The following is a 57671-nucleotide window of genomic DNA, read 5'->3' as shown; positions in this document are numbered from 1 at the left end:
GGTCCGCGGCGACGCCGACACCCTGCTCGACGCGCTTCCCGCCATCGCCAGGGCGGCACTGGACGGTGGCGCCACGCGGGTGACCCTCCAGCTCCGGCAGGTCGGCGACGACACCGGCGAGCCAGCCGTCGAACTGCACAGCGCGCTGGCCCGGCTCATCGGCGACGTCGAACGCGAACTCGGCGGCAAACTCGACACCCTCGACCGCGCGGCCAAGCAGCGCGCGGTGCGGTTGCTCAAGGAACGCGGCGCGTTCGGCCTCCGCAAGTCGGTGTCGACCGTCGCCGAGGCGCTGGGGGTCACGAGGTTCACGGTCTACAACTACCTCAACCGCGACCAAGACTGAAGAGCGGATTCAACAAAATGTTGACGACGGCGGAAGCGTCGCCGTACCGTCGGTTCCCGTGCCGCTCACCATTCGAGAGTTCAACGAGGCTCCCGCTCAGGACGTCCGGTCGGCGCTGGCCGCCTGCCTCGACGTCCCGCGCTGGGTGGAAACCCTGCTGGCCAGGCGCCCGTACGCCGATATCGCCGCGCTGCTCGCCGCTTCCGAGGCGCTCACCCCGTTGTGCCCTGAAGAGGTCCGGCGAGCCATGGCCGCCCATCCCCGGATCGGGGAGAAAGCGGACGGGAAAAGCACCGAAGCGGGCTGGTCCCGCTCGGAACAGTCCGGTGTGGACGGTGACGCGGCACGCGAGTTCGCCGCGGCCAACGCCGAGTACGAAGCGACGTTCGGGCACGTCTTCCTGGTCTGCGCGAGCGGCCGGAGCGGCGCCGAACTGCTGGAAAACCTGCGTTCGAGGCTCTCGAACGCACCCGAAAAGGAACTCGAAGTGGCCGGTCAAGAGCTGGCCAAGATCGCCGCGCTGCGGCTGGAGAAGGCGGTGACGGCATGAGCCTCGTGACCACGCACATCCTCGACACCGCCGCGGGACGGCCGGCGGCCGGCGTCGGCGTCCGGCTCGAAACCGCCGCAGGCGAATCCGTCGCCGAAGGCCGGACCGACGCCGACGGCCGGATCCGCGATCTCGGCCCGGACACCCTGGAACCCGGGGTCTACCGGCTGGTCTTCGACACCGGCGCCCACCTCGGCCCGGACTCCTTCTTCCCCGAAGTCACCTTGACCTTCCGCATCGCCGACGGGACCGAGCACCACCACGTGCCGTTGCTGCTGAGCCCGTTCGCCTATTCCACCTATCGAGGGAGCTGATCGCCCGTGGCCATCACCCTGGGCCCCAACCAGTACGGCAAGGCCGAAGTCCGGCTCGTCACCGTCCAGCGCGAAGGCAGCGTCCACCATCTCAAGGACCTCACCGTTTCGACGTCGCTGCGCGGGGACCTCGCGGCCACGCACCTCACCGGCGACAACGCCGACGTCGTCGCGACCGACACCCAGAAGAACACCGTCTACGCCTTCGCCAAGGAAGCCCCGGTCGGCGAGATCGAGGACTTCGCACTGCGGCTGGGACGCCATTTCGTCGGCTCGTTCGAGCACATCACCGGCGCGCGGATCCTCATCGACGAACACGGCTGGAACCGCATCTCCGGCCACGACCACGCGTTCTCCCAGGCGGGCAGCGAAAAGCGGACGACCGCGGTGACCGTCCAGGGTGACCAGGCCTGGGTCGTGTCCGGTTTGGACGATCTCGTGGTGCTCAAGTCCACCGGCTCGGAGTTCCACGGTTTCCCGCGCGACGAGTACACGACGCTGGCCGAGACGAACGACCGCATCCTCGCGACCGCCGTGACCGCGCGCTGGCGCTACCAGGGCGACGGGATCGACTGGGCCACGAGCCACGCCGAGGTCCGGCGGATCCTGCTGGAGACCTTCGCGGACAAGCACAGCCTCTCCCTGCAGCAGACGCTGTACGCGATGGGAGAGGCTGTGCTCAAGGAACGCGAAGAGGTCGCCGAAGTCCGGCTTTCGCTGCCGAACAAGCACCACTTCCTGGTGGACCTGTCACCGTTCGGGCTGAAGAACGACAACGAGGTCTTCTACGCCGCCGACCGCCCGTACGGCCTCATCGAGGGTGTCGTCCTCCGCGACGACGCCGAAGACGCCGGTCTCGCCTGGCACACCCTCGCCGCCTTCTAGGGCACCGGCAGCGGCATACCCGGGACGCTCTGGTCGGCGGGGACCACCCCGTCGACCAGGAAGGCGTTCACGATCTTGTCCACGGCGGGGTTCCCGTCCGCGTAGAGCCCGTGGTCGCCCTCACCGGTCACGGTCAGCATGCGCGAGTTCGCGAAGCCCGCGTGCGCCTTCCGGGCGCCCTCGATCGCCGTGGCCGGGTCGTGCTCGGAGTGGACGATCAGCACCGGCGGGACGCCCTTGCCGTCCATTTTCGGCAGTGGGCGGGGCTCCTTGTCCCAGAACAGGCAGACCGAGGCGTTCAGCGTGCCGCCACCCGCCAGGAGCAGACCGCGGTCGAGGTTCCGCTGCGAAGCGCGGATCAGCGACTCGCGGGTGCCGATGAAACGTCCTTCACCACAGAGGGTGTTCCAGAAGGTGGCGTCCTGCGCGTCGGGGTGATCCCCCGCCGCGTCGACGGCGGCCTTCGCCTGGGCCATGGCCGCCGGGTTCTCCATCGCGTCCCGGATCTTGACCAGCAGGTCGGCCAGTGCCGGGAAGGTCGCCTTCTTGTACAGCATGTAGATGATGGCGGTGTCGAGTTCCATCGGCCCGCTCCCGTTCAGCGGGTTGCGGGACAAGGCGTAGCGGACCCGCTCGTAGTTCTGCCGGACCTCTTCACCGCTGGTGCCGAAGTGGTACTTCGCGTCGTACCGCGCCATCCACGGCAGGAAGTCCTGCCGCCAGCGCCGTTCGAAACCGACCGGCTGCCGGTCGAACGTCTTCTGCCAGTCCGTGGTGAACTCCGTCGCGGAGTCCAGCACGAACCGCCCGGTCCGCTGCGGGAACCGCTGCGCGTAATGCGCTCCCAGCCAGGTACCGCCCGAGTACCCGACCCAGTTGATCTTCTCCCGGCCGAGCAGGGTCCGGAGCAGGTCGAAGTCCCGGATCGTCTGGTACGTGGTGATCAGCGGCCCGAGTTCGCCGCCGGCGCTCTGACAGGACCGGGCCACGTGCTCGGCGTTGGCCAGGATCTGGTTCAGATTGCGCGGATCCCGGTCGCGTGGATCCAGCTGCCGGATCAGATCGGCCGAGCCCCGGCAGGTGACGTTGGTGCTCTTGCCGGTCCCGCGCACGTCGATGCCGATGATGTCCTGGTGCTCGCGCAGTTTCTCCTGCCCGCGGAACATCGTCGGCTGCCAGCGGCCGGCACCGCCCGGCCCGCCCGGGTTGGTGAGCAGCGAGGCCGTCGAAGCCCCGGTGGACTTCAGCCTGCTGACCGCGATGGTCAGGTCCTGCCGCTCGTCCGCACGATCCCAGTCCCGGGGTGTGCGGAACGTCGAGCATTCGAGCCCGCTGATGTCGGTGCCCGGCGGCAACGAGATCAGGTCCGATTCGGCGCAGGGGACCCACGCCAGCTTTTGGTCGGCGTAGTGGGCCGGGACGCTCGCCGAAGCCGGTGTGGCTCCGGCGAGCAGCCCGCCCACGATCACCGGGAGCAACCCGGCGGCCAAGAACCGCTTCATGTACTTCCCCCTTCTTCCTTGGTTTCCCAACGGCTCACGACGCTAGGGCCGGGCACACCGGGCGGACATCGACCGCAGGTAGCGCCGGAAGGTGAACCAAGGATCAAGGGAGGGCTAGGACCGAGGCACAAGTCCCGCCGCGGCGGCCTTGCGCTGGAGTTCGTCCGCGGTGGTCGCGTTACGCGCGTCGGGCGCCTTCGTGGACACCGCGGTGGTTCCGCCCAGCGCCTTGAAGATCAGGTCGGCTTCGGCCTTCATGCCCGCCGCGTACGGGTGGTAGGCCACCGCGCGGAACAGGTCGGTGTCCTTGCCGCTCACCCACGCCGCGTCACCCGAACAGGCGTCGTGCCCGAGGCTCGGCCCGTAGGTGTCGACGTAGCGGGCGCCCTGTTTGCGGGCGGCCGTCGACACTGCCTTGTTGAGCGCGCGTTCGACCTCGTCGGCCCAGGCGTAGTCGCCGTCGGCGAACGGGACCACGCTGGGGCAGTAACCCGTCGGCGGCACGATCCGCGGGTAGCCGACCAGCACGATCGTGGCGGCGGGCGAACGCTCCCGGACGCCCTTGACGACGCGCTCGAGGTTCCGCCGGGTGTTCTCGATCGCCGCGAGCAGGGTGTCGGTCCCGTTGATCGTGAAGTGGTCCTTGCACGGCGAGCCGGTCGGATCGCTGTCGCGCAGCTCGGGACAGGTCCCGATCAGGCTGCCGAAGACGCCGTAGTCGTTGCCGCCGATGCCGATGGTCACCAGGTCGGTGTCCAGCGTCAGGGCGTCGAACTGCGGCGGCGCACTGGCCAGCGCCAGGCTCGGCGAGGGCACCGTCTGCGGTTTCGTCATGTTCGTGGTGTCCGCCGACGAGCAGCTGGCATCGGTGAAGGCGCCGGCCTGGTAGTAGAGCCCGAGCTTGGTGGCGAGCCAGGCCGGATAGTTGTTGTTCGACCGGAAGCACCAGCTCGCCTGCTGCCACGGGATCAGCGGGCCCGCGGTGTAGGAGTCGCCGAGAGCGACGTACTTGCGGAAGGACGGGGGCTCCGCGGCGTTCGCCGGTGTCACCGAACTCGCTAAAGAGACGACAGCCACCAGGGTGGCGAGGACAAGTCGGGCGGTACGGCGCATGGCGACCTCGTGATCCGTCGTTGGACTACCGGCCGATCCTGGCAAGTTCCCACCGCCGTCCACAATAGAAGTGAGCATCTTTCACGTTTCAGGGGTTAGATAGAACGCTCTATCATGGCGGGGTGACTGGAACGCGGGAACGTATCGTGAACGCCGGCGCCGAGTTGCTCCGGCGCAACGGCTACACCGGCACCGGGGTGAAGCAGATCGTCGAGGCGGCGAACGCGCCGTTCGGCTCGCTGTACCACTTCTTCCCCGGCGGCAAGGAACAGCTCGGCGAGGAGGTCATCCGCACCTCGGGGATGATGTACCTCGCGTTGTTCGAGATCTTCTTCGCCGACGAACCGGACCTCGTCCACGGCATCGAGGCGTGTTTCGCCAGCGCCGCCGAGACACTGAAGGCGACCGATTACGCCGACGCGTGCCCCATCGCGACGGTCGCGCTGGAGGTCGCCAGCACCAACGAGAAGCTGCGGATCGCGACGGCCGACGTCTTCACGGCGTGGATCGAGACCGGCGCCGAGAAGCTGGGCAAGTACGGGCTCGAACCGGAAGCCGCGCGGCGCCTCACGATCGCTTTGGTGAACAGCCTCGAAGGAGCGTTCGTGTTGAGCCGTTCGCTGCGTAACACCGAAGCGCTCGAGGTCGCGGGCGCCTCGTCGGTGGCCTTCGCGCGCACGTTGCTCCCGGATGCGTGAAGCACCGACGGCAGGCTTCTGAACACCGGGATTTCCCCGCAACGGACGACGGCTTCCGGCCGACCTAGCCGTCGCCAACACCGGAATCCGTTTGGGGAGCCCATGATCATCAGGAAGCTCGTGATCGGCACCATCGCCGCGGCCGCGCTGCTCACCGCGGGCGCGGTACCCGCGACCGCCGCCGAGGTCCAGCCGTCCACCCTCACCACGACGACCAGCAGCACCAGGATCGACGCCGGGCAGACCGTCACGGTCTCCGGGAAGCTCACCAAGGCCGACGCCACCCCGATCGCGGGCGCCGAGGTGGGCATCTCGTTCTGCTTCAACGGCTTCTGCGGTGAGGCGCAGGCCAAGCCGGTCACCGACGCCGCCGGCGCGTACAGCGCGACGCTGACCCCGATCCGCACCGGCAACTACCGCGCCGACTTCTTCTCCACCGACCCGTCGATCGCGAACTCGGGCGCCGACACCGCGAAGATCGTCGTGCTCCACCCGGCGAAGATCACGTCGTTCGCGGCGGGCCGGGACGCGGCCAAGGCGGTGACCGGCTCCGGCACGATCGAGTTCCCCGGCCGGTACACCGCGAACCCGATCCCGGTCGAGCTCCAGTACTTCTCGTTCAGCACCTACCGCTGGACCACGGCGGCGACGGTCACCGCCACCTGGAACGGCACCACCTGGGCCTTCGCGGCTTCGGCCGAACACCGCAAGCCCGGCGCCTGGCGGGCCTTCTACGCGGGTTCGCCCGAGATGTTCCACGCGGCGGCGAGCGACCTCGTCTTCGTGCTCTGACGTTCTGTGAAGGCCTCCCCCCGGGGAGGCCTTCACAGAACCACTAGCGGGACGCGAGATACGCCCGCCAGTCCCCCACCGCGGAGATGTCCGTCAGTTCCGGCGAGTCCACATAGGACGTACGCAGGACGGTGGCGAGGCAGGCCGCGCCGTCCTCCAGTTCGATGACACCCAGCTCCAGTTCCGGCGGTTCGGCGGGGACCAGGTGATCCCTCAGCACCGTGAGCGGCAGGTCGTAGACCTCGCCCACGACGGACGCGGAACCGCCCTCGTGCATCGCCGGGAACCGGTCGCCCACGGAGTAGTAGTGGTACTTGGGCGCGGACCGGGCAACACAGCACAACGGCGTGCCCCGCAACTGTTCGTGCAGCGGCCCGCCGCGCATCCCGCCGCCGTTGAGGAACATCAGAACCACGACATGATCCCTTCGATCCCGAAGTACACCCCGAACACCGCGGCCAGGATCCCGAGGATCCAGCCGATCTCGCGGATCTTGCCCTTGCAGATCTTGATCAGCACGTAGGCGACCAGCCCGGCGCCGATCCCGTTGGTGATCGAGTAGGTGAACGGGATCAGCGCGATGGTCAGGAACACCGGGATCGCGAAATCCAGGTCCCGCCAAGGGATCCGCGCGCATTGCGCCATCATCATGCCGCCGATGACCACCAGCGCGGGCGCCGCGGCCTGCGCCGGGACGATGGCCGCGATCGGCGTCAGGAACAGTGTGGCGGTGAACAGCCCGCCGGTGACGATGCTCGCCAGCCCCGTCCGTGCGCCCTCGCCGACACCTGCGGCCGATTCGAGGAACACGGTGTTCGGCGCCGATCCGGTGACCCCGCCCGCCAGCGCGCCCGCGCCGTCGACCAGCAGGATGCGGCCCATCCCCTCGACCTTGCCGTTCTTGACCAGGCCCGCCTCCTCCGAGACGGACGTGATCGTGCCCATCGCGTCGAAGAACCCGGACAGCACCAGCGTGAACAGGAACACCGCCGCCGTCACCGCGCCCGCCGACCCGAAGCCACCGAAGAGATCGATGTCGCCCAGCAGGCTGAAATCGGGATGCGCCACGACCTGGTCGGGCACCTTGGGTTCGACCAGCCCCCAGCCTTCGACGTGGAACACGCTGTTGACCAGCACCGCGAGCCCGGTCGCGACCGCGATGCTGATCAGCACCGCGCCCGGCACGCCGCGGCTCACGAGCACGATCATCAGCAGCAGCCCGAGGCAGAAGATCGCGATCGGCCAGCCTTCGAGATGGCCCGCGATCCCCATCCGCACCGGCACCGTCGACTGCGCCGAATCCGGTGTCCTGGTCACGAATCCCGCGCTGACCAGGCCGACCAGCGCGATGTAGAGGCCGATGCCGACGGTGATCGCGACCTTGAGCGCCATCGGGATCGCGTTGATGATCCGTTCCCGGACACCGGAAACCGCCATCAGCACGATGCAGAAACCTTCGAGGACGACCAGCCCGAAGGCCTGCGCCCACGTCATGGCCGGAGCCATCTGGAAAGCCACGACGCCGTTGACGCCGAGGCCTGCCGCGAGCGCCAGTGGCGCGTTGCCGACCAGCCCCATCAGGATCGTGGTGACCCCCGCCGCCAGCGCGGTCGCGGTCGTGATCGCCTCGGTGCTCAGCCGGGCGCCGGTGATGTCCGCCGACGCGCCGAGGATGAGCGGGTTGAGCAGCACGATGTAGCACATCGCGACGAACGTGGTGATCCCGCCGCGCACCTCGCGGCCGATCGTGCTGCCGCGGTGGGAGATCTTGAACCAGCGGTCGAGCCCGGACAGCCGCCCCGGCTCGGGCGAGGGCAGGTGGGGACGCTCTGTACCTAATTGGGTCATGCCTACTCCACAACGTTGTGGGGCGGGAAGAGTTTCTAGTAGGCCTTCTTGTCGGGTTTCGACAGCCAAGCCTGGAAAGGCGCGAAAGAGTCCGGAAGGGACAGTTGGCCGACGGGTAGGGACCAGGTCTCGCGCGGGCGGGAAAAGAGGTCGTAGAACTCGCGGTCGTCGAAGCCCGCCTCGGCCGCGTCGTGGCGGTCCGCGGCGTAGACGACCTTGCCGACCCGCGCCCAGAGCGCGGCGGAAAGGCAGAGCGGGCAGGGCTCGCAGGAGGTGACGAGGACGCAGCCGTCGAGTTTGTGGTCGCCGATCGCCTGGCAGGCCGCGCGGATCGCGACCACCTCGGCGTGCGCCGTCGGGTCCAGCGTCGGGGTCACCTGGTTGGTCCCGGTGGCCAGCACCGAACCGTCACGGACGATCATCGCGCCGAACGGGCCACCGCCGCGCTCGACGTTCGCGGTGGCCAGCTGGACGGCTTCGGCGAGCCATTTCTGCTCGTCGGACTCCGAAATGGACAGACGGGTACCCACGGATGTGCTCCTAGCTCGAAAAAGTACGGATATCAGGTGCCGGTGAGGTGCTCCGGGCGCACGGGCACGCGAGGCAGCGCGCGCCCGGTGGCCGCGCGGATGGCCGCGACGATCGCCGGGGTGGACGAGATCGTCGGCGGTTCCCCGACCCCGCGCAGACCATACGGTGCGTTGGGGTCGGGCCGTTCCAGGACGTCGATGTCCATCGGCGGCATGTCCAGCACGGTCGGGATCAGGTAGTCGGTGAACGACGGATTGCGGATCTTCCCGCCGTCGGTCTGGATCTCCTCCATCACCGCGAGCCCGAGGCCCTGCGCGGAGCCGCCCTGGATCTGGCCGAGCACCGCTTGCGGGTTGAGGGCCTTGCCGACGTCCTGTGCGCAGTCGAGCGCGACGACCTTGATCAGGCCGAGTTCGGTGTCGACGTCGACGACCGCGCGGTGTGCCGCGAAACCGTATTGGACGTGCGCGTTCCCTTGTCCTGTCTCGGGATCGATGGGCACCGTCGGCCGGTGACGCCATTCCACGGTCTCGTCGAAGACCTCGTCGCCGAGGACGTCGGCGAGATCCGCGAGCACCCTGCCGTCGGCCGAGACGACCTTGTTCGCGACGACGCTCAGCTTCCCGTCCGCGGCGAGTTTGCCCGCCAAATGCTTGTGCAGCCCCGAACGCACCGCGACGCACGCGGCCTGGACGGCGCCACCGGTGACGTAACTCTGCCGGGAGGCCGACGTCGAACCGCCGTTGCCGATGTTCGTGTCCATCGGCAGGATCGTCACCTGGTCGATGCCGAGTTCGGTCCGCACGATCTGCTGCATGATCGTGACCAGGCCCTGGCCGACCTCGCAGGCGGCGGTGTGCACGGTCGCCGCGGGTTCGCCGCCGACGAGTTGCAGCCGCACGCGGGCGGTCGAGTAGTCGTCGAAGCCTTCGGAGAAGCAGATGTTCTTGATGCCGACCGCGTACCCGACCCCGCGTACGACGCCTTCGCCGTGCGTGGTGTTGGAGACGCCGCCGGGCATGCGGCGCAGGTCCAGTTCTTCGGGTACCACGGGCAATGGCTTGGCGCGCAGGCGTTCCAGCAGTTCGGCGACCGGGGCGGCCGAGTCGACGATCTGACCGGTCGGCATCACGCTGCCTTCGGCCATCGCGTTGCGGATCCGGATGTCGACCGGGTCGATCCCGCACGCCTCGGCGAGCTTGTCCATCTGGGACTCGTAGGCGAAACCCGCCTGCACCGCGCCGAAACCACGCATCGCGCCGCATGGCGGGTTGTTGGTGTACACGCCCCAGCAGTCGACCGAAGCACTGTCCACATTGTACGGTCCGACGCCGAGCGTGGCGGCGTTCGCGACCACCGCACCGGTGGACGAGGCGTACGCGCCGCCGTCCAGGTACAGCTTCGCCTTCACGTAGACGAGGCGGCCGTCCTTGTCCGCGCCGTGCTCGTAGTACATCTTCGCCGGGTGGCGGTGCACGTGGCCGTAGAAGGATTCCTCGCGGTTGTACACCATCTTGACCGGCTTGCCGGTGTGCAGCGCCAGCAGACACGCGTGGACCTGGATCGAAAGGTCCTCGCGGCCGCCGAACGCGCCGCCGACCCCGCCCAGCGTCAGCCGCACCTTGTCCTTGGGCAGCCCCAGCGCGGCGACGATCTGCTGCTGGTCCACGTGAAGCCATTGCGTGGCCACGTAAAGGTCGACGCCGCCTTCGGTGTCCGGGATCGCCATACCCGACTCCGGCCCGAGGAAGGCCTGGTCCTGCATGCCGACCTCGTAGACCCCGGACACCACGACGTCGGCCTTCACCGACTGGTCACCGTGCCGGATCTTGGCGTGACGCACGACGTTCCCGCCTGGGTGCAGCTCGGCGCCCTCGCCGGCGGCGGCCTTCTCCGAGTCCGTCACCGGTTCGAGGACCTCGTAGGAGACCTTGATCCGCTTCATCGCGCGGCGCGCGGTCTCGGGGTGGTCCGCGGCGACGAGCGCGACGGGCTCTCCCTGGTAGCGCACGACGTCGACGGCGAGCACCGGCTGATCCGCGTGCTCCAGGCCGTACTTGTTCACGCCCGGCACGTCTTCATGGGTCAGTACCGCGTACACCCCTTGCACGGCAAGGGCTTCGGCGATGTCGATGCCGGTGATCCGCGCGTAGGGATGCGGGCTGCGCAGCGTCGCGCCCCACAGCATGTCCTCGTGCCACAGATCCGAGGAGTAGGCGAACTCGCCGCGGACCTTGACCGTGCCGTCGGGCCGCTGCGGGCTCGTCCCCACCCCGTTCCCGGTGGTCTGCTTGGAGACTTCAGTGGTGGTCATACCGTCTCCCTCAGTCGCGCACTGGCCACGGCCAGCTCACGGGCGATCTCGTCTTCGGATTCCTCGCGCAGCGTTCCGCCCTCGACGACGGTCGCGCCGCCGACGTACAGCCGCTCGACCGGCGGGGTCGTGCCGAGCACCAGTGCGGCGACCGGATCGGTGATCCCGGCGTAGTTCAGGCCGGTCAGGTTCCAAACCGCGAGGTCGGCGAGCTTGCCCACCTCGATCGAACCCAGATCCTTCTGGCGGCCGAGACAGCGCGCGCCGCCCATCGTGCCCATCCACAGGGCCTCACGCGTGGTCAGCCCGCGCGGTCCGCCGCGCTGCCGCGCCTGCAACAGCGCCTGGTGCAGTTCCTCGCCGAGTCCCCCGGATTCGTTGGACGCCGCGCCATCGGCGCCGAGCCCGACGGGCACCCCCGCGTCGAGCAGCTGCCGGACCGGGGCGATCCCGGCGCCGATCCGCCCGTTGGACGTCGGGCAATGTGCCGCACCGGTGCCGGTGGCACCCATCCGCCGGATCGCCTCCGGGGCGAGGTGAATCGAGTGCGCGAGCCAGACGTCGTCGGCGAGCCAGCCGAGTTTGTCGGCGTATTCGGCCGGGGTGCAGCCGACTTCGGCGAGGCACTGCTTCTCCTCGTCGACCGTTTCGGCGAGGTGGGTGTGGAGGCGGACTCCCTTGCGGCGCGCCAATTCCGCCGCGCCGGTCATCAGCCGCTCGCTCACCGAGAACGGCGAACACGGGCCGGCCGCGATCTGCAGATGCGCGCCGGCGGAGGAGTCGTGGAACCGCTCGATCGCGGCCTCGGTGCCGAGCAGCGCGGCCTCGGTCTCCTCGACGAGGTTGTCCGGCGGGAGCCCGCCCTGCGACTCGCCCCGGTCCATCGAGCCGCGCACGACGTGCAGCCGCACGCCGATCCGGATGCGGGCGGCGGCGAGGGCTTCGACCTGGTCACCGCCGTCGCGCGGGAAGACGTAGTGGTGGTCGGCGACCGTGGTGCAGCCGGTGGTCGCGAGCCGCGTCAGGCCGGCCGTGGCCGCCGCGTGCGTGATCTCGGCGTCGAGCCTGCCCCAGATGGGGTACAGCGCGACCAGCCATTCGAAGAGCGTGTGGTCGGCGGCGAGGCCGCGGGTCGCCCACTGGTAGAGGTGGTGGTGGGTGTTGATCAGACCGGGCGTGACCAGGCAGCCGGAGCCGTCGACGCGGTCGTCGTACTCGCCGTCGGGCGCCTTCCCCGCGCCGACCGCCGCGATCCGGTCGTTCTCGATGACGACGTGGCCCGAGGCGTGCTCGGTGCCCGCTCCGTCGACCGTGGCGATCGCGGCGTTCTCGATGACGGTCTTCACGTGGTCTCTCCCCTGGTCGCGGCCAACCGGACGGCGTCGAGGATCTTCTCGTATCCGGTACACCGGCAGAGGTTCCCCGCCAGCGCCTCGCGAATCTCCTCGTCGGCGGGGTTTTCGACGCGGTTGAGCAGATCGTGCGCGGCCACCACGAGGCCGGGCGTGCAGAAGCCACATTGGACGGCACCCGCGTCCACAAAGGACTGCTGGACGCGGTCCAGCTTGTCGCCCTCGGCGAGCCCTTCGACGGTGCGCACCTCGCGGCCCTCGACCTGACCGGCCGCGACCAGGCACGAACACACCGGGACGTCGTCGAGGTACACCGTGCAGGAGCCGCATTCGCCCTGTTCACAGGCATTCTTCGAGCCCGGGAGGCCGAGCCGCTCGCGGAGGACGTACAGCAGGCTTTCGCCCTCCCAGACGTCGTCGGCCTGGCGGGACTCACCGTTGATCGTCACGTTCACGCGCACTCGCGTTCACCCTTCTGGAAGTCGTTCCACGCCCAGGTCAGCGTTCGCCGCGCCAGGACGGACAGCGCGTGCTTGCGGTAGTCGGCGCTGCCACGGACGTCGTCGATCGGCGACGCCGCCTCCGACACCAGCTCGCCGAATCGGCGTTTGACGGAATCCGTGATCGAAGCCTTGGTGGCCCAGGGAAGTTCGGCGCCGAGGAATTCTTCGGCGGCGATCGCACGGCGCGGTGTCGGCGCCGCCGACCCGACGGCCGCGCGGATCTCGCGGGTGTCCAGGTGCAGGGCCAGCGCGAACGAGCAGACCGCGATGACCATCGCGTTGCGTGTGCCGACCTTGGCGAACTGCTGCGGGCCGACCTCGGCTGGCAGGTGCACCGCGGTGATCAGCTCGTCGGGTTCGAGGGCGTTGCGTTTCACGCCGAGGTAGAACTCCTCGGCCGGGATCAGCCGGGTGCCGCGGACGGAGGCGGCCTCGACCTCGGCGCCGAGCACGAGCAAGACGGGATGCGTGTCCCCGGCGGGCGAGGCGGCGCCGAGATTGCCGCCGACGGTGCCCCGGTTGCGGATCTGCGGCGAGCCGACGGTGCGCGAAGCCATGGCCAGCGCGGGCAGAACTTCACCCAGCTCAGCGATCACCCGGACGTAGGGCACCGAGGCGCCGAGGCGGATCCTGCCGTCGCTCTCGCTCCACTCCGCGAGTTCGGTGACGCGGTTGAGATCGAGCAGCGCGTCGGGGCGGCGGTGGTCGAAGTTGAGCTCCACCATGACGTCCGTGCCGCCCGCGATGGGCACCGCGTCGGGCCGCTCGGCCTTGACGGCGAGCGCCTCGGTCAGCGAGCTGGGGCGCAGGAAATCCACTCTCGGGCTCCTCGGTTCGGCGGCGTTGTGTGACGGCTGACTCAGTAGACGCCCTGCGCCCGCACGGCGGCAACGGTGCCGAAGCATGAAATCTCCCCTGCACGCGCCGGTCGTTTTGTGCTTTCCTACAAACCTGATGACGACCGTGAAAACTCTGCTCGCGCTCCCCGGGCTGCGCTTGCGCGTCCGCGCCGGGACGGCTTTGCTCGACCGTCCGGTGTCCCGGATCTACGTCACGGAACTGTCCGATCCCGGGCGGTACGTGTCGGCGGGCGAGCTCGTCCTGAGCGGGTTGCTGTGGTGGCGCGGGCCGGGTGATTCGGAGGCGTTCGTCGCGGCGCTCGCGAAGGCGGGGGCGGCGGCGCTGGCGGCGTCCGGAGCCGACTCCGACGGGATTCCCGAAGACCTCGTCGAAGCCTGTACGCGACACGGGATCCCGTTGCTGGAGGTGCCGGCGGACCTGTCGTTCTCGGTCGTCACCGAACGCGTCGTCCTGGCACTGGCCGCGGCCGCGGAAGGCGCCCGCAAACGTTTGCTTTCGGCGGCGACGGAAGACTCGTCGGTCGAAGCCCTCCTGGAGCGGGCGCGCGGCGAAATCGGCCTCCCCTGCTGGGTGGTACCTGTCGGCACCCCGTCGGAGCTGGTGCGCCGGTTCGTCGCCGCGGGCGGGCGTTCCCTGGAATCCGACGACGTCTCGGTGCGGCCAGTCGGCGGCAGGCACGCGTTGCCGTGGCTGCTCGCGATCGGGGGCAGGCTGACCGCCTCACAGGCCGAGATCGCCGAGGAGCTCGCCGGGCTGATCGGGCTCGCGCGCACGCGGGCGGACGAGGTCCGCGCCGTCACCGACAGGGTGCTCGAACCGTTGCTCGCCGCGCTCGACGAAGGGGGCGATCCGCACGCGGCGCTGACCGCGACCGGGCTCCGCGGCGATCTGCGGGTCGTCGTCGCGCGCACCGAAGGATCCGAAGCGGCGCGCGGGATCCTGACCGAACTCCTGCCGCCGGGCGCGCTCGTCGGCCCCGCCGGGGAAACCACCTGGGCGCTGGCCGAGGACGACGGCGAATGGCCGGAGGACTGGCCGGCCACGGTGACCGACACCCTGACCGGCATGGAATCCCTGTTGCCGTGCCGCCGGGTGCTGATCGGCGTCAGCGACCGTTCTTCGGTTTCCGTGCTGCGGGGCGCGAAAGAGGTCGCGCGCTACGCGCTGGCCGTGGCGGCGGAACGGCCCGGCACGATCGAGGTCGTCCCGGGCGGCGAGATCGGCATGCACCGGCTGCTGCTGGCGGGCGCACCCGACGACCTGCGGGCGGCGTTGCGGCGGCGGGTCCTGGGCCCGTTGGTGAGCTACGACGCCGAACAGGGCACCGATCTGGTGCACACCCTGCGCGTCTATCTCGAATGTTCCGGCTCACCGACGCGGGCCGCGCGGGCGCTGCACATCCACGTCAACACCTTGCGGTACCGGATCGGGCGCGCGAGCGAACTGCTCGGCACCGACCTGACCGAGTTCACCGAACAGCTCGACGTCTATTTGGCCTTGTCGGCAGGGAGCTGAAATGGGCATCACCACGGCGAAAGAAGCCGCCTACGACCCGCGCGTGGTCGCCTTCGGCAGGATGATGGGCGCCGCGAACCGGCTCGAATACCTGCTCGGCCGTGCGCTGGAGGCCGAATGCGGGATCTCGCATCTGATGTTCGAGGTCCTGTTGATCGTCGGCAGGTCGGGTGACGCCGGGATGAGCATGCGCGCGATCGCACAGGAGCAGGTGCTGACCACCGGCGGCGCGACCAGGCTGGTCGACCGGATGACCACACTCGGCCTTGTCGTCCGCTCGTCCGATCCGCAGGACCGTCGCGTGCAGCTCGTACGGCTGACCGCGCAAGGCGAGGAGACGACCGTGCGGGCCGCGCGGGTGCACGTCGAGAACATCCAGCGGCTCTTCCTCGACCCGCTGCCCGCCGACCACCGCGAACGGTTCGCGCAGGACCTCCGGACGCTGAGCCACTCGGCCCGTGACGCACTCCCCAAACTCCGGTAGGAATATCTGACCAGTCAGACATCGTTGAGTCCCGTCATGAAGCTCATCTATGTCTTCGACGCGTACTGCGGCTGGTCATACGGGTTCGCCCGCACCATGGCCGACGTCGCGCACCGGCATCCGGACCTGCCGGTCGAAGTGGTGTCCGGCGGCCTGTTCCTCGGCGGGCGCCGCGTCCCGATCCGGCAGTTCGGCTACGTCCAGGGAGCCAACGCCGAGATCACCCGCCGGACCGGCGCGCCGTTCGGGGACGGCTACGAACGGCTCATCGCGGACGGGGAGTTCGTCATGGACTCCGAAGCCGCCGCCTGCGGGATGGCGGCGTTGCGCGAGGTCGGTCCGGACCGCGCGGTACGCCTCGCGGCGCTGCTGCAGGAGGCTTTCTACCTCGATGGGCTGAGCCTGTCCGAGGTCTCGACCTATCGCGTGGTCGCGCAGCGGGCAGGCCTGGACGGGGACGCCGTCGAGGCCGCGCTGGACCGGGTTTCCGCCGCGGACGATTTCCGGCGGGCACGGGAATTGGGCGTCACCGGATACCCGACACTGCTCGCCGATGACGGGGAACGGGTCGTCACGCTGGTTTCCGGAAACGCGAGCGCGGAGGAAGTGGAGCGGCGGATCGGCGCGCTCGTTTCGTAGACTTCGCGCATGCCCTTGCCTGTTTCGCTTCGTGGAGCGACACCCGCGGACGCCGACGCCGTCGCGAAGATCTGGTACCACGGCTGGCAGGACGGCCATCTCGGCAACGTGCCCGACTCGCTCGTCCGCATCCGCACCCGAGAGTCGTTCTGGGACCGGGCCGCGGAACGCGTCGGCGACACGACCGTCGCTGTGGCGGGCGGCGGGGTGGCGGGTTTCGTGATGGTCGTCGGCGACGAGGTGGAGCAGGTCTACGTTTCTTCGGACCATCGCGGGAGCGGAGTGGCCGGGGCACTGCTCGCGGAGGCCGAACGAGTGGTGAGCGCAGGCGGGCATTCACGCGCTTGGCTCGCGGTGGCGCCGGGGAACGCGCGGGCGCGGCGGTTTTACGAGCGGTGCGGATGGGTTGACGACGGCGAGTTCGACAACCGGGTTCTTGGTCCGGACGGGGTGGTTTCGGTGCCTTGCCGACGTTATGTCAAGCCGGTCGCTTGAGATCGCCGCAATTAGATGACTAATTGCGGCGAGGTTTGGGTGCACTTTCGCCTTCAGTGGCAATTATCTCTCTTTATCGGTTTCACAGGTCCGGGCGCACTTTCGTTTTCCTAGCGTGTTCGCGCCACACCGAGCGGATCACCCTTCAGTGTTGTTCGCACATTTCGCTCGTCGCTTAAAATTACGAACACATGTTCTATTTGGTGCGGTATTATGGGGAGGTGTCCGAGACTTTCCTTCCCGAACTGCCGCAGGAGTTGTGGCGCGCTGGCAAGCTGGAGCTTGCCCATGGCGTGCAGCAGTCTCTGCGGGTGATTCGCATGGCCACCGCCGGGTTGGGGCGGTACCTGGCGGAGATCGAGTCTCGGGGCATCAAAGACTTGTACGGCTATGGCCGCACGGCGAACTGGTTCGCCGATATCGCGGGGCTGTCGGTCGGTGAAGCGGGGGCGGTGGTGAAGCGGGCCATCGCGCTGAACCCGACCCGCGCTTTGGATGGCACCGAGGTTCCGGCCGCGCTGCCCGCCACCGCCGCCGTCGCGGCCGAGGGCTTGGTCGGAGATGAACGGATCGATCAGATCCTCGAGATCATGAAGAGACTCCCGGCCGACACCTCCGCCGAGGACCGTGCCAATGCCGAGAAGATTCTCGCCGATCTTGCCCCGAGCGCGGGTCCTCGGCAGCTGGCCAAGGCCGAGGCGAACCTCCTGGCATTGCTGGACCCTGACGGCAAGGAGCCCAAGGATCCGGAACCGAAGGAGCCGCGCCGGGAGATCACGCTGGAGCGCCGCAAGACGGGTTCTGGAAGCTAACCGGTCTCCTGGATGACGAGACCGGTGCCCGTACCGCCGCCGCCCTGGAGGCCTACGCGCAACCGCGACCCGTCGACGAGTTCGGGCAGGCGGATCTGCGGATGAAATGCGAACGGATGGGTGACGCGTAGGTCGATATTCTCGACCTGGCGATCGCGTGCCCCGACCAGCCCGGCACCAGCGGCTACCGCACCCTCGTCCACGTCACCATCGGACTCGACGAACTCAAATCCGGCCTCGGCACCGCCTGCCTGGACTTCGTCGGCACGATGACCGCCCGCGAAGCCCGCCTCGCGGCCTGCGACTGCCTGATGCTGCCCGTTGTACTGAGCGCCGCGGGTGAACCCCTCGACGTGGGACGACTGCGACGGTTCGTGACACCGGGCCAGCGGCGGGCGTTGAACATCCGCGACGGGGGCTGCGCGTTTCCGGGCTGTCACCGGAAACCCAAGAACTGCCACGCCCACCACATCGTGCACTGGGCAGACGACGGACCGACCGACCTCCGCAACCTCGTACTGCTCTGCGGATTCCACCACCGGTTGATCCACCACGGTAACTGGGAAGTCCGCATGGCCGCCGACGGACTACCGGAATTCATCCCACCCCAATACCGAGACCCGCTCCGACAACCTAGACGCAACACCCTCCACCGCTGAACCCGAGGAACCCGCCAGCCACCCGGCGACGGGCCCCTCGGCATGCCCGACATCGGCCAGGACCGGCGACTGTGTGGATTTCGAGACATCTGACGTCGCAAAATCCGATCAGAGAATCTCAGGACTTGCCGCCACCTCGGCAACGAAGACCACCGCTACACGTGCCCGGCTCCGCCACTCCCGGCACCGGACCACCCGGTAATCGCGCACACCCCTGAGCCATCAGCTTCTTCCGCCGATGAGCCCCCTCATCCACCGCGGCACACAGCCCGGACTCCCCCAATGCTCACCGAGCGGGCTCCACTTCATCGCAAAGGAGCCGAACCCAGATAAGCCAAGGCCATCTCGGTCGTCTCACTCGCCCAAGCATCCCAGCCGAGGCCGTCGGACCAGAACCGGCCGCTGGCGGCCCGGTGCACACAGGATCCGATGATGGTCCGGCTCATCATCCGGATCGCCTGTTCCTCGTCCGCCCGCCGGATTTCGCCGAAGCAAGGCCGGGCAGCCTCCACGAAATCGCGCTGAATCTTGTCCAACGCGCGGAGGCCGCGGTCGCGCCCTTCGGCGCGCTGGCTGTCGAGCAGTTCGGAGAAGATCCGGTCGTGACGGGCGAAGGTCCTCGCCAACGCCTGAGTGAACTCGCGGACGACGCCGCTCAATCCGGGCTCTGCGGAACGAAGCGCTTCGTGGACGCCGGCCTCCAGCTGTCCGAGCAGCTGGTCTTTCACGGCGTAAAGCAGCTGGTTCTTGCCGTCGAACCGGCGGTAGATCGCGCCCACCGACATTCCCGCCCGCTCGGCGACCGCCGCGACGGTGAACTCCTCGAAGCCCTGGCCTGCCAGGACATGTTCGGCCGCGGCCAGCACCTTCTGCAACGACTCCCGGCTGCGGGCCTGCTGCGGCGGCCGGAAGCCCTGCTCGACGGATGGACTCACCGGCCGCACGTTACCGCACCCGGATGCGAATGATAACTTCCGTTCGCATTTGACGAGCGTGAGGAGGCCGGCCCGTGGTGAGCATCGAGGTACAGGACGCCTACGTCGATTTCCCGATCTTCGACGCCAAGACCCGGTCATTGAAGAAGCGGGTGCTCGGCAAGGTCGGCGGCAAGATCGGCACCGACGCGAAGGTTCCGATCATCGAGGCGTTGCGGGACATCTCCCTGTCCCTGAACGAAGGCGACCGCGTCGGCCTGGTCGGGCACAACGGTGCCGGGAAGTCCACTCTCCTGCGACTGCTGTCCGGCATCTACGAGCCGACGAGGGGCAGCACACGAGTCGTCGGGCGGATCGCCCCGGTGTTCGACCTCGGCGTGGGACTGGATCCCGAGGTCTCGGGGCACGAGAACATCCTGATCCGGGGCCTGTTCCTCGGCATGAGCCGCAAGCAGATGACGAAACGGGTCGACGACATCGCCGAGTTCACCGAACTGGGCGACTACTTGCACCTGCCCCTGCGCACCTACTCCGCCGGGATGCGGGTGCGGCTCGCGCTCGGCGTGGTGACCACCATCGATCCTGAGATCCTCATCCTCGACGAGGGCCTCGGCGCGATCGACGCCGCGTTCCTCGCCAAGGCACGCGAGCGGCTGGTCGACCTCGCCCGCCGCTCCGGCGTGCTGGTGTTCGCGTCGCACTCGGACGAACTACTGCGGGAACTGTGCTCCACGGCCCTCTGGATGGACGAAGGCCGAATCCGCGCACGCGGTTCACTGGACGACGTTCTCGCCGGATATCACGCCGTCCTTCGCGCGTAGCCGTCCAACTCCGCCCGGGAGAACGAAAGCTCCCCCACGTCCACGGCTCCGCAATCCAGGCCACGCACCAAGAAGCTCGCCAAGGCCTGCGCGGTCGCCGGTTCGTCCAGCACCCCGCGCCCGGTCTGGTCCGCGTAATCCCGCAACCGGCCCAGCGCGGCCGGGAAACCTTCGCGGAAGAACGCGTAGGTGGCGGCGAAGCGGGTCGGCAGCTGATGCGGGTGCAGATCCCAGCCCTGATAGAAGCCGCGTTCGAGGGATCGCCGCACCAGCCGCAGATGTTCGCGCCAGGCCGGGAGGATCGCGTCGCCGACGGGCAGTTTGTTCGTCGAGCCGTCGGAAAGCCGGACGCCGGTGCCCGCGGCCGAAACCTGCATGAGCTGCTTGGCGAAGTCGGCGGCTGGATGTTCCATGCTCTGGTACTCGGCGCTGATCCCGAGCCCGGCGCTGTAGTCGTAGGTTCCGTAGTGCAGGCCCGAACACCGGCCGCGCGCGGCTTCGATGATCCGCGGTACCGCCACCGTCCCGGCGATGTCCACAATGGACTGGGCGGTCTCGATCTGGACTTCGAACCGCAGCGCGCCGTCGGGCAGGCCGTACGCGGATTCGAGACGCTCCAAGACGTCCGCCGCCACTTCGACCTGTTCGACGGCGGTCACCTTCGGCAGCGTGACGACGAAACCGTCCGGCAGCGGGCCGCTTTCCAGCAACCCGGCCAGGAAGAGATCGAGCGTGCGGATGCCGCGGCGGCGGGTCGCCTGCTCGAAGCTCTTGAACCGGATTCCGACGAACGGTGTGCCGCCCGTGACGGCGAGGGTCCGCCCGGCGGCGAGCGCGATGGCGTCCTCTTCGTCGTCGCCCGGCCTGCCGAGGCCGTCCTCGAAGTCGATCCGCAGATCCTCGATCGGCTCGGTCAGCAGTTTGGTCCGGACCCGGTCGGCGATGTCCGCGTCCAGGCCGAGGTGGTCGGCGTGCTCACCGAAGACCCGCAGCGCCTGCTTGCCCCAGTCCGCCACGAGCCGCGTCTTGTACCGCGACGCGGGCACGTACACCGTGTGCACGGGCTGGCGGCCGGGCGGCTCACCGGGATATTTGGCCGCGACGCGCGCGTCGGCTTCGGCCAGACGCGCGTCCGCGGCGGTGTAAACGTCCTCGGTGAGCCGCCCGTTCCCCATCTGTCTACTTGATCCGTTCGTAGGCGGGCAGGGTCAGGAAGTCAGGGAACTCGTCGGCGAGCGCGACCTGCTCGAACAGCTCGACGGCGGGCTCCAGCAGTTCCGGCTTGATCTCGGCCGCGAGTTCACCGCGGACCTCGGCCAGCACGCCACGCACCAGCTCCTCGGTGACCTTGTCGCCGGTGTCGAGCCGCGTGCCGTTGCGCACCCACTGCCACACCTGCGAACGCGAGATCTCCGCGGTGGCCGCGTCCTCCATCAGGTTGTGGATGGCGGCCGCGCCGTTCCCGCTCAGCCAGGAGGCGATGTAGCGGATGCCGACGTCGACGGCGGCGCGCAGCCCCGCCGCGGTGGCGTCGCCCGGCGTCGAAGCCGCGTCGAGCAGCTGGTCGGCGGTGACGGACACCTCGTCGCGGGTGCGGTCGAGCTGGTTCGGCTTGTCGCCGAGGACCTTGTCGAACTCCTCGCGGCAGATGTCCACCATGCCGGGGTGGGCGACCCAGGAGCCGTCGAAGCCGTCGCCTGCCTCGCGGCTCTTGTCGGCGCGGACCTTGTCGAGCGCCGCGGCGGTGACCTCGGGGTCCTTGCGGTTCGGGATGAACGCGGCCATGCCGCCGATCGCGAACGCGCCGCGCTTGTGGCAGGTGCGCACCAGCAGTTCGGTGTACGCGCGCATGAACGGCGCGGTCATGGTGACCGAGTTGCGGTCCGGCAGGACGAACTTCTCGCCCGCGTCGCGGAAGTACTTGATGACGCTGAACAGGTAGTCCCAGCGGCCGGCGTTGAGGCCGGAGGCGTGCTCGCGCAGTTCGTAGAGGATCTCTTCCATCTCGAACGCGGCCGGGATGGTCTCGATCAGCACGGTCGCGCGGACGGTGCCGTGCTCGATGCCGAGCGTCTTCTCCGCGTGGGTGAAGACGTCGTTCCAGAGCCGGGCTTCGAGGTGGCTCTCCATCTTCGGCAGGTAGAAGTACGGGCCCTTGCCGCGGTTGAGCAGTTCCTGCGCGTTGTGGAAGAAGTGCAGGCCGAAGTCGACCAGCGCGCCGACGGCCTGACGCCCGCCGAAGGACAGGCCGCGCTCGTCGAGATGCCAGCCGCGCGGGCGGACGACGATGGTCGCGTGCTCGACGTCGTCCTTCAGCGCGTAGCTCTTGCCGCCGCTCTCCAGCGTGATGGTCTCGCGGACCGCGTCGTACAGGTTGACCTGACCGGAGACGACGTTCGCCCAGTGCGGCGTGTTGGCGTCCTCGAGGTCGGCGAGCCAGACCTTGGCGCCGGAGTTCAGCGCGTTGATGGTCATCTTGCGGTCGGTGGGGCCGGTGATCTCGACGCGGCGGTCACGCAGCGCGGGCGGAGCCTCGGCGACCTTCCAGTCGCCCTCGCGGATCTCCTTGGTCTCCGGCAGGAAGTCGAGTTTGCCGGTGGTCCTGGCCTCCTCGCGGCGCTTGCTCCTGGCCTGCAGCAGCTCGTCGCGGCGGGCGGCGAAGGCCTCGTGCAGGCCGGCGAGGAAGGCGAGCGCCTCCGGCGTGAGGATTTCGTCCCCGCGCTCGACCGGATCGCCGAGCACCTGAGCTTCAGACATGAGTAACACCCCGAGTTCGGAAAGATAACGTCCCTACGGTTTTACATGACGGACTATAGTTTCTGCATAGCGGAACATCAACGCCGACGTAAGGAGTACCACGGTGGCAGCGGAGAAGAACGGGCGCGACGGCGGCGTCCAGTCCCTTCAGCGGGCCTTCGAGCTCCTGGAGCATCTCGCGGACACCGGCGGGGAGGCCAGTCTTTCGGAGCTGGCGACCCTGTCCGGGTTGCCGATGCCGACCATCCACCGGCTGATCAGGACGCTGGTGGACCTGGGCTACGTCCGGCAGAACACCAACCGCCGGTACGCGCTGGGCGCCCGCCTCATCCGGCTGGGCGAGAACGCCAGCATGCAGTTCGGCTCGTGGGCGCGGCCGCTGCTCGCGGAGCTGGTCGACGAGGTCGGCGAGACCGCGAACCTCGCCGTCTTGGAGCGCGACGAGGTCGTCTATGTCGCCCAGGTGCCCTCGAAGCATTCAATGCGGATGTTCACCGAGGTCGGACGGCGTCTCCTGCCGCACGGCACCGGCGTGGGGAAGGCGATGCTGGCGCATCTGCCGTCCGACGACGTCACGGCGCTGCTCGCCAGGACCGGCATGCCCTCCTACACCGAGCACACCTTCACCGACCAGGACGCACTCCTGCGCGAGCTGGCGAAGATCGCCCAGCAGGGTTACGCACTCGACGAGGCCGAGCAGGAGCTGGGCGTCCGCTGCGTGGCCGTCGCGGTCCCGGGCGCGCCGGTGCCGGCGGCGGTCTCGGTGTCCGGGCCTTCGGGACGGCTCACGATGGAGGCCGTCGAGCGGATCGCACCCGTCGTCCAGCGGATCGCGAACTCGCTCGGCTCGACCCTTTCGAAGGACGGGGTCACCGTTTGAGCCTGGCCTCCAAGCCGTCGAGCATCCGGTCCAGCCCGTAGCGGAACTTCTCGTCACGAAGCCGGACCGGATCGGTTTCGGCGACGGCTCTGGCGAGCATTTCCCGCTGATGCGGATGCCCCTCCACCGCCACCTCGACGGCGGGGCGCAGCCGCTCCGCCCAGTCACGTTCGCTTTGGCCGCTTTTGGCGACCGTCGTGAGCCAGGCCGCCTCGGTCGTCCCCATGCCGATGACGTAGGAGATGACCGCGCTGATCGCCTGATCCGCCTCGTCACCGGGGAATCCCGCGGCCACGAAGACACCCAGCAGCCGCTCGTTGAGCCGCATGACGTTCGGCCCCAGGTACGACAGGCCGACCGAGCCGAGCAGTGAAGCGACCCACGGGTGCCGCAGGATCATCGCGCGGACGCTTTCCGCTCCCACGACGGCCGCTTCACGCCACCCTGCCGGGTCGTCGCCGTCCGGCACGGTGATCTCGCCGTAGACCTCGTCGACGACCAGTTCGATCAGCTCGTCGCGGTTCGCCACGTGCCGGTAGAGCGAGGTCGCGCCCGCGTTCAGCGCGGTACCCAGCCTGCGCATGCTCAGCGCGTCGACACCTTCGACGTCCAGGAGCCGGACGGCCTCGGCCACGATCTGCGCCTGGCTCAACGCGGGTTGATCCCGCTTCCGGCGCGGACGCGTCCATACCGACTGGATCGGTTGTTCCTCGATCGACATGCCCCCACCTTAGCGCACGAAGTACCCCTATTGCGTACAGCGTTTCGTTCTGCGTACAGTGTGCGCATCGACCGAACAATGTACGCAAACTCTTCTGGGGGTATCCCGATGAACGAACCCGTCCGCGATCCACGCCGCTGGTGGATCCTGATCGTGCTTTGCCTGAGCACGCTCGTGCTGGTCGTCGACAACATGGTCCTGACCGTCGCCGTGCCGCCGCTGGCCGAAGACCTCGGGGCCGGCGCCCAGGACACGCAGTGGATCCTGGACTCCTACATCCTCGTGTTCGCCGGCCTGCTGCTCACGTCGGGAAGTCTCGGCGACCGGTTCGGACGCCGGAAGGTGATGCTCATCGGGCTCGCCCTGTTCGGGGTGGCCTCACTCGTCGCCGCGTTCGCCGCGAATCCGCTCGAACTGATCGTTTCCCGCGCGGTCATGGGCGTCGGCGGCGCGCTGATCATGCCGAGCACGCTGTCGATCCTGATCACCGTCTTCGACGACGAAGAACGCCGCAAGGCGATGGCGGCGTGGAGCGCCGTGGCGATGCTGGGCATGATCGGCGGCCCGGTGCTGGGCGGCGTGCTGATCGCGTGGTTCTGGTGGGGCGCGGTGTTCCTGATCAACGTGCCGATCGTCGTGATCGCCGTGATCGCCGCGCTCACGCTGATGCCGGAGTCCAAGGGCCCGTGGCAGAAGCCGGACCCGCTCGGCGCGATCCTTTCCGCCGTCGGCATGACGGCGCTGGTCTGGACGATCATCGAACTGCCGAAGCACGGCATCACCGAGGCAGGGACGCTGGTCCCGCTGGCGATCGCGGTGGTGAGCCTGACCGGTTTCGTGTTCTGGGAGCGACACACGCCGTCGCCGATGGTCCCGCTCAAGCTGTTCCGCAAGCGCAACTTCAGCGGCGGCAGCCTGTCTCTCACCCTGGTGCAGATCGGCAACGGCGGTCTGCTGCTGCTCCTGACGCAGTACCTGCAGTTCGTGCTCGGCTACACCCCGACCGAGGCGGGTCTCGCGTTCATCCCGATGGCCATCGCGTCGCTGCTGTTCAACACCCTCGGCGCCACGCTGGGCCAGAAGATCGGCAACCGCGCGCTGGCCGCGGGCGGGATGATCGTGATGGCAGGCGGCTTCGGCCTGCTCGCGACGCTGTCGGTGAACGAGGGCTTCCTGCTGCCCGCGGCCGCGCTGTTCCTGCTCGGCACCGGCGGCGGGCTGGCGATGCCGGCGGCGATCGCGGCGCTGATGGGCGAGGTGCCGGAGGAGCAGGCCGGTGTCGGCTCCGCGCTCAACGACACCATCCAGCAGCTGGGCGCCGCGCTCGGCATCGCGATCCTGGGCAGTGTCGTGTCGAGCCTGTTCACGTCGAACATGCCCGAGACCGCCCCGGCGCAGGCCCGGCTTTCGATCGGTGACGCCTTCGCGACCGGCGACGGCGGCCTCGTCACCGCGGCCCGCGAGTCGTTCACCTCGGCGATGTCGATGACGTTCCTGGTGAGCGCGGTGGGCGTGCTGGCCGCGGCGGTGGTCGCGTTCCTGGTCATGCGGGACAAGAAGACGGCGCTGGTCTCGGCCGACGCCCCGGTTTCAGTCTGACCGCGAAGTCCGCGAAGGCCCCTCTTTCGGCTGAGCCGGGAGAGGGGCCTTCGCCGTAATCTCGAGATGAGCCGAGCGAGGGGGTTTCAGATGGTCGACGCTCTGATCACCTGGATCGGGCAGAAACTCGCGGAGAAGGCCCTCGACCGGGCGGTGACCACAGGTGGCCGGAAGCCGCAGCGGCACGATCTGAGCGTCCAAGGCGCCGAAGTGACCAGTGACCTCGACGTCACCGTGCAGTACACCTTGCCGTACTGCCGGGGCGCGAAAGCACCGGTCGTCCTCACGTTGCGCAGGCTCGATCGTTTCGGCGAGAGCCTGACCGTGCCCACGGTGCTCGGGGAAAGCGCCTGTGTGCGGCTGAACCGGGGCCGCTACGAGATCACGGCGAAGGTCCTGGAATTGTCTCCCCGGCACGGCCAGGCGCCGATCCTTCACGCCGTCGGATCACAGCTGGTGTGGCTGGGCGGCAACGGCACCGCGAAAGTCCGTCTTCGCCCGGATCCGGTGCTCGTCCGCTCCGCCGGGTCTCCCCCGCCGGCCGGCTTGAGGCGCCCGGGATGCCGGATGTGCGATATCCACGAGGTGCACTTCGGACTCTGCCTGGACCACCGCCTCCACGTTTCCCGCTACATAGTGGAAGTGCTGGTACCCCGCATGCGCGCGGCTTAGCCGCCGAGCAGGGCCTCGACGAACGCGCCAGGCTCGAACGGCGCCAGGTCGTCCGGCCCCTCTCCGAGGCCGACGAGCTTGACCGGCACGCCGAGTTCGCGCTGCACCTGGAAGACGATGCCACCCTTCGCGGTGCCGTCCAGTTTGGTCAGGACGATGCCGGTGACGTCGATGACCTCCGAGAACACGCGAGCCTGCATCAGCCCGTTCTGCCCGGTGGTGGCGTCGAGCACCAGCAGCACCTCGTCGACCTTCGCCTGCTTCTCGACGACTCGCTTGACCTTGCCCAGCTCGTCCATCAGGCCGGTCTTGGTGTGCAGACGGCCGGCGGTGTCGATCAGGACCGTGTCCACGCCCGCCTCGGTGCCGCGTTTGACGGCGTCGAAGGCGACCGCCGCCGGGTCCGCGCCCTCCTTGCCGCGCACGACCTCCGCGCCGACCCGCTCGGCCCACGTCTGGAGCTGGTCCGCCGCCGCGGCGCGGAAGGTGTCGGCCGCGCCGAGCACCACGGTGCTCCCTTGCGCGACGAGCACGCGGGCGAGCTTGCCGGTGGTGGTGGTCTTGCCGGTGCCGTTGACCCCGGCGACCAGCACGACGGCGGGCTGCTTCTTCCCGTCGACGGTGTGCGGCAGCGCGCGGACGGCCCGGACCGCGTCGGTCGAGAGAGCGGAGGTCAGCACCTCCTGCAAAACCGCGCGCGCCTCCTCGGAGGTCCGCACCGCGCGCCGCTTCAGCTCGTCACGAAGGCGCTCGACGATCTCGGTGGTCGTCGCGGCACCCAGATCCGCCATGAGCAGCGTGTCCTCGACGTCCTGCCAGGAATCCTCGTCCAGGTCACCGGCGCCCAGGAGGCCGAGCAGGCTCTGCCCGAACACCGAACGGGACTTGCCCAGCCTGCCGCGCAGGCGCTCCAGGCGGCCCGTGGCCGGGGCGATCTCCTCGGCCGGAGCGGGCGCGGGCGCCGCTTCCTCGGCAGCTTCGGTGGGTTCGGGAAGTTCGACGTCGCGCACCGTGCGCTGCGCGGAATCCCTCGGTACCGAGGCGTCGTCCCCGACGGCGGGCTGCCCGTCGGTCTCCGGACGATCCTCGACCGGGTGATCCGGTTCTTCCTCGGTCTTCTCGCCGCCGGGGGCGAGAGCGATTCCGCCGGTCGCGGTGTAACCGCCGCCCTTCGGCTTCTCGACGACGTCGGCGGCCTTGGACTCGTCCAGGCTGATCCGGCGGCGGCGCGCGATGAACAGCCCGGCCACCAGAACGGCGACCAGGACCACGACGGCAACGACAACGATCCAGAACCAGGGGGTACTCGACACGGCGCCATCCTCGCATCCGCACCCCGTCGCGCTCAGACGCCCCACGGGAAGGAAGCCGATCTTGTCAAGCATCCACTGGATAGGACTCATTTCGGACAAGAAGAAACGGGTCGGCTTGCGCGATCTCGGGACCGACGGCTAGACCACTCCGAATGACGGTTTTCTCCGGCACTGGGGTCCGGGTGATCGGGCTCATCTCCGGCACATCGATCGACGGGATCGACGTGGCGGCCGCCGAACTGCGCGCCGAAGGGGACACCGTGGTGCTCTCCCCGCTCGGCCAACTGGAAGTCCCTTATCCCGAAGCGCTCCGCGAGGCCTTGCTCGCCGCACTGCCACCGAATCCCTGCGACGCCGAGCAGCTCACGAAACTCGACACCCTGGTCGGCCAGGCCTTCGCCGAGGCCGCCGCGCGCGGGGTCGAGGAACTGGCCGGCGGTGACGCGCACGTCGTCGCCTCGCTGGGCCAGACGGTGTTCCACTGGGTCGAGGACGGCACCGCCCGCGGCACGCTGCAAGTGGGGAATCCGGCGTGGATCGCCGAGCGCACCGGGCTGCCGGTGGTCGCCGACCTGCGCGTCCGCGACGTCGCCGCCGGCGGGCACGGCGCGCCGCTGGCCAGCACGCTGGACGCGTTGTGGCTACGGGAAATGGCCGCTTCCGGCCCGGTCGCGGCGCTGAACATCGGCGGAATCGCGAACATCACCGTGGTGCCTTCGCACGGTGATGTCCTGGCCTACGACACCGGGCCGGGCAACGCGCTGATGGACATCGCCGCGCACCGCGTCACCGGACTGCGCGCCGACATCGACGGAGCGCTCGCCCTCCGCGGCGACGTGCGGCCCGACCTGCTGGCGAAGCTCTTGCTCGATCCCTACTACGCTGCCGCGCCGCCGAAGTCGACCGGCAAGGAACTGTTCCACGGCACCTATCTCGACGCCGCGCTCGACGGGCTCCCGCCGATCGGCGCGGAAGACCTCCTGGCGACGCTGACCGAACTGACCGCGGTGACCATCGCCGCGGAATGCCGCCGCCACTCCATCGCCACGGTGATCGTCTCCGGCGGCGGCGCGGACAATCCGGCGCTGATGACCGCGCTCGCCAGGAACCTGCCTGCTACGGCGCTGAAGACCAGCGACGACCACGGGCTGCCCCGCGCGGGCAAAGAGGCATACCTGACCATTCTGCTCGGCTGGCTGACGTGGTCCGGCGTCCCGGGGAACCTCCCGTCGGCGACCGGTGCCCGCGGCGACCGGCTGCTCGGCAGCATCACCCCGGGCGCGGGCCCCCTGCGGCTTCCCGCGCCGCACAGCTCAACCGTGACCCGGTTACGGGTAGCGGCGAAGACCGGCGAGCGATAGGAGATACGGATGCGCGCACTTGACCTCGCGATCATCGGGCTTTTTCTGGTCGGCATGCCCTTGCTGGGCGTCTGGATTGGCGGCAAACAGAAATCCGGCTCGGACTACTTCGTCGGCGAAGGCAAGATCTCCTGGTGGGTGGCCTGTCTCTCGGTGGTGTCCGCGGAGACGTCCACCCTCACCGTGCTCTCCGTGCCGACGGTGGCCTACATCGCCACCCCCGGCGACGGCGGGATGACGTACCTGGCACTGGCGATCGGGTACATCGCCGGCCGGATCGTGGTGTCGATGGTGCTGTTGCCGCGTTACGTGGCGGGCAACCTGGTCACCGCCTACGCTTTCCTCGGCAAACGCTTCGGCGGCGGGCTGCAGGGCACCGCGTCGGTGACGTTCCTGCTCACCCGGACGCTGGCCGACGGTATCCGGCTGTTCGCCACCGCGATCCCGATCAAGGTGGTGATGGCGGCCTACGGCCTGAACGTCTCGTACTGGACCATCGTCATCGGCCTCGGCATCGCGATGGTGCTCTACAGCTTTTTCGGCGGCGTCCGCGCGGTCGTCTGGGTCGACGCGATCCAGATGCTCTGGTACGTCCTCGGCGCGGTCGTGGTGATCTGGGCGATCTCCGGCAGGCTGCCCGACGGCTGGTTCGGCAAGGCCGTGGACGCCAACAAGTTCCAGATCTTCGACTTCTCCTCGAACATGCTCACCGGCCAGTACGCGTTCTTCACCGCGCTGATCGGTGGCGCGGTGCTCTCGATGGCCTCGCACGGTTCGGACCAGCTGATCGTGCAGCGCCTCCAGGCCACCAACGATCTGCGCGCCGCGCGGAAGGCCTTGGTGGCCAGCGGTTTCGTGGTGTTCCTGCAGTTCGCGCTGTTCCTGTTCATCGGCGTGCTGCTGTGGGCGCTGTACAACGGCCTCGCCCCGACGAAGCCGAAGCCGGAAGGGCTGGGGCTGGCCAACAAGGACGAACTGTTCGCGAACTTCATCGTGAACGACCTCCCGAGCGGTCTGTCCGGGTTCGTGATCGCCGGGATCCTCGCCGCCGCACTGAGTTCGTCGCTCGGCGCGCTGGCCTCGTCCACGGTGACCGACGTCTACGAACGGGTGATCGGCCGGGAGCTCCCGGAAGCCGACCGGCTGAAGCACGGCCGGATCTGGACGATCGTCTGGGCGGGCGCGCTGATCCTGTGCGCGGGTTTCTTCGCCTCCTCCAACAAGACCTCGGCCGACCCGATCGTGGTGCAGGCGCTCGGCATCACCGGCTACACCTACGGCGCGCTGCTCGGCGCGTTCCTCCTGGGCCTGCTGATCAAGCGGGCGAGGCAGGCGGACGCGATCGCGGCGTTCGTGTCGACGGTGATCGTGATGGCCTTCATCATCCTGGGCGTCAAGTTCAACAAACCGGACGGCAGCCTGATCGGCGTCGACTTCAGCAAGGCTTCCGGGAACACCGTGGCGCTGGCGTGGCCTTGGTACACGCTGTGCGGGGTGGTGATCACGCTCGTGGTGGGCGGGCTGCTGTCGCTGCGGCACGGAAGCGTGGACCCGCTGGCCGAACCGGACGTGAAGGAGTCCACCCCCGTCTAGGGCCTCGTGAGTGGTAAGGACGGTTAGAACCGTCCTTACCACTCACGAGGTGACGAGTTCCTCTTCGGACGTACGCAGCCGCTGCGAGATCACCTTCGTGATGCCGTCACCCTGCATCGAAACGCCGTACAGGGCGTCGGCGATCTCCATGGTCGGCTTCTGGTGGGTGATGATGATCAGCTGCGAAGAGTCCCGCAGCTGCTCCAGCAGCCCGATCAGCCGTCGCATGTTGGTGTCGTCGAGCGCGGCCTCGACCTCGTCCATGACGTAGAAGGGCGAAGGCCGGGCACGGAAGATCGCCACCAGCATGCCGACGGCGACGAGCGACTTCTCGCCACCGGAGAGCAGCGAGAGCCGCTTGACCTTCTTGCCCGGCGGGCGCGCTTCGACGTCGACACCGGTGGAAAGCAGATCGTTGGGCTGAGTGAGCACCATGCGCCCCTCACCGCCCGGGAACAGCACGCTGAACACCGTCTCGAACTCGCGCGCGACGTCCTCGTAGGCGGACGCGAAGACCTCGAGGATCTTCTCGTCGACCTGCTTGATGACGGCTTCGAGGTCCTTGCGGGTGTCCTTGAGGTCTTCGAGCTGGGTCGAGAGGAACTTGTACCGCTCCTCCAGCGCCGCGAACTCCTCCAGCGCCAGCGGGTTGACCTTGCCCAGCAGGCTCAGGTCCTTCTCCGCGCGCTTCGCCCGGCGTGCCTGGGTGTCGCGGTCGAACGGCATCGGCGGCGGCGGGGTGACGTCCTCGCCGCGTTCCTTGGCGGCCTCGTACTCGGCCATCTCCCCCGCGCTCGGCGGCACGGGGACATCCGGGCCGTACTCGGACACGAGGTCCTCGAGACCGATGCCGAAGTCCTCGGCGATCTTGGTTTCGAGTTGCTCCAACCGCAGCCGCTGCTCGGCACGCAGCACCTCGTCACGGTGGACGGCGTCGGTGAGCTTCTCCAGTTCGCCGGTCAGCTCGCGGACCTTGCTGCGGACCTGGGTCAGCGCGGTCTCCCGCGACTGCCGCTGCGCCTGCGCCTCGTCCCGTTCGTGGGCGGCGCGCTGCACGGAGACCTCGATGCGCTCCAGCGCGATCTCGCCGCCGTTGACCACCGCGTTGGCGATCTCGGCGCCGCGTTTCCGCGCGGCCCTGGACTTTTCGGCGCGTTCGCGCGCCTGCCGCTCGGCGTGCGCGGCCCGGCGGAGCGATTCGGCCTTGCCCTGGATGCTCCGCGCGCGCTCCTCGGCGGTGCGCAGCGCGAGCCGGGACTCCATCTCCTCCTGGCGGACCGTGCCGAGGTCTTCGGCGGCCTGGTCACGCTCGGCGGTGTCCGGATCCTCGTCGACCTCCTGGTCGGCGACGGCGGCCAGGCGCTCTTCGAGTTCGGCTAGCTGCCGCAACGCTTCTTCGCGGCTCTGCTCGACCTTGGCGCGCTGGTTGCTCAGCCGGTCCATTTCGGCCTGCGCGGCGCGCGCGGCCTGCTGCATCCGGTTCAGACGCTCGGACGAGCGAGCCTTGCGGACCTTCGCGTCTCCCAGCGCTTCCTTGGCCCTGCCGACCTCTTCGCGCCGGGCGGCCTGCCCGGCGCGGGCACCTTCGAGTTCCGCGGCGGTGCGTTCCAGCGCGCGCTCGGCGGCGCTCAGCCGATCGCTCGCCTCGTCGACCGCGGCCTGCACCTCGATGACGCTCTCACTGCGGGCGGACCCGCCGACCGCCCAGCGCGCGCCGAAGACATCGCCTTCGGGCGTGACCGTGCTGACTTCGGGATACACCTCGACGAGCCGCCGCGCGGACTCCAGACCGTCCACAATGGCCACCCGGTCGAGCGCGTGCTCGACGGCGGACCGCAACGCGGGCGGCGCCGTGACGACTTCGCGCGCCCAGCGCGCGCCCTCGGGCAGCGACGGCCAGGCACTGGTGTCCACAGTGGATTCCAGACCGCCGAGCAGAATGCCCGCGCGCCCGGAGTCGTTGTCCTTCAAGAACTTCAGCGCGGCGAGCGCGTCTTCGCCGCCGTTGACCGCGACCGCGTCGGCGACCGGGCCGAGCGCCGCGGCCAGCGCGACCTCGTGGCCCGCTTCGACGGTGAGCAGCGCGGCGACCGAACCGAGCAGACCCGGCAGTTCGTGCTGCGCACCGAGCAGCGCGCCGGCGCCGTCCTTGCGGCGCAGCCCCATCGACAGCGCCTCGACGCGGGCCTTCTCCGACGCGATCTCGCGTTCGGCGGCACGCTCGGCCTTGACCAGTTCCTCGACCCGCGCCTTGGCGGCGTTGTTGGCCTCGACCGCGCGGTCGTGGTGGGCCTGCAGGTCGGAGTCGTCGGATTCCTCGACGCCACCCGCGGCCTTGGCCTCTTCGAGCTCCTCGACGGCGATCTCCGCCCGCTCGGCGGCCTCTTCGAGCGACACGGTGAGCCTGTCGATCTCGTCGGAGGTGGCGCCGTTCTTGCTGCGCAGCGCCTCGACCTGGCCGGAGAGCTTCGCGAGCCCTTCCCGGCGGTCGGCGATCGCGCGGACGGCGGCCATATGCGCGCGCTCCGCGGCCTGGACGAGGTGTTCGAGCTGCTCACGCCGCTGGACGGTCTCCGAAAGCACCATGCGCGCCTCGGCGACGGCCTCGTTGAGCTCCTGCTCCCGTTCGGCGACCTGTTCGGCCTCGGCGAGCAGCTCGTCGGGGTCGCGGCCGGTGCTCGCCTGCTGCACGTCGGACGACAGGTGGCGCTGACGCTCCAGAGCGAGCCGCACGGTGCCGCGCAACCGCTCCGTCAGCGCGGAAAGCTTGTACCAGGTCTCCTGCGCGGCGGCCAGCTTCGGCGCGTCCTCGGCCAGCGAAGCTTCGAGCTCGGCCTCCTCGGCGGCGACGATCTCCAAGGCCTGCTCGACTTCGGCGCGCCGCTGACGGGCGACGCGCTCGTCGGCCTCTTCCTTGGCGATGCCTTCGCGCTGGGTGACCAGGTCGTGGGCGAACAGCCGCAACCGCGCGTCGCGCAGCTCGGACTGCACCCACTGCGCCTTGCGGGCGATCTCGGCCTGCTTGCCCAGCGGTTTGAGCTGGCGGCGGAGCTCGGTGGTGAGGTCGCCGAGGCGGTCGAGGTTGCCCTGCATGTTCGCGAGCTTGCGCAGGGTCTGTTCCTTGCGCTTGCGGTGCTTGAGGACACCTGCGGCCTCTTCGATGAAGGCGCGGCGCTCCTCGGGCTTCGATTCGAGGATGGCCGATAGCTGACCCTGCCCGACGATGACGTGCATCTCGCGGCCGATACCGGAGTCCGACAGCAGTTCCTGCACGTCCATCAGGCGGCAGCGGTCGCCGTTGATCTCGTACTCGCTCGCGCCATCGCGGAACATCCGGCGGGTGATCGAGACCTCGGAGTACTCGATGGGCAGCGCGCCGTCGGCGTTGTCGATGGTCAAGGTGACCTCGGCGCGCCCGAGCGGGGCACGGCCGGCGGTCCCGGCGAAGATGACGTCCTCCATCTTGCCGCCGCGCAGGTCCTTCGCGCCCTGGGTGCCCATGACCCAGCGGAGCGCGTCGAGGACGTTCGACTTGCCGGACCCGTTCGGTCCGACCACGCAGGTGATGCCCGGCTCGAAACGCAACGTCGTCGCCGAGGCGAAGGACTTGAAGCCCTTGAGCGTCAGGCTCTTCAGGTGCACGTCGTGCTGACCCCTCTGGCTGCGGGAACCGGTCTTTCAATCGACCCAGGCTACCTGTGTGCTCACGGTGAGCGTGGGACGCGGGGCCTCAGCGCTCCACGAACCCGCGAAGCCCGCCTTTCGCCGGCGACCACCGCTCGACGACGTGATCCACACTTCCGGGTGATTCCCCGGAACGCAAAACGGCCAAAAGCCGCTCACAGTGGTCACGATCACCCTCCGCTATGACCTCGACACGCCCGTCTGCCAGATTGGCCGCACTGCCCGCCAACCCCAGCTCAAGCGCCCTGCTGCGGGTCCACCAGCGGAAACCGACACCCTGCACCCGGCCGTGCACCCACGCGGTCAGCCTGATGTGCGTTACTTCTTCACTCACGCTCCCTATCGTGCACCATGCGGATGAACGCGGAGGGTGAGCGCGGCGTGCGCTGTAGTTCGCAGACGGTGAGGCGGCGGTGATAATCTCCGCGCCGGGTCCCCACTTTGGGCTACCTCGCCCGGGTAGCCGCACTCCCCGAAGTCCCCCATCCGAGGAGCCAGCACATGCCCCGTCCCGACGGGTCTGATCCGAGCGCACGCGTGTCCGTGGCACCCCCGCGCGGTGCCACCGGCAAGCTCAACCGCGCAGGCTACGCCGTACTCGGCGTCAGCGGTCTCGTGGTGGCGACGGCCTTCGCCGCGATCGCCGAACTCGCGAGCCCCGGCGTCTCCGCCACCGCGGGCGGCACCGGCGTCCCCGGCGGCGGACAGGGCATCGCCCCCGCCGGCGTCCAGCTGGTCCCGGGCAACGCCGTCCCCGGCGGCCCGATGACCGTCAGCGGCTCGCCGACCCCGGGCGCGCCTTCCAGCTCGACGGCGCCGCCGACCACGGTGACCTCGGTCGGGGCGGACGGCAAGGAGACGACGAGCGTCGTCACCCCGCCCCCGCCGGTGGTTCCGCCGAACCCGGGCGGCGGCCCCGGCACCACGGTGCAGCCGCCGACGCCGACCAAGCCCACCACCACGAAGACGACTCCCACGACCACGCCGAACACGTCGACGCCGCCGTCGTCGGATCCGTCGGATCCCCCGTCCAGCCCTCCGGGTGGCGGCTCCAGCACCAGCGGCGCCCCCGACTCCTCGCCGGGCCGGTCCAGCACCTCGGGTACCGACACGTCCACGAGCAGCGCCCAGTAAGACTTCGGTCCGTGAAGGCCTCCTTGAGGGACCCAGAGTCCCTCAAGGAGGCCTTCACGGAATTCTGGGCCACAGCCCCGACGAGCCTCACATTTCGAAGCGGTAGCCCATCCCCGGCTCCGTCAGCAAGTGCCGCGGCCGAGAGGGTTCCGGTTCCAGCTTCCGCCGCAGTTGCGCCAGATACACGCGCAGATAGTGCGACTCGGTCTCGTAGGTCGGGCCCCACACCTCGTGCAGCAGCTGCTTCTGTGCCACCAGCCGCCCACGATTGCGCACCAGCAGTTCCAGCACGCCCCATTCGGTCTTGGTGAGGTGCACTTCCTTGCCGTCCCGGCGCACCTTCTTCGCCGCGAGGTCGATCCGGAACGATCCCGTGTCCACCACCGCGTCGGCACCGTCCACACCGGACGACGCCGAGCGGCGCACGGCGGCCCGCAGCCGCGCCAGCAGTTCGTCCATGCCGAAGGGTTTGGTGACGTAGTCGTCGGCGCCGGCGTCGAGGGCCTGAACCTTGTCGGCCGAGTCGCCGCGCGCGGACAGCACGATGATCGGCACGGTCGTCCAGCCGCGCAGCCCGGCGATCACCTCGGTGCCGTCGAGATCGGGCAGGCCGAGGTCGAGCACGACGACGTCGGGTTTGGTCTCGGCGACCGCCTTCAGCGCGGCCGTCCCGTCGTGCGCGGTGATCACCTTGTAGCCGCGGGCGGACAGGTTGATCCGCAGGGCTCGCACGATCTGCGGTTCGTCGTCGACGACCAGCACGGTCGCCGACGCGGTGTCTGCGCTCATCGCACTCGCTCCTCCTCTTCGTTCTCCAGACCCTCGTCGTCGAACGCGAGGAGGCTCTTTTCCGGATCCTGACCAACATATGCGGGCAGCGAGATGACGACGGTGAGCCCGCCGCCGGGCGTGTCCTCCGCCCGGATCCGCCCGCCCATCGCCTCGGTGAACCCCTTGGCGACCGACAGCCCCAGTCCCACGCCGGGCACGCTGTCCCGGTCTCCCCCGAGCCGCTGGAACGGCGCGAACGCCGAGTCCGCGGTGCCCTTCTTGAGCCCGCGCCCGTGGTCGACGATACGCAGTTCGACGTGGTCCGAATGCGTGCTGGCGCGGGCGGACACCGGCTCGCCGGACGCGCCGTGCCGCAGCGCGTTGTCGATCACGTTCGCCACGACCCGTTCCAGCAGGCCGGGATCGGCGCAGACCGACGGCAGCCGCGAGTCGATCGCGACGACGACCGATGCCGAGTTGTCCACATTGGACAGGGCGTGCGAGACCACCTCGTCGTAGCCGACCGGGCGCAGATGCGGGCGCACCGCGCCGGTCGCCAGCCGGGAGGAGTCGAGCAGGTTGTCGATCAGCCCGGCCAGCCGGTCCGCCGATTCCTCGATCGCTTCGAGCAGTTCATCGGTGTCCTCTTCGGACAGTGAGATGTCGGTCGCGCGCAGGCTGCCGATGGCCGCCTTGATCGACGTCAGCGGCGTCCGGAGGTCGTGGCCGACGGCCGACAGCAGGGCTGTACGGAGTTCGGTGGCTTCGGCCTTGCGCTCGGCGCGGACGGCCGCCTTCGCCGTCCGCTGCTGCCGCAGGGCCAGCAACGCCTGTCCCGCGACGGCTTCCAGCACTCCCCGGTCCGACGCGGGCAACGCGCGGCCCCGCAGCGTCAGGTGGACGTCGGCGGTGACCGCGATGTCGACGTCGGCCTGATCCGGGTCGGCGCATGGATCCGTGCCGGCGTTCGCCACCCGTTTCCACTTCCCGTCCCGCTTTTCCAGCAGGCTCACCGAAGTCAGGCCGAAGTTCTCGCGGACCTTCTCCAGCAGCCGCTCGATCGGGTTGGCGTGCGTGAGCACCGTCCGCGCGTACGACGCCAGCAACGCAGCCTCGGTCCGCGCCCGCGCGGCCTGTGCCGCGCGCCGGGCGGCGGTGTCGACGACCGCGGCGACGAGGATCGCCACGAGCACCATCGCGATCAGCGTGATCACGTTGCGCGGCTCGTGGACGGTCAGGGTGTACAGCGGCGGGGTGAAGAAGAAGTTGAGCAACCCCGCCGAAAGCACCGCGGCCAGGAGCGCGGGCCCGAGCCCGCCCGCGAGCGCGACGAGCACCGTCGCCAGCATGTAGGCGACCATGTCGGTCGAGAAGTCGAGTTGCTCCTCCAGCAGGACGCCGAGCAAGGTCGCCAGTACGGGCAGGACGAAGGCGAGGGCCCAGCCCGCCACCCGCCGCGAGGAGGGCAGCGGGCTCCGGGTGAAGCGGGCGCGCAGCCGCCCGCCCGCTTCGGCGTGCGTGACCATGTGGACGTCGATCGGGCCGGACCGCTGGACCACGGCCGCGCCGATGCCCTCGTCGAACAGCCTCGCCACGCGTGACCGCCGCGAGGTCCCGACCACCAGCTGGGTCGCGTTGACCCCGCGGGCGAAGTCGAGCAGTGCCGTCGGCACGTCGTCGCCGACGACGGTGTGGAAGGTCGCGCCGACCTCTTCGGTCAGTTTCCGGTATTTGCCGACCGCCGTCGGTCCCATCCCGGCGAGCCCGTCGCCGCGCAGGATGTGCAGCACCTGCAGTTCGGCGCCCGCGCGGTTCGCGATGCGGCTCGCGCGGCGGATGAGCGTCTCGCTCTCCGGGCCACCGGTGATGGAGACGACCACCCGTTCGCGGGCTTCCCACGTGTCGGTGATCTTCTGCTCGGCCCGGTACCGCTGCAGGGCGACGTCCACCTGGTCGGCGACCCACAGCAGCGCGAGTTCCCGCAGCGCGGTGAGGTTGCCGGGGCGGAAGTAGTTGCCCAGCGCCGCGTCGATGCGCTCGGCCGGATAGACGTTACCGTGCGCCAGTCGCCGCCGGAGCGCTTCGGGCGTTATGTCGACCAGCTCCAGCTGCTCGGCCCGCCGCACGACCTCGTCGGGCACCGTCTCCTGCTGGACGACGCCGGTGATCCGCTCGACGACGTCGTTGAGGCTCTGCAGATGCTGCACGTTGACCGTGGAGAGGACGTCGATCCCGGCGGCGAGCAGTTCGTCGATGTCCTGCCAGCGCTTCTCGTTGCGGGAACCCGGCACGTTGGTGTGCGCGAGTTCGTCGACGACGGCGACCTCGGGGGCACGGGCGAGCAGCGCGTCGAGGTCCATCTCCTCGAACTCGTGGTCCCGGTGCGCGGACCGGCGGCGCGGCACGGTTTCGAGTCCCTCGACGAGCTCCGCGGTCTTCTTCCGCCCGTGGGTCTCGACCAGGCCGATGACCACGTCGGTGCCCCGGTCGAGGCGTCGCCGCGCCTCGCCGAGCATCGCGTAGGTCTTGCCGACGCCGGGGGCCGCGCCGAGGTAGATCCTCAGCTCACCCCGGCGCGGCTTGGTCGTGTTCTCGTCCACGTCTGTCAGTGTGCTCCTCCGGCCGCGTCGCGCACGGCCAAGTTGACCTTCAGCACATTGACGCCCGGCACACCGATCCCGGCTCCGCTCGTGTTCTCCGCCACGAGCTGCCGGACCTTCTCCTCGGGCAGGCCCGTGTTCCTGGCCACTCGCGGGATCTGGAGGTCGGCGTAGGCGACGCTGATCGCCGGATCCATCCCGGAGCTCGACGCCGTCACCGCGTCGGCGGGCACCTGCGACTCCTGGACACCCTCGCGGGTGGCGATGAGCTTCTTGCGCTCACCGATCGCGGCGACCAGGTCCTCGTTGTACGGGCCCTTGTTCGACGCGCCGGACGACGACGGGTCACCGGGACCGAGGGCGTCCTTCGAGCCCGCGGACGGGCGGTTGTGGAACCACGGGTCCTTGGCCGGGTCCGCCGCGACCGGGTCGACGCCGATCAGGGACGAGCCGACGGCCTGCCCGTCCTGGGTGATGATCGAGCCTTCCGCGTTGCCTTCGAGGCCGGGGATCCGGGAGATCGCCCAGACCCCCAGGGGGTAGACCACACCCAGCAGGACCGTGAAGACGAGCAGGACACGCAGCCCGGCGAGGGTCTGCTTCAGCAGTGCGTTCATGGGTCACCCGATTCCAGGGATGAGACGGACGAGCAGGTCGATCAGCCAGATCCCGAGGAACGGGCTGACGATCCCGCCGAGGCCGTAGACCAGCAGGTTCCGGCGCAGCAACGCCGAGGCCGACGACGGCTTGTAGCGGACGCCGCGCAGGGCGAGCGGGATCAGCCCGACGATGATCAGGGCGTTGAAGATGACCGCCGACAGGATCGCCGACTTCGGCGTCGCCAGCTGCATGACGTTGAGCGCGCCGAGCTGGGCGAAGATGCCGGTGAACATCGCGGGCAGGATGGCGAAGTACTTCGCGAGGTCGTTCGCGACGCTGAAGGTGGTCAGCGCGCCGCGGGTGATCAGCAGCTGCTTGCCGATCTCCACGATCTCGATCAGTTTCGTCGGGTCGGAGTCGAGGTCCACCATGTTCCCCGCCTCCTTGGCGGCGGAGGTCCCGGTGTTCATCGCGACGCCGACGTCGGACTGCGCGAGGGCCGGGGCGTCGTTGGTGCCGTCGCCGGTCATCGCGACCAGCCGCCCGCCCTCCTGCTCCTTCTTGATCAGCGCCATCTTGTCTTCGGGCTTGGCCTCGGCGAGGTAGTCGTCGACGCCCGCGTCCCGCGCGATGGCCTTCGCGGTGAGCGGGTTGTCCCCGGTGATCATGACGGTCTTGATGCCCATGGCCCGGAGCTGGACGAACCGCTCCTTCATTCCCGGTTTGACCACGTCGGAAAGCCGGATCACGCCGCGCACGAACGCCTTCGCGCCGTCGTACTCCGCGACCACCAGCGGCGTGCCGCCCTGCCCGCTGATCTCGTCGACGACACGTTCGGTCTCGTCCGGCATGTCGCCGCCGCGTTCGCGGACCCACTCCCGCACGGCGGTGGTGGCGCCCTTGCGGACCTGGCGTTCGCCGATGTCGATGCCGCTCATCCGGGTCTGCGCGGTGAACTCGACGAAGTCCGCGAGCTTCTCGTCGCCGGACGCCGTCTCGGCGAGCCCGTGTTCCCGCGCGACGAGTTCGACGATGCTGCGGCCTTCCGGCGTGCCGTCGGCGAGGCTGGACAACCGGGCCGCCTTGGCGATGTCGTCCACAGTGGACGTACCGACCGGGATCAGCTCGGTGGCCTTGCGGTTGCCGAAGGTGATCGTGCCGGTCTTGTCCAGCAGCAGCGTCGAGACGTCGCCCGCGGCCTCCACCGCGCGACCGCTCGTGGCGAGCACGTTGCGCTGCACCAGCCGGTCCATCCCGGCGATCCCGATCGCGGACAGCAGCGCGCCGATCGTCGTCGGGATCAGGCAGACCAGCAACGCGGTCAGCACGATCACGGACTGCTGGCTGCCGGAATAGCCCGCCATCGGCTGCAACGCCACCACGGCGAGCAGGAAGATGATCGTGAGCGTCGAGAGCAGGATCGTCAGCGCGATCTCGTTCGGCGTCTTCTGCCGGGAAGCGCCTTCCACCAACGCGATCATGCGGTCCACAAAGGACTCACCGGGTTTGGTGGTGATCTTCACGACGACCCGGTCCGAGAGCACGGTGGTGCCGCCGGTGACCGCGCACCGGTCACCGCCCGATTCGCGGATGACCGGGGCCGATTCGCCGGTGATGGCCGATTCGTCGACGGTCGCGATGCCCTCGACGACGTCGCCGTCACCCGGGATGACCTGTCCGGCCTCGACGACCACGAGGTCACCGACGCGCAGGTCGGTGCCCGGAACGGTTTCCTCGTCGCCGTCTTCGGTGAGACGGCGGGCGACGGTCTCCTTCTTGCTGCGCCGCAGGGTTTCCGCCTGCGCCTTGCCCCGGCCCTCCGCGACGGCCTCGGCGAGGTTCGCGAACAGGACGGTGAACCACAGCCAGATGGTGATGAGGATGGTGAACACACTCGGATCGGTGATCGCGAAGACCGTGGTCAGCGCCGAGCCGATCCACACCACGAACATGACCGGGTTGGCGAGCTGGTGCTTGGGGTTGAGCTTGCGCAGCGCCTCCGGGAGCGAGGTCAGCAACTGGCGCGGACTGAAGATCCCCGCGCCGACCCGGCCGGTGTTCTCGACGTGGTGCTGTGTCGTCTGTTCAGGGGTGCGTTCTTGAGTGGCGGTCATGCGAGTGCCTCTGCGATGGGCCCGAGCGCGAGCGCCGGGATGAAGGTGAGGGCCGCGACGAGCACGATCGTGCCCGCGAGCATCGTGCCGAAGAGCGGTCCGGTGGTGGGCAGCGTGCCGGCGGTCTCCGGGACCTTCCGCTGCGAGGCGAGGGATCCGGCCAGGCACAACACGGCGAGGATCGGGACGAACCGGCCGAGCAGCATGGCGACGCCGAGCGAGGACTGGAACCAGTCGTTGGTGACGGTGATCCCGGCGAAGGCGCTGCCGTTGTTGTTGCCCGCCGACGCGTAGGCGTAGAGGACTTCGGAGAGCCCGTGTGCGCCCGGGTTGTTCAACGCGGCCAGGTTGCCGGGGTTCATCAGCGCGATCCCGGCGCCGAGCAGCACCACCGTCGGCATGGCGAGCATCGAGACCGCCGCGCAGGTGACCTCACGTTTGCCGAGCTTCTTCCCCAGGTATTCCGGCGTCCGGCCGACCATCAGCCCGGCGAGGAACATCGCGATCACGGCCATCACGAGGATGCCGTAGAGACCGGTGCCCACCCCGCCCGGCGAGATCTCGCCGAGCAGCATGTTGAGCAGCGCGCCTCCGCCGCCGAGCCCGCTGTAGCTGTCGTGCATGCTGTTGACCGCGCCGGTCGACGTGCCGGTGGTGGCGTTGGCGAACAGCGAGCTCAGGCCGATGCCGAAGCGCTGTTCCTTGCCTTCCAGGTTCGCCCCGGCGGCCAGCGACGCCGGGCCGCTCGCGTTGGCCTCGGACAACCAGGTCACCGCGAGCATCGCGGTGAACAGCCCGGCCATCACCGAAAGCAGGACGTAGCCCTGTTTCGTGTTGCCGACGAGCTTGCCGAACGTCCGGGTGAGCGAAACCGGGATGACCAGGATCAGGAAGATCTCGATCAGGTTGGTCCAGGCGTTCGGATTCTCGAACGGATGCGACGAGTTGGCGTTGAAGATGCCACCGCCGTTGGTGCCGAGTTCCTTGATGGCCTCCTGGCTCGCGGCGGGCGCGAGCGCGATCTTGCTGGTACTGCCGTCGGGATTGAGGACGTCGACGCCGCTCTTGAGGCTCTGTACGACGCCGAGCGCGATCAGCGCGATCGCCGCCACGAACGCGATCGGCAGCAGGATCCGGATCGTGCCGCGCGTCAGGTCCACCCAGAAGTTGCCGAGGCGGTCGGTCTTCGAGCGGACGAAACCGCGGACCACCGCGACGGCGACCGCGAGCCCGACGGCCGCGGACAGGAAGTTCTGCACGGTCAGGCCGGCCATCTGCACGAAGTGACCCATGGTCGCTTCGGGGCTGTAGGACTGCCAGTTCGTGTTGGTCACGAAGCTGACGGCGGTGTTGAAGGCGACCGCCGGCGAGACCGGTTCCTTGCCGAGGCTCCACGGCAGGATCGCCTGAAGCCGCTGCAGCAGGTATAGGAGCACGACGGAGACGAACGAGAAGCCGATCACGGCGGACGCGTAGGTCTTCCAGTGCTGTTCCGATCCGGGGTTCACCCGGAACAGGCGGTACAGGCCGCGTTCGGCCTTCAGGTGCTTCTCGGTCGAGAAGACGCGCGCCATGTAGTCGCCCAGTGGCCGGTAGACCACGGCGAGCGCGACGAGTAAGAGGCCGGCCTGCAGGAGACCGGCCATCGTGTCTGTCATTCCAGTCCCTCCGCGGGAACAAGTACGTCGGGACGCATCAGAATTTCTCCGGCCTGACCAGTGCGATGAACAAATAGACGATTAGCCCCAGCGCCAGCAGTCCGCCGACGACGTTGGCCACGGTTCCCGTGCCGGTCACAGCTTTTCCAGACCGCGAAGGGTCAGGGCGAGAACCACGAATACGCCGATCAGGAGCACGGCGTAGAGCAAGTCGGCCACTAGGCACCTCTCAGGACAGGTCACCCCATCGGTGACCAGGACCCCGCAACACTGCGCCTGGTACAGACCATCGCGACCGCGGCCTGACGGCCTCTTGATGCCCCGATCGGGTGCCTTTACGACTTCTTGATGCCCGGTGACGTGCCCCACAGACCGTGACGCACTGCGGACGGAGCGTGCAATTCGGGCAGACAAGCCCGCCAAAGCGTGTTACACCGGTGTTACGGATAGTTGTATGCGCTAACTAATCATCGGGAGGTAGCGATGTGCGGAATCGCCGGGTGGGTCTCCTTCGACACGGACCTGACCCAACGCCGTGAGGTCGTCGACGCGATGACCGCGACCATGGCGTGCCGCGGACCGGACGACTCGGGCACCTGGGTGCGGCCGAACGTGGCGCTGGGCCATCGGCGGCTGGCGATCATCGATCTGCCGGGCGGCAGGCAGCCGATGGCCGAAGCCGGGCTGGGCCGCGATGGTCTACAGCGGTGAGGCGTACAACTTCACCGAGCTGCGCGAAGAACTTCTCAAGCGCGGACACAGGTTCGAGACCGACAGCGACACCGAGGTCGTGCTCCACGGCTACCTGGAGTGGGGCGACGAGGTCGTCGACCACCTCAACGGCATGTACGCGTTCGCGATCTGGGACGAGCGCGACGAGAAGCTCGTGATGATCCGCGACCGCATGGGTATCAAGCCGTTCTACTACTACCCGACCCGGGACGGCGTCCTCTTCGGTTCCGAGCCGAAGGCGATTCTCGCGAACCCCTTGGCCCGCAAGGTGGTCGACACCGACGGCCTCCGCGAGCTGATGGCCATGACCAAGACTCCGGGCTGGTCGCTGTGGAAGGGAATGCACGAGGTCGGGCCGGGCACGATCGTCACCGTCGACCGGTCCGGGATCCGCACGCGGACGTACTGGAAGCTCGGCGCGAAACAGCACACGGACGACCAGGAGACCACGGTCGAGCGCGTGCGCGAGCTGATGACCGACATCGTGCACCGTCAGCTGATCGCAGATGTCCCCCGGTGCGTCCTGCTGTCGGGCGGGCTCGATTCCAGCGCCGTCACCGGTCTCGCCGCCGCCCGGCTCGCCGAGCAGGGCGAGCGCCTGCGCACGTTCTCCGTCGACTTCCAGGGCCAGGAGGAGAACTTCCAGCCGGACGAGGTGCGGGACACCCCGGACTCGCCCTTCATCCGCGACGTCGCGCGGCTGGTCGGCTCCGACCACAAGGACGTCGTGCTGAACCCGGCCGAGCTCAGCGACCCCGAGGTCCGCCGCAAGGTGCTGGCCGCGCGGGACATCCCGGCCGGGCTCGGGGACATGGACACCTCGCTTTACCTGCTGTTCAAGGCGATCCGCGCCGAGTCGACGGTGGCGTTGTCCGGCGAATCCGCCGACGAGGTCTTCGGCGGGTACCGCTGGTTCCACGACGAAGCCGCGGTGAACTCGGGGACGTTCCCCTGGCTCGCCTTCCGGATGGGACTCACCAGCGAGCGGGGCGCCCTCCTGCGCGGCGAGGTCCAGGAGAAGCTCGACCTGCCCGGCTACATCGCCGACCAGTACGCCACCGCCGTCGCCCAGGTCGAGCACCTCGACGGCGAGAGCGAGCAGGACCGCAAGATGCGCACGGTCTGCCACCTGCACCTGAGCCGGTTCGTGCGGATGCTGCTGGACCGCAAGGACCGTGCGTCGATGGCCGTCGGGCTCGAGGTGCGGGTGCCCTTCTGCGACCACCGCCTCGTCGAGTACGTCTACAACACGCCGTGGTCGCTGAAGACGTTCGACGGCAGGGAAAAGAGCCTGCTGCGGCACGCGACCGAACACGTGCTGCCGACGTCCGTGCGGGACCGGGTCAAGAGCCCGTATCCGTCCACTCAGGACCCCGGCTACGCGGCCGCGTTGCAGCAGCAGGCCAAGGAGGCCCTGACCGAACGGGACAACCCGGTGTTCGAGCTGGTGGACCGCGACTGGCTGCACCGGGTGTCCGAAGTGGACCCGGCCACGATGTCGTCGGCCCAGCGCTCCGGGATCGACCGGGCGCTGGACCTCTACCACTGGTTCGATCTGTACCGGCCCGAACTCCAGCTCGACTGAAGTACCGGTCCGCCGCCGTCTCAGCGGCGGCGGCGGACCGTTCCCCCTGCCGCGACGCCCCCGAGCACCGCGGTCGCGGCGAGCAGGATGCCCGCCTCGGTCCACTGGAACCGCCAGAACCGGTCGACGGGCTGGTAGACGGTGAAGTCCTGATATCCCGCCGCCTGAGCGCACGCGTTCTTTCCCAGCCCCACCGGGCAGCCGGGCACGTCGTCCAGCGAGTTCATCTCGCGGCCGTCCGGCGTGACCCTGCCCAGCTTGACGATCAACGCCCCTTTCGCCGCCGGATCCGCGCCGATCGTGCGTACCGGCTCGGCGTAGTGCGGCCTCAGCAGCAGCAAGGCGATCGAAGCCGCCAGGAACACCGCGACGGTGATCGCGATGGCGGGCAAGGTCTTGCGCACGAGCGCCCCGGCCGCCGCGCCGAGGACGAACGCGAACAGCCACCAGGCGGCGGGCGCGATCCCGAGCGCGCCGAAATAGGATGTCTCGGCGAAGCTCTCCGCTTTGCCGGGGAACATTTCCAGCCACGCGCCGAACATCTGCCCCGAAGCGAACCCGGCCAGCACCGCGCACCCGGCGAGAACGCCGAACTTGACCGCCAGCCAGTGCCTGCGGCCGACCGACTGCGTCCACGCGAGCCGGTGCGTGTTGCGCTCGTACTCCCTGGCGAGCAGCGGCGCGCCCCAGAAGACGCCTGCCAGTAAGGGAACGAACGGCACCAGGACGACCAGCGGGTAGACCTTCTGATAGAGATCCTCCAATCCCGCGTCGTACTCACGGCACGGGACACCGCCGCCGTGACAGTACAAGGACGTCTTGCCGTTCGCGGCGTCGGCGGCGATCTGTCCGGACAAGAACAGGATCCCGCCGAGCACGGCGAGGAATCCGAGGGTGACGAGCAGCTGGGTGCGGTGCTGCCGCCAGGTGAGCCAGAGCAAGAAGCTGTGCCTTTCTAAGAGCGCCGGCGGATGGCGAAGGTGGCGGCGACGGTGAGCAGGAGTGAGACACCCGTCAGGATCGCGGCTTCGGTCCACTGGAAGCGCCAGTACCAGTCCGCGGGCAGGACCTTGAGCGCGGTGATCTCCCCGGCGGCGTCCCTGACCATTTCGACCACCCGGCCCACGGGTTCCGTGCCCAGCGCGACGAGCCGGGGTTCCGCGTAGAGGTCACGGACGTTGCTCACGCCGATCATCAAGCCCACCGACACCGCGATGGTGACGGCGATGGCGGGCAGGGTCTTGCGGATGAGCGCCCCCGCCGCGGTGCCGAGCACGAACCCGAAGAGCCACCACGCGCCGGGAGCGACGCCGGTCATCGCGAACAGGACCGGGTTGTCGAACCGGCTGGTGAAGGCGGTGTCGCCGCGATCGGTGGGGAAGACCGCCACCCAGCGCTGCATCATCGCGCCGAACGCGAGACCGCCGAGGGTCGCGAGAACGGCGAGGAGGCCCAGTTTCACCCCGAGCCAATGGAACCGTGAGATCGACTGGGTCCAGGCGAGTTTCGTGGTGCCGCGTTCGAATTCGGCCGCGACCAGTGGCGCGCCCCAGAAGACACCGATCGCCACCGGGACGACCTGAAGCCAGGAAAGGTACTGGTAGAGATCCGCGAACAGCTTCGCCGGAGCCGGGCTGTCCGCCGCGGCGTTCCCGTTGACCAGCAGGACGATCCCGACGGCGACGAGCAGACCCGCGGTGATCAGCAGCTGCATCCGGTGCTGTCGGTAGGTGAGCCAGAGCATCGTTCCCCCTTACGCCGAAGTCAGTGTCGGGCGAGGCAGGCTCGCGGATTCGGGACGCCGCAGGTAGGCGAGCACCAGCTCTTCCAGGTTCGCCGGCCGCTCGGTCCACTGTGGCCCCAGCGGAACCGTTTCGGTGCGGGCGAAAACGGTCGCCTGCCGGCCGGCCCTTGCCTCGTCCACGATCGCGACGCGCCTGCCCAGCGCGTCGGCCTCCTCCACGGGGCCGACGAAGGTCCGGTGCCCGGCGACGAGTTCGTCGATGTCGCCGCTGACCTGGACGCGGCCGCCGTTGAGGACGATCAGCCAGTCGCAGGTGTTCTCCAGGTCGGAGACGACGTGGGACGAGAGGAGGACGGTCATCCCGGTTTCGGCGACGGCCTCCATCAGGCCGCGCATGACCTCGTGGCGGGCCAGCGGGTCGAGATTCGCGAGCGGCTCGTCGAGCACCAGGAGGTCCGGGCGTTTCGCGAGGGCGAGGGTGAGCGCGACCTGCGCGCGTTGCCCGCCGGAGAGCTTGCCGACCTTGTGTTTCAGGGGAAGCCCGAGCGAATCGATGCGCTTGAGCGCGAACTCGTCGTCCCATCCCGGGTTCAGGCGTCTGCCGAACTTGAGCATCTCCGCGATGCTGAAGCCGGAGTACAGCGGCTTGTCCTGCGCGAGGAAAGCGGCGGTGCCCCGGACCGAGACCGAGCCGAGGGTCGCGTCGAGCAGTCCGACGGCCAGGTGCAGGAAGGTCGTCTTGCCCGCGCCGTTGGGCCCGACCAGGGCGACGACGCGGCCTTTCGGGACGGCGAGGGAACAGTCGCGCAGCGCCCACTTGCGGCGGTAGCGCTTGCCGAGTCCGGTCGCCTCGATGACGGGTTCATCGGTCATGCCGTCCGCTCCCCTCGAAAGCCATCGACCACCACCGAGGTGAACAGCGCCTCGACGTCTTCCTGATCCAGCCCCGACTCACGCGCGTCGCGGACCCACGCTCCGAGGCTCTTCCGCAAGCGGGTGTGCTCCGCGAACGAAGCGCCTCCGAGCGTCTTCTGGACGAAGGTGCCGAGGCCCGGCTTCCCCTCGACGAGCCCTTCACGCTCCAGCTCGCGATAGGCCTTGAGGACGGTGTTGGGATTGATCGCCAGCTCGGCGACCACTTCCTTCGCCGTCGGCAGCCGGTCTCCCGGTTCCAGCAACCCCAGGCGGAGGGCGTTTTTGACCTGCTGGACGAGCTGGACGTACGTCGCGACGCCCGAGCCTTTGTCCAGGTGGAAGGTGACCACTGGCAACACCCTTTCACTAATTAAGTAGTGAAAGGGTGCGGGCAGACTGGTTCGCCTGTCAAGTGATCACGCGGAAAAGACGCGAAGGCCCCCTTGAGGGACTCTGGATCCCTCAAGGGGGCCTTCACGGAAAACCCCAGCCCCATCAAGAAGAAGCGCCAGTTCGACGACACGGGGGGAAGACGTCGAGCTGGCACTACCCCCAACCCCCACCGCCGTCAGATGGCGGTGCCTGTGCAAGGTGGAGGTGTCCACCGTCGTACCGGAACCGAATGGGGGGTCCTGCCCGTCTGGTTGGTTGGGCACGGTTCCGGCGACGGGTCCTCGGTGGACACCAGGCAAGGATCACGCCGTCCGGATGCAGGGCGCTTGCACTACGCTTGCAGGCTCTGACGAGGGTGAGCGGAGGTGGCCGCGTGGAGTTCCGCGTCCTCGGCGCCGTCGAGGCGTGGGCCGGTGGCGTTGCGGTCGATCTCGGCTCGCCCAAACAGCGGCTCGTACTGGCGGTTCTGCTGCTGGAGGCGGGGAAGCCGGTGCCGCGCGACCGGATCATCGACCTGCTCTGGCCCGAAGAACCCCCTGCCAGCGCACGGAACACCGTTCAAGCGCTGGTGTCCAGGCTGCGTGCGGTGTTCCGCGGCGCGGGCGGGCCGGAGATCGTCTCCGAGGGGACCCGGTACCTGCTCAAGGTCGACCCGCGTCAGGTCGACCTGCACCGGTTCACCGAGCTGACCGCGCGGGCCCGTGACGCCGACGACGAGACCGCCGTGGAGCTTTGGGACGAGGCGCTCGGTCTGTGGCGTGGCGAAGCGTTGTCCGATGTGGTGAGCGGCGAGGTCGCCCAACGGCTCCGCGGCGGCATGAACGAGGCACGCTGGACCGCGCTCGAAGATCGCGCCGAAGCGCAGCTGCGGCTCGGCCGCGGCAGGCAGGTCCTCGCGGAGCTGACCGAGCTGGTCGCCGCGCACCCGCTGCGGCAGCGATTCGTCGGGCAGCTCATGCTCGCGCTGCACCGCGAAGGCCGCACCGACGACGCTCTCGAGGCGTTCCGTGCTCTGCGAGGCCGGCTCGGTACCGAGCTGGGCCTCGATCCCTCCCCCGAGCTGCGACGGCTGGAAGCCGCCATCCTCGCCGCCGATCCCGCGCTCGAACCCGCGACCAGGCCCGAGCCGGTCCGCCCGGCCCAATTGCCGCACGACGTCCGGGGGTTCGCCGGACGCGCGGCCGAACTGCACCGGCTCGACGAGGGGACCCGGCATCCGGGCGAGGGCACCGACATCTGGGTCATCAGCGGCACCGCCGGCGTCGGCAAGACCGCGCTCGCGGTCCGCTGGGCCCACCGCGTCCGCGACGCGTTCCCCGACGGCCAGCTCTATCTGGACCTGCGCGGCTTCGACCCCGACCACGAACCGCTCACCCCGGCCGTCGCTCTCACCCAGCTCCTGCAGGCACTCGGCACCGCGCCCAAGGCCATCCCGCCGGACACCGACACGCGGGCCGCGTTGCTCCGTTCCCTCCTCGCCGACAGCCGGGTGCTGCTGGTACTCGACAACGTCCGCGACAGCGGCCAGGTGCTGCCGCTGCTGCCGCCTTCGGGCACCGTGCTGGTCACCAGCCGCCAACGGCTCGGTGACCTCATCGCCCGCACCGGCGCCCGCGCGCTTCCGCTGTCCGTGCTGCCCGCCGAGGACGCGCGGCATCTGCTGGAAGCCGTGCTCGGCAGCGAAACCGTCGCCGCCGAGGCCGTCGCGGCCGCGGAACTGGCGCGGCTGTGCGGGCATCTCCCGCTCGCCCTCCGGATCGCGGCGGCCAACCTCGGTGCCAGCGGCGAACCCGAGATCGCCGAACTCGCCCGCGAGCTCGCCGGTGGTGACCCGCTGGCGGAGCTGACCGTCGACGGAGCCGAGGAAAGTGCCGTGACCACGGCGTTCGGCGTCTCCTACCGGGCACTTCTCGAGGAGCACCGCGAGCTGTTCCGCCGTCTCGCGCTGGTTCCCGGCCAGACGTTCACCGCTCCCGCCGCGCAGGCGCTGACCGGCGTTCCGCATGCGAAGGCGAACCAGCAGCTCAAAGCGCTCGCGGCGGCGCACCTGGTCGAGCGCTACACCCCGGGGCGCTACCGGTTCCACGATCTCCTCCGCAGTTTCGCGGCGGGCCGCACGCTGTCGGAGGACTCGAAGGCCGAGCGTGACGCGGCGGAGAGACGGCTCTTCGAGAGCTACCTGAGCACCGCCGACGCCGCGGGGCGGGCCCTCATCCCGCACTTTCTGCGCCTGCCGCGCGAAGAACCGGCGGACAATCCCTTCGCCGACACCGAAGAGGCACTGGCCTGGCTGGACGCCGAGTGGCCGAACCTCGCCGCCGCCGTCGAGCACAGCGCCGAACACGGCCCGCCCGAGTTCTCGTGGCATCTCGCCGACGCGCTCCGCGCCTTCTTCCACCAGCGCGGGCATCACGCGGAATGGATCGACACGGCCTCGACCGCCCTCAAGGCCGCCCGCCGCAGCGGCGCGGGGCAGGCTCAGGCCGCGATGCACCTGAGCATCGCGCTGGCCTGCGTCAACAGCGGCCGCTACGACGAAGCCCGCGAACACCTCACCAGTGCCCTGCGCGGTGATCTCCTCGACGGCTGGGACGCCGGCCGCGCGGCCGTGCTCAACAATCTCAGCGCGGTGCACCAGCGTCTCGGCGACCCGCAGGAGGCGATCCGCTGCGGACTGGAATCCCTGCGGCTGTGCGAAGAACTGAGCATGCCCGCCGTGTCGATGGCGCTGGCGAACCTCGGTTTCCCGTACTGGCAGACGGGTCAGCTCGACGAGGCGCTCGCCAACTTCACCCGCGCGCTCGCGGTCTCCGAACGGGACGGCGCCCGGTTCAGCGTCGCGGTGCTGCTGGTCGACCTCGGCAACGTGCACCGCGACCTCGGCCTCCTCGACGACGCCTACGACTTCTACACCCGCGCGCTCGCGGCCAATCGCGAGCTGGGCTACACCTACGGCGAGGCGACGGCGCTGTCCGGCAGGGCCGTCCTCGAAAGCAGGCGAGACCCGAGCGAGCAGAACCGCGTGGACGCGCTCGAAGCCGTCGAACTCACCCGCAAGATCGGCGACCGGGGCACCGAAGCCTGGACGCTCGTCGGGCTCGGCGAGGTCTGCCTGCGGCTCGGCCTGCCCGAGGAGGCGGCCGAGCACCACCGGCTCGCGTTGTCCATCGCGCGCACGACCAGTTTCTACTGGTGCGAGGCCGCCGCACGGACCGGGCTCGCGGAAACCCTGCTGAAACTGGGAAAGCACGCGGAAGCCCGGACACACGGCGAGCTGGCCCAAGAGCTCGCCGCACGCTCCGGTTACCGGCTCGTCGAGGAACGCGCCAAGCTGATCCTGGACGAGCTCTAGTTCTTGGTGTCGTACGACTTCACGCTACCGGCGATCGCCGCGGCGATGGCGGTCAGGACGGCGAGGATGATCGTCAGCGCCATGGCGGTGCTGTCACTGTCGTCGAAGCTGAAGAGCCACTTGACCTGAGCGCCGAAGGACGTGCCCCACACCAGGGGCGTCCCCACGAAGACCGCGACCACGTAGAACACGCAAAGCCCGAACAGAGTCCACGCGCCGGGAATCCGGCGGGCGAACGTGAACGCCGCCGCGATCACCAGGACCACGGCGGAGACGACGCCGCTGACCATGTTCTGCACCGTGATAGCCGACGGGCGGCCGTCCGACTCCGTGGCGACGATGACGTTGTAGAGCGCGAACCAGACGAGCATGGCGGCGGCGAGCAGCGCCAGGATGCCGGCTGTCACCGCGGCCGGCATGTTGGCCCGCGGCTTGGGCCGTGCCGTCTGGCCCCACGGCGGAGGTCCGCTCGGCGTCGGCGGACCGGGCTGCGGAAAGCCGGGCCGCGGTGGATTCGGCTGCATCCGCACTCCTCGCGCGTTCGGCGGCACGAACCGGCCGCCTGTCGTGGTTCGGGGGCCACGGTAGCGAAAAGTGGCTCGCGGCGGGCTGCTTGTGGCAGGAACCTGCCTTCGCCCGTGCGGCGAGTCCGTGCGGGGTGTGGCGCAGGCGGCGAGGTCGGCCTGGCCCGTGTCGCGAAAGCCACTTTCGGGACGTTGGATGTCCCGAAAGTGGCTTTCGCGACACGGCCGTGAGTGCTCGGCTGAGGAAATCCGACCTTCGCATGTGGCACCGGCGGCAAGTACTCGTGACTTCTTCGGGTCACTAGAGCTGACCGTGTCTCAGGTATGTACGCCGGGTGCGCGAGTGGACATCTCGCGTGACTGGACGGACGACACGCGTGATCAGAAGGCCGACTCGCGGGTCGTGGTCAGACGCGGACCTCGTCCACGCGGACCGGGCGGCGTTCGCGCCGGGAGACCTCGCACGCCTCGGCGATGTAGAACGCCTCCAGCGCGTCCGCCGCACCGCACGGGCTCGGCGCGCGACCGGCGGCGACGTCGAGGAACGCCTTCAGTTCGCTGACGTACGCGGGGCGGAACCGTTCCATGAAACCGGGATAGGCCGGGCCGGGCAACGGCTGGACACCGGGTTCCACTGAGGTCAGCGGCGCGCGGTCGTCCAGGCCCACCACGGCGTTGCCCGCCGAGCCGAGGACTTCCAGCCGGACGTCGTAGCCCGCGCCGTTGTAGCGCGTCAGCGAAACCACCGCCAGTGTCCCGTCGTCGAGCGTCAGGGTCGCGGCCGCGGTGTCGACGTCGCCGGCGTCGACGAAGAACCGCTCACCCTTGTTGGCCCCGACCGCGTAGACCTCGACGACCTCGCGGCCGCTCACGAACCGGACGACGTCGAAGTCGTGCACGCCGCAGTCGCGGAACAGGCCGCCGGAGTGCGCGACGTACTCGGCCGGCGGCGGTGCCGGGTCGAATGTGGTCGCGCGCAAGGTGTGCAGCCAGCCGAGTTCCCCCGAGGCCACCGCCGCTCTGGCCGCGGCGTAGCCGGCGTCGAACCTGCGCTGGAAACCGATCTGCACCGGTACGTCGGCACCGGAGATCTTGTCGATCACCGCGAGCGTTCCCGGGATGTCGGCGGCGACCGGCTTCTCGCAGAACACCGGGATACCCGCGTCCACGGCCTGGAGGATCAGTTCCGGATGGGCGTCCGTCGCGGCGGCGATCACCAGTCCGTCCAAAGAGGACGCGAACAGCGAGGGGATGTCCGCTGCCGCTTCGACGCCGAGTTTCGCCGCGGCGGCCTGGGCACGCGCGGCGTCGACGTCGGCGACGACCACGGAGGAAACCTCGTCGAAGCTCTTCAAGGTCTCGGCGTGCGAAGTGCCGATCCGGCCGGTGCCGGCGAGTCCCAACCTCATGTGGTTACCTTTCTGGAGCGGCGGTGGTCGAACGGACCACCAGCGACGGGTGCAGCAGATGGCGGACCGGTTCGGCGCGTTCGCCCCGGACCCGTTCGAGCAGCGCTTCGACGGCCAGCCTGCCCATTTCCGTGCGCGGCTGGTCCACAGTGGTCAGTGAGAGATGTCGCAGCGCGGCGAGCGAGGTGTTGTCGTAGCCGACCACCGAAACGTCCTCCGGCACGCGCAGGCCCGCATCTTCGAGCGCGGAGATCGCGCCGACGGCGTTGAAGTCGTTGCCCGCCACCAGCGCTGTCGGCATCCCTCCTCGCGGAGGGTCGCCGAGCAGTTCGTGCACGGCCTTCTCCCCGGCGGTGTCCGTGTGTTCGCTGCGCACGATGATCGGGGGCAGCCCATGCCGCCGCATGGCCTGCTGATAGCCCCGGCGCCGCGCGGCCGCGCCGGCCGCACCCCCGCCGTCCAGATGCGCGATCCTCCGATGCCCCAAGGAAACCAGGTGGTCGACGGCGAGTGCGGAACCGGCCTCGCCGTCGTCGTTCACCGTGTCCACGCCCGCGGCGCGCGAAGTGCGCGAGACCAGGACGACGGGACCTTGGGCGGCCGCTTCCTCAATCGCCGACGCGGGGACCACCGGCGACAGCAGGATCACCCCGGCGGGCCGGAAGGACAGCAGGCTCTTCAGCGCGGCACGCTCGCGCGCGGGACTGCGGCCACCGGTGTTGAGGATCAGGTGGAACCCGGCCGCTTCGGCCGCCGCGTCCAGCCCCTCGACGACATCGGCGAAGAAGGCGTTGCGAAGGTCGGAGACCATCACGCCGAGAACGGTCGACGTCCGGCTCGCCAGCGACCTGGCCATCGCGTGCGGTTCGTAACCCAGTGCGTGCGCCGCGCACAGCACGCGCGTGCGCCGTTCGTCGGAGACGTTCGGCGCGTTCCGCATCACCAGCGACACGAGCGCACGGGACACCCCCGCCTTCGCGGCGACGTCCTCCATCGTCGGTCGCGCCATTTTCCACTCTCCCCCTGCTCTTGACTTTACTGTGACGGACGCTACATGATTAGAGCGCTCTAATCAATAGAGCGCTCTAATCTGATCTCCCGGAGGCCGCCGATGACAGCCACGACACCCCGGATCCGCGTCGCCGCCGCCCCGATCTCCTGGGGCGTATGCGAAGTCCCCGGCTGGGGCCGCGTGCTCGACGCGGGCACCGTACTGGGCGAAATGGCGGAGCTCGGGGTGCGCGCCACCGAACTCGGCCCGCCCGGATACCTGCCGCGCGACCCGAGCGCGCTGCGCGGACTGCTCGGCGGCTACGAGCTGAAACTGGTCGGCGGTTTCCTCGCCGTAGTACTGCATGAGCACCGCGAAGCCGCACTGGCCGCGGCCGAGGAGTCCGCTGCGCTGTTCGCGGCTTGCGGCGGTGACGTGCTCGTCCTGGCCGCCGCCACCGGTCTCGACGGCTACGACGACCGGCCGAAGCTGAGCGACACCGAATGGACGACCCTCGTCGAAACCTCCGGCGAGATCGGGGAAATCGCCGCGCGGCACGGCCTGCGCACCGTGGTGCACCCGCACGTGGGGACACACGCGGAGACCGAAGAGGAGGTCGAGCGCTTCCTCGCCGATTCCGCTCTCCCGCTGTGCCTGGACACCGGCCATCTCCTGATCGGCGGGACCGATCCGGTCGCGCTGGCGAAGCGATACCCCGAACGGGTCGGGCATCTGCATCTCAAGGACGTGCGCGGCGAACTCGCCGAAGACGTCCGCGCCGGCAGGCTTCCCTACACCGAAGCCGTGGGCAAAGGTCTGTATGTCCCCCTCGGCGACGGGGACGTCGACATCGAAACGATGGTCAGGTCCGTCCACGAGGCGGGCTACGACGGGTGGTACGTGCTCGAACAGGACACCGCGCTGAGCGAGGAGAGCCCGGAGGATCTGCCGAAGCGGGATGTCGCCAGGAGCCTGGCGCATCTCGACGGAATCGTCAGCCGGCTCCCGGCTGCCAGGTAACGGAAGAAGCGAGGAGAGACGACGATGTCCCATCGCTTGAAAAAGGCCTTGGTGGTCGTGGCGGGGCTGCTGCTCCTGTCCGCGTGCACCGGGCCGAAGGCCGAGGAGAAACCCTCTGCGTCGCCACCGGGCGCGGCGGCGACGCAACCCGGCGGGCCGCTGCGGGTCGCGGTCATCTCGCACGGCACGGCGGGCGACGCGTTCTGGAACGTGGTCAAGAACGGCGCCGAGGAGGCGGGCAGGCAGCTCGACGTCCAGGTCGAGTACAACTCCGACGGAGACCCCGGCAACCAGGCCAAGCTGATCGACAACGCGGTCGCCCAGCGGGTCGGCGGGCTGGTGGTGTCGATGGCGAACCCGGAGGCGCTCAAGACCTCGATCGAGAACGCGGTCCGCGCCGGGATCCCGGTCATCACGATCAATTCCGGAGAGGACAAGAGCGCCGGCTACGGCGCGCTCACCCACGTCGGGCAGAACGAGACCATCGCCGGCGAGGAGGCCGGGAAGAAGTTCCGTGAACTGGGCAAGAAGAAGCTGCTCTGCGTGGTCCATGAGGCGGGCAACGTCGGGCAGGCGCAGCGGTGCGACGGCGCCAAGACCGGCTTCGCGGGCGACGTGCAGACCCTGCAGGTCGACATCAGCAACCCCACCGACGCCGAATCCCGGATCAGGGGCGCGGTGCAGACCGATACCTCCCTCGACGCCGTTCTGACGTTGAACTCCCAGGTCGCGGCCCGGGCGGTGAGCGCGATCAAAGCCGTCGGCTCGACGGCCCAGGTAGGCACGTTCGACCTCAACACCGACGTGGTCGGCGCGATCAAGGCGGGCGACGTGGTCTTCGCGGTCGACCAGCAGCAATACGAGCAGGGCTACCTCCCGGTGCAGTTCCTCAAGCTCTACCGGGACAACGCGAACGTCGTCGGCGGCGGGAAGCCGGTCCTCACCGGACCCGACCTGGTCGATAAATCCACTGTGGACACCGTCGGCCAGTACGTGCAAAGGGGCACGCGATGACAACCACCATGCTCGACGAACGGATCGCGAAACCCCGCCTGCTCGACCGGCTGGTCGTCCGCCCCGAGATCGGCGCGCTGCTCGGCGCCGTCGTCGTCTTCCTGTTCTTCACCCTCGTCACCGAGCAGTTCTTCAGCGGCAGCGGCGTGGCGACCTGGCTCGACGACGCCTCGACGCTCGGCATCATGGCGGTCGCGGTGTCCCTGCTGATGATCGGCGGCGAGTTCGATCTCTCGGCGGGCGTGATGACGGCGTCCACCGCGCTCGTCACCGCGACACTGGCGACCCAGGCGGGCTGGAACGTCTGGCTCGCGCTGTTCGCGTCGCTGGTCTTCGCCCTCGCGGTCGGCGCGTTCAACGGCTGGCTGGTGATGCGCACCGGGCTCCCCAGCTTCATCGTCACCCTGGGCACCTTCCTGGCGCTGCAGGGGCTCAACCTCGGTGTGACCCGCCTGGTCACCGGTACCGTGCAGGTGTCCGGGATGCGCTCGGCCGACGGCTACGAATCCGCCGGTTTCGTCTTCGCGTCCACAGTGGACATCGGCGGGACGGCGTTCCAGATCTCC

Annotated in this window: 50 protein-coding genes and 2 pseudogenes (2 of these 52 running past the window's edge); 22 read left to right on the top strand and 30 right to left on the bottom strand. The window is 69.2% G+C overall.

Annotated elements, in window-relative coordinates; all coding sequences use genetic code 11:
* The 4 genes in view from CVV72_RS39685 to pucL are tightly spaced (at most 58 nt apart) and all read left to right on the top strand, a layout consistent with a single transcriptional unit that may run on beyond the window.
* On the top strand, window positions 1–346 hold the 3' portion of the coding sequence (locus CVV72_RS39685; RefSeq protein ID WP_219149804.1) for a helix-turn-helix domain-containing protein. Its footprint begins 131 nt before the window's first position; only the last 346 of its 477 coding nucleotides appear in the window; its start codon lies off the left edge, out of view; the stop codon is at window positions 344–346.
* 58 nt (window positions 347–404) lie between these two features.
* Window positions 405–896: a 2-oxo-4-hydroxy-4-carboxy-5-ureidoimidazoline decarboxylase gene (gene uraD / locus CVV72_RS39680; protein WP_219149802.1), complete on the top strand. Its 492-nt coding sequence runs from the start codon at window positions 405–407 to the stop codon at window positions 894–896.
* Complete coding sequence (gene uraH / locus CVV72_RS39675) at window positions 893–1210, top strand: hydroxyisourate hydrolase (RefSeq protein ID WP_219149800.1); 318 nt, start codon at window positions 893–895, stop codon at window positions 1208–1210. The genes uraD and uraH overlap by 4 nt, the downstream gene beginning before the upstream one ends.
* A 6-nt stretch (window positions 1211–1216) precedes the next feature.
* Entirely contained in the window at window positions 1217–2095 is an 879-nt protein-coding gene (gene pucL, locus CVV72_RS39670) for a factor-independent urate hydroxylase (protein WP_125673212.1), read from the top strand.
* On the opposite strand, the gene CVV72_RS39665 is transcribed toward pucL, so the two are convergent.
* Together CVV72_RS39665 and CVV72_RS39660 are read right to left on the bottom strand one after the other, a co-directional pair.
* A complete protein-coding gene (locus tag CVV72_RS39665; RefSeq protein ID WP_219149798.1) occupies window positions 2092–3597 on the bottom strand; it encodes an alpha/beta hydrolase in 1506 nt (501 codons plus the stop codon). The genes pucL and CVV72_RS39665 overlap by 4 nt on opposite strands.
* Before the next feature lie 114 nt (window positions 3598–3711).
* A complete protein-coding gene (locus CVV72_RS39660; protein ID WP_219149796.1) occupies window positions 3712–4710 on the bottom strand; it encodes an SGNH/GDSL hydrolase family protein in 999 nt (332 codons plus the stop codon).
* 146 nt (window positions 4711–4856) lie between these two features.
* Here CVV72_RS39660 and CVV72_RS39655 point away from each other — a divergent pair, with 146 nt between their 5' ends.
* Entirely contained in the window at window positions 4857–5408 is a 552-nt protein-coding gene (locus tag CVV72_RS39655) for a TetR/AcrR family transcriptional regulator (protein ID WP_219154410.1), read from the top strand.
* 102 nt (window positions 5409–5510) lie between these two features.
* The gene (locus tag CVV72_RS39650) at window positions 5511–6200 is read left to right on the top strand and encodes a hypothetical protein (protein ID WP_219149773.1); all 690 of its coding nucleotides are present in this window, start codon (window positions 5511–5513) and stop codon (window positions 6198–6200) included.
* 43 nt (window positions 6201–6243) lie between these two features.
* Here the strand turns inward: CVV72_RS39650 and CVV72_RS39645 are convergent, their stop codons facing one another.
* From CVV72_RS39645 to CVV72_RS39615, 7 genes are read right to left on the bottom strand one after another with little or no spacing between them, the layout of a single operon-like run.
* Window positions 6244–6615 (bottom strand): gamma-glutamylcyclotransferase, encoded by a 372-nt coding sequence (locus CVV72_RS39645; RefSeq protein WP_219149771.1) that lies wholly within the window; start codon window positions 6613–6615, stop codon window positions 6244–6246.
* Window positions 6606–8048: an NCS2 family permease gene (locus CVV72_RS39640; protein ID WP_219149769.1), complete on the bottom strand. Its 1443-nt coding sequence runs from the start codon at window positions 8046–8048 to the stop codon at window positions 6606–6608. The genes CVV72_RS39645 and CVV72_RS39640 overlap by 10 nt, the downstream gene beginning before the upstream one ends.
* Before the next feature lie 35 nt (window positions 8049–8083).
* Window positions 8084–8578 carry a nucleoside deaminase gene (locus CVV72_RS39635; RefSeq protein ID WP_219149767.1) on the bottom strand — a complete coding sequence of 165 codons (495 nt, stop codon included), beginning with the start codon at window positions 8576–8578 and terminating at the stop codon, window positions 8084–8086.
* A 32-nt stretch (window positions 8579–8610) separates the two neighbouring features.
* Entirely contained in the window at window positions 8611–10893 is a 2283-nt protein-coding gene (gene pucD / locus CVV72_RS39630) for a xanthine dehydrogenase subunit D (protein ID WP_219149765.1), read from the bottom strand.
* Entirely contained in the window at window positions 10890–12239 is a 1350-nt protein-coding gene (locus CVV72_RS39625) for an 8-oxoguanine deaminase (protein WP_219149763.1), read from the bottom strand. The genes pucD and CVV72_RS39625 overlap by 4 nt, the downstream gene beginning before the upstream one ends.
* Window positions 12236–12706 (bottom strand): (2Fe-2S)-binding protein, encoded by a 471-nt coding sequence (locus CVV72_RS39620; protein ID WP_125673221.1) that lies wholly within the window; start codon window positions 12704–12706, stop codon window positions 12236–12238. Before CVV72_RS39620 ends, CVV72_RS39625 begins: the two co-directional genes overlap by 4 nt.
* Window positions 12697–13566, bottom strand: coding sequence for a xanthine dehydrogenase family protein subunit M (locus tag CVV72_RS39615; protein WP_219149761.1), 870 nt, complete (start codon window positions 13564–13566; stop codon window positions 12697–12699). Before CVV72_RS39615 ends, CVV72_RS39620 begins: the two co-directional genes overlap by 10 nt.
* Window positions 13567–13702: 136 nt before the next feature.
* On the opposite strand from CVV72_RS39615, the gene CVV72_RS39610 reads away from it, so the two are divergent.
* The 5 genes and pseudogenes from CVV72_RS39610 (at window position 13703) to CVV72_RS39590 (ending at window position 18213) form a co-directional block, all read left to right on the top strand.
* A complete protein-coding gene (locus tag CVV72_RS39610; RefSeq protein WP_219149759.1) occupies window positions 13703–15124 on the top strand; it encodes a PucR family transcriptional regulator ligand-binding domain-containing protein in 1422 nt (473 codons plus the stop codon).
* 1 nt (window position 15125) lies between these two features.
* Window positions 15126–15608 (top strand): MarR family winged helix-turn-helix transcriptional regulator, encoded by a 483-nt coding sequence (locus CVV72_RS39605; protein ID WP_219149757.1) that lies wholly within the window; start codon window positions 15126–15128, stop codon window positions 15606–15608.
* A gap of 36 nt (window positions 15609–15644) precedes the next feature.
* Window positions 15645–16247 (top strand): DsbA family protein, encoded by a 603-nt coding sequence (locus CVV72_RS39600; RefSeq protein WP_219149755.1) that lies wholly within the window; start codon window positions 15645–15647, stop codon window positions 16245–16247.
* A gap of 9 nt (window positions 16248–16256) precedes the next feature.
* Entirely contained in the window at window positions 16257–16742 is a 486-nt protein-coding gene (locus CVV72_RS39595; protein WP_219149752.1) for a GNAT family N-acetyltransferase, read from the top strand.
* A gap of 221 nt (window positions 16743–16963) precedes the next feature.
* Window positions 16964–18213, top strand: a pseudogene (locus CVV72_RS39590) (DUF222 domain-containing protein).
* Window positions 18214–18518: 305 nt separating this feature from the next.
* Here CVV72_RS39590 and CVV72_RS39585 read toward each other — a convergent pair.
* On the bottom strand, window positions 18519–19148 hold the full coding sequence (locus CVV72_RS39585) for a TetR/AcrR family transcriptional regulator (RefSeq protein ID WP_255632407.1): 630 nt from the start codon (window positions 19146–19148) through the stop codon (window positions 18519–18521).
* 74 nt (window positions 19149–19222) lie between these two features.
* Here CVV72_RS39585 and CVV72_RS39580 point away from each other — a divergent pair, with 74 nt between their 5' ends.
* A complete protein-coding gene (locus tag CVV72_RS39580) occupies window positions 19223–19969 on the top strand; it encodes an ABC transporter ATP-binding protein (protein ID WP_219149749.1) in 747 nt (248 codons plus the stop codon).
* Here the strand turns inward: CVV72_RS39580 and CVV72_RS39575 are convergent.
* Window positions 19948–21144: an aldolase/citrate lyase family protein gene (locus tag CVV72_RS39575; protein ID WP_219149747.1), complete on the bottom strand. Its 1197-nt coding sequence runs from the start codon at window positions 21142–21144 to the stop codon at window positions 19948–19950. The two genes, CVV72_RS39580 and CVV72_RS39575, sit on opposite strands and share 22 nt — an antisense overlap.
* A gap of 4 nt (window positions 21145–21148) precedes the next feature.
* The gene (gene aceB, locus CVV72_RS39570; RefSeq protein WP_219149745.1) at window positions 21149–22726 is read right to left on the bottom strand and encodes a malate synthase A; all 1578 of its coding nucleotides are present in this window, start codon (window positions 22724–22726) and stop codon (window positions 21149–21151) included.
* A gap of 103 nt (window positions 22727–22829) precedes the next feature.
* On the opposite strand from aceB, the gene CVV72_RS39565 reads away from it, so the two are divergent.
* On the top strand, window positions 22830–23606 hold the full coding sequence (locus tag CVV72_RS39565; RefSeq protein ID WP_126733446.1) for an IclR family transcriptional regulator: 777 nt from the start codon (window positions 22830–22832) through the stop codon (window positions 23604–23606).
* Here the strand turns inward: CVV72_RS39565 and CVV72_RS39560 are convergent.
* Entirely contained in the window at window positions 23596–24327 is a 732-nt protein-coding gene (locus CVV72_RS39560; RefSeq protein ID WP_219149743.1) for a TetR/AcrR family transcriptional regulator, read from the bottom strand. The genes CVV72_RS39565 and CVV72_RS39560 overlap by 11 nt on opposite strands.
* A 108-nt stretch (window positions 24328–24435) precedes the next feature.
* Between CVV72_RS39560 and CVV72_RS39555 the strand changes: the two genes are divergently transcribed.
* Both CVV72_RS39555 and CVV72_RS39550 read left to right on the top strand, forming a co-directional pair.
* Window positions 24436–25926 carry an MFS transporter gene (locus CVV72_RS39555; RefSeq protein ID WP_219149741.1) on the top strand — a complete coding sequence of 497 codons (1491 nt, stop codon included), beginning with the start codon at window positions 24436–24438 and terminating at the stop codon, window positions 25924–25926.
* A gap of 90 nt (window positions 25927–26016) precedes the next feature.
* Complete coding sequence (locus tag CVV72_RS39550; protein ID WP_219149739.1) at window positions 26017–26598, top strand: hypothetical protein; 582 nt, start codon at window positions 26017–26019, stop codon at window positions 26596–26598.
* On the opposite strand, the gene ftsY is transcribed toward CVV72_RS39550, so the two are convergent.
* Window positions 26595–27911, bottom strand: a complete 1317-nt coding sequence (ftsY, locus tag CVV72_RS39545; RefSeq protein ID WP_219149738.1) for a signal recognition particle-docking protein FtsY — start codon at window positions 27909–27911, stop codon at window positions 26595–26597. The genes CVV72_RS39550 and ftsY overlap by 4 nt on opposite strands.
* A gap of 152 nt (window positions 27912–28063) precedes the next feature.
* Between ftsY and CVV72_RS39540 the strand changes: the two genes are divergently transcribed.
* Together CVV72_RS39540 and CVV72_RS39535 are read left to right on the top strand one after the other, a co-directional pair.
* The gene (locus CVV72_RS39540) at window positions 28064–29272 is read left to right on the top strand and encodes an anhydro-N-acetylmuramic acid kinase (RefSeq protein WP_219149736.1); all 1209 of its coding nucleotides are present in this window, start codon (window positions 28064–28066) and stop codon (window positions 29270–29272) included.
* Between the two features lie 9 nt (window positions 29273–29281).
* Window positions 29282–30865, top strand: a complete 1584-nt coding sequence (locus tag CVV72_RS39535; RefSeq protein WP_219149733.1) for a sodium:solute symporter — start codon at window positions 29282–29284, stop codon at window positions 30863–30865.
* Between the two features lie 42 nt (window positions 30866–30907).
* On the opposite strand, the gene smc is transcribed toward CVV72_RS39535, so the two are convergent.
* The 9 genes from smc to kdpF all read right to left on the bottom strand — a co-directional run bounded on the left by smc (window position 30908) and on the right by kdpF (window position 43565).
* Window positions 30908–34507, bottom strand: coding sequence for a chromosome segregation protein SMC (smc, locus tag CVV72_RS39530; RefSeq protein ID WP_034321058.1), 3600 nt, complete (start codon window positions 34505–34507; stop codon window positions 30908–30910).
* 88 nt (window positions 34508–34595) lie between these two features.
* Window positions 34596–34883, bottom strand: coding sequence for an acylphosphatase (locus tag CVV72_RS39525; protein WP_219149731.1), 288 nt, complete (start codon window positions 34881–34883; stop codon window positions 34596–34598).
* Window positions 34884–35136: 253 nt separating this feature from the next.
* Window positions 35137–35667: a hypothetical protein gene (locus tag CVV72_RS39520; RefSeq protein WP_255632406.1), complete on the bottom strand. Its 531-nt coding sequence runs from the start codon at window positions 35665–35667 to the stop codon at window positions 35137–35139.
* A 103-nt stretch (window positions 35668–35770) separates the two neighbouring features.
* On the bottom strand, window positions 35771–36472 hold the full coding sequence (locus CVV72_RS39515; RefSeq protein ID WP_034321063.1) for a response regulator: 702 nt from the start codon (window positions 36470–36472) through the stop codon (window positions 35771–35773).
* Entirely contained in the window at window positions 36469–39054 is a 2586-nt protein-coding gene (locus CVV72_RS39510) for a sensor histidine kinase KdpD (protein ID WP_219149729.1), read from the bottom strand. Before CVV72_RS39510 ends, CVV72_RS39515 begins: the two co-directional genes overlap by 4 nt.
* Before the next feature lie 5 nt (window positions 39055–39059).
* Window positions 39060–39671: a potassium-transporting ATPase subunit C gene (locus CVV72_RS39505; RefSeq protein ID WP_219149727.1), complete on the bottom strand. Its 612-nt coding sequence runs from the start codon at window positions 39669–39671 to the stop codon at window positions 39060–39062.
* A gap of 3 nt (window positions 39672–39674) precedes the next feature.
* A complete protein-coding gene (gene kdpB / locus CVV72_RS39500; RefSeq protein ID WP_219149725.1) occupies window positions 39675–41768 on the bottom strand; it encodes a potassium-transporting ATPase subunit KdpB in 2094 nt (697 codons plus the stop codon).
* Complete coding sequence (gene kdpA / locus CVV72_RS39495) at window positions 41765–43426, bottom strand: potassium-transporting ATPase subunit KdpA (protein WP_219149723.1); 1662 nt, start codon at window positions 43424–43426, stop codon at window positions 41765–41767. The genes kdpB and kdpA overlap by 4 nt, the downstream gene beginning before the upstream one ends.
* A 37-nt stretch (window positions 43427–43463) precedes the next feature.
* Complete coding sequence (gene kdpF / locus CVV72_RS39490; RefSeq protein WP_020630647.1) at window positions 43464–43565, bottom strand: K(+)-transporting ATPase subunit F; 102 nt, start codon at window positions 43563–43565, stop codon at window positions 43464–43466.
* 344 nt (window positions 43566–43909) lie between these two features.
* Between kdpF and asnB the strand changes: the two are divergent.
* Window positions 43910–45743, top strand: a pseudogene (gene asnB, locus CVV72_RS39485) (asparagine synthase (glutamine-hydrolyzing)).
* A 20-nt stretch (window positions 45744–45763) separates the two neighbouring features.
* Here the strand turns inward: asnB and CVV72_RS39480 are convergent.
* The 4 genes from CVV72_RS39480 to CVV72_RS39465 are packed head-to-tail and all read right to left on the bottom strand — an operon-like array spanning window position 45764 to window position 48752.
* Window positions 45764–46684, bottom strand: a complete 921-nt coding sequence (locus CVV72_RS39480) for an ABC transporter permease (RefSeq protein ID WP_219149721.1) — start codon at window positions 46682–46684, stop codon at window positions 45764–45766.
* A gap of 14 nt (window positions 46685–46698) precedes the next feature.
* On the bottom strand, window positions 46699–47487 hold the full coding sequence (locus tag CVV72_RS39475) for an ABC transporter permease (protein WP_219149719.1): 789 nt from the start codon (window positions 47485–47487) through the stop codon (window positions 46699–46701).
* 9 nt (window positions 47488–47496) lie between these two features.
* Window positions 47497–48360 (bottom strand): ABC transporter ATP-binding protein, encoded by an 864-nt coding sequence (locus tag CVV72_RS39470; protein WP_219149717.1) that lies wholly within the window; start codon window positions 48358–48360, stop codon window positions 47497–47499.
* On the bottom strand, window positions 48357–48752 hold the full coding sequence (locus CVV72_RS39465) for a GntR family transcriptional regulator (protein WP_125673252.1): 396 nt from the start codon (window positions 48750–48752) through the stop codon (window positions 48357–48359). The genes CVV72_RS39470 and CVV72_RS39465 overlap by 4 nt, the downstream gene beginning before the upstream one ends.
* A 416-nt stretch (window positions 48753–49168) precedes the next feature.
* Here CVV72_RS39465 and CVV72_RS39460 point away from each other — a divergent pair, with 416 nt between their 5' ends.
* Window positions 49169–52147, top strand: a complete 2979-nt coding sequence (locus CVV72_RS39460) for a BTAD domain-containing putative transcriptional regulator (protein WP_219149715.1) — start codon at window positions 49169–49171, stop codon at window positions 52145–52147.
* Here the strand turns inward: CVV72_RS39460 and CVV72_RS39455 are convergent.
* From CVV72_RS39455 to CVV72_RS39445, 3 genes are all read right to left on the bottom strand, one after another.
* The gene (locus CVV72_RS39455) at window positions 52144–52671 is read right to left on the bottom strand and encodes a hypothetical protein (protein WP_219149713.1); all 528 of its coding nucleotides are present in this window, start codon (window positions 52669–52671) and stop codon (window positions 52144–52146) included. The two genes, CVV72_RS39460 and CVV72_RS39455, sit on opposite strands and share 4 nt — an antisense overlap.
* Before the next feature lie 407 nt (window positions 52672–53078).
* On the bottom strand, window positions 53079–54080 hold the full coding sequence (locus CVV72_RS39450) for a Gfo/Idh/MocA family oxidoreductase (protein WP_219149711.1): 1002 nt from the start codon (window positions 54078–54080) through the stop codon (window positions 53079–53081).
* A gap of 4 nt (window positions 54081–54084) precedes the next feature.
* Window positions 54085–55089: a LacI family DNA-binding transcriptional regulator gene (locus CVV72_RS39445; protein ID WP_219149709.1), complete on the bottom strand. Its 1005-nt coding sequence runs from the start codon at window positions 55087–55089 to the stop codon at window positions 54085–54087.
* 102 nt (window positions 55090–55191) lie between these two features.
* Here CVV72_RS39445 and CVV72_RS39440 point away from each other — a divergent pair, with 102 nt between their 5' ends.
* The 3 genes in view from CVV72_RS39440 to CVV72_RS39430 are tightly spaced (at most 24 nt apart) and all read left to right on the top strand, a layout consistent with a single transcriptional unit that may run on beyond the window.
* A complete protein-coding gene (locus CVV72_RS39440) occupies window positions 55192–56091 on the top strand; it encodes a sugar phosphate isomerase/epimerase (protein WP_219149707.1) in 900 nt (299 codons plus the stop codon).
* A 24-nt stretch (window positions 56092–56115) separates the two neighbouring features.
* Complete coding sequence (locus CVV72_RS39435) at window positions 56116–57105, top strand: sugar ABC transporter substrate-binding protein (RefSeq protein ID WP_219149705.1); 990 nt, start codon at window positions 56116–56118, stop codon at window positions 57103–57105.
* Window positions 57102–57671 carry the 5' portion of an ABC transporter permease gene (locus tag CVV72_RS39430; RefSeq protein ID WP_219149703.1) on the top strand. It continues 465 nt past the right edge of the window, so 570 of the gene's 1035 nt are visible here — the first part of the coding sequence; the start codon lies at window positions 57102–57104; its stop codon lies beyond the right edge, outside the window. Before CVV72_RS39435 ends, CVV72_RS39430 begins: the two co-directional genes overlap by 4 nt.

This window comes from Amycolatopsis sp. TNS106 (genome assembly GCF_019330265.1).
GTDB lineage: Bacteria > Actinomycetota > Actinomycetes > Mycobacteriales > Pseudonocardiaceae > Amycolatopsis > Amycolatopsis lurida.
This window is presented reverse-complemented; position numbering and strand designations above follow the sequence as displayed.

Excerpts from the sequence above, each read along its gene's own strand:
- uraH (WP_219149800.1), top strand. The coding sequence starts at position 893 with ATGAGCCTCGTGACCACGCACATCCTCGACACCGCCGCGGGACGGCCG.
- CVV72_RS39665 (WP_219149798.1), bottom strand. The coding sequence starts at position 3,597 with ATGAAGCGGTTCTTGGCCGCCGGGTTGCTCCCGGTGATCGTGGGCGGG.
- CVV72_RS39660 (WP_219149796.1), bottom strand. The coding sequence starts at position 4,710 with ATGCGCCGTACCGCCCGACTTGTCCTCGCCACCCTGGTGGCTGTCGTC.
- CVV72_RS39650 (WP_219149773.1), top strand. The coding sequence starts at position 5,511 with ATGATCATCAGGAAGCTCGTGATCGGCACCATCGCCGCGGCCGCGCTG.
- CVV72_RS39640 (WP_219149769.1), bottom strand. The coding sequence starts at position 8,048 with ATGACCCAATTAGGTACAGAGCGTCCCCACCTGCCCTCGCCCGAGCCG.
- pucD (WP_219149765.1), bottom strand. The coding sequence starts at position 10,893 with ATGACCACCACTGAAGTCTCCAAGCAGACCACCGGGAACGGGGTGGGG.
- CVV72_RS39610 (WP_219149759.1), top strand. The coding sequence starts at position 13,703 with ATGACGACCGTGAAAACTCTGCTCGCGCTCCCCGGGCTGCGCTTGCGC.
- CVV72_RS39605 (WP_219149757.1), top strand. The coding sequence starts at position 15,126 with ATGGGCATCACCACGGCGAAAGAAGCCGCCTACGACCCGCGCGTGGTC.
- CVV72_RS39600 (WP_219149755.1), top strand. The coding sequence starts at position 15,645 with ATGAAGCTCATCTATGTCTTCGACGCGTACTGCGGCTGGTCATACGGG.
- CVV72_RS39595 (WP_219149752.1), top strand. The coding sequence starts at position 16,257 with ATGCCCTTGCCTGTTTCGCTTCGTGGAGCGACACCCGCGGACGCCGAC.
- CVV72_RS39575 (WP_219149747.1), bottom strand. The coding sequence starts at position 21,144 with ATGGGGAACGGGCGGCTCACCGAGGACGTTTACACCGCCGCGGACGCG.
- aceB (WP_219149745.1), bottom strand. The coding sequence starts at position 22,726 with ATGTCTGAAGCTCAGGTGCTCGGCGATCCGGTCGAGCGCGGGGACGAA.
- CVV72_RS39560 (WP_219149743.1), bottom strand. The coding sequence starts at position 24,327 with ATGTCGATCGAGGAACAACCGATCCAGTCGGTATGGACGCGTCCGCGC.
- CVV72_RS39555 (WP_219149741.1), top strand. The coding sequence starts at position 24,436 with ATGAACGAACCCGTCCGCGATCCACGCCGCTGGTGGATCCTGATCGTG.
- CVV72_RS39550 (WP_219149739.1), top strand. The coding sequence starts at position 26,017 with ATGGTCGACGCTCTGATCACCTGGATCGGGCAGAAACTCGCGGAGAAG.
- CVV72_RS39540 (WP_219149736.1), top strand. The coding sequence starts at position 28,064 with ATGACGGTTTTCTCCGGCACTGGGGTCCGGGTGATCGGGCTCATCTCC.
- CVV72_RS39535 (WP_219149733.1), top strand. The coding sequence starts at position 29,282 with ATGCGCGCACTTGACCTCGCGATCATCGGGCTTTTTCTGGTCGGCATG.
- CVV72_RS39515 (WP_034321063.1), bottom strand. The coding sequence starts at position 36,472 with ATGAGCGCAGACACCGCGTCGGCGACCGTGCTGGTCGTCGACGACGAA.
- CVV72_RS39505 (WP_219149727.1), bottom strand. The coding sequence starts at position 39,671 with ATGAACGCACTGCTGAAGCAGACCCTCGCCGGGCTGCGTGTCCTGCTC.
- kdpB (WP_219149725.1), bottom strand. The coding sequence starts at position 41,768 with ATGACCGCCACTCAAGAACGCACCCCTGAACAGACGACACAGCACCAC.
- kdpA (WP_219149723.1), bottom strand. The coding sequence starts at position 43,426 with ATGACAGACACGATGGCCGGTCTCCTGCAGGCCGGCCTCTTACTCGTC.
- CVV72_RS39475 (WP_219149719.1), bottom strand. The coding sequence starts at position 47,487 with ATGCTCTGGCTCACCTACCGACAGCACCGGATGCAGCTGCTGATCACC.
- CVV72_RS39470 (WP_219149717.1), bottom strand. The coding sequence starts at position 48,360 with ATGACCGATGAACCCGTCATCGAGGCGACCGGACTCGGCAAGCGCTAC.
- CVV72_RS39455 (WP_219149713.1), bottom strand. The coding sequence starts at position 52,671 with ATGCAGCCGAATCCACCGCGGCCCGGCTTTCCGCAGCCCGGTCCGCCG.
- CVV72_RS39450 (WP_219149711.1), bottom strand. The coding sequence starts at position 54,080 with ATGAGGTTGGGACTCGCCGGCACCGGCCGGATCGGCACTTCGCACGCC.
- CVV72_RS39445 (WP_219149709.1), bottom strand. The coding sequence starts at position 55,089 with ATGGCGCGACCGACGATGGAGGACGTCGCCGCGAAGGCGGGGGTGTCC.
- CVV72_RS39440 (WP_219149707.1), top strand. The coding sequence starts at position 55,192 with ATGACAGCCACGACACCCCGGATCCGCGTCGCCGCCGCCCCGATCTCC.
- CVV72_RS39435 (WP_219149705.1), top strand. The coding sequence starts at position 56,116 with ATGTCCCATCGCTTGAAAAAGGCCTTGGTGGTCGTGGCGGGGCTGCTG.